The following is a 55,364-nucleotide window of genomic DNA, read 5'->3' as shown; positions in this document are numbered from 1 at the left end:
TCCCGCTGGTGTGCGCCATCAGCTGACGGACCGTCATCGGCTCGGCCCAGGCCGGAAGCTCAGGCAGATAGATCCGCGGGGACGCTTCCAGATCTAGCTTACCCTCTTCGCAAAGAAGCATGGCCGCCAGGACGCAGAAATGCTTGCTGGTGGACTCTATGCGCATGCGAATGGATGGGGAAAGCGCGACGGGAAGTTCAATGCTCGCCATCCCAAAGCCGCGCCGATACCCCGGCACGCCGTTGATAGCGACGCCTACCGCGAAACCGGGTGCATCGGTGCGATCAAAGGGTGCGAACAGCGCGTCGAGTGCCGCCGCATCGATATGTGCAGAGTGCGGAATCGGATTTCTTCTGGAGCTCGGATTGTTCAGAGATGGGAGCCGAGGCTGATGCCTATTGTCCTGGGCTGCATCATTGTTGCCTGGGCGGGACCGCCGGCAGACGACAGAACGGTTGCTGCTGACAGCTGAGCGCGCTCATCGGTTATGTTGCACGAGAACAGCTGGATCTCGAAGCGTCCCACGTCCAATCCGGCGCGCAGATCGATCGCCACATAGTCGGGCAGCTCATATTGCGGCACGCCAAGATTCCCGTCGAACGACGCCGAGCGATCGGACACAAAGCGCAGGGTGGCTCCGAGGCGTAGACGCAGCTTCATATCTGCTGGGGCCCGCTAGTCGGCATTGAGTGTAGCTGTGTAACGGGGGGCATTCGGCAGGCGATCGCCTCGAAGGGCGCCAAGCTCCAAGCTGTCCTGGGACAATCTGGCATGCTGGTAAGCGAATGCCCCCACGACCGTAAATTGCGGCGAAGGACGCGCGGTCATTGTAAGTTCGCCGCCGGTTATCTTGGCGCCGCCGGCGTTGGCTATCACCGAAACTCCGCCGGCGGCGGAGGTGACCTGTATGTCCTTCCAATCGATATGATAGCCAGAAATGTCGATCCCAAGGGTTCGGTCTGTCGTCTCTGCCTTGAAGCCAGCTTCGTAGCTGTCGAGGGAATCGGAGGCGAACAGAGCGGGGGCGAGCGGAGTGCCGGTCACCGGATCGTTTACGACGTAATTGGGTCCCCCTGGCCTATAGCCGGTGGCAAAGCGCACGTAGGCCGTCGTGTTCGGGCGAAACTTGTATCGCGCGTTGGCAAGATAGGTGACGACGTCATCTCGCGAACGAACCTGCGGCGTCGAGCCAATCAGCAACCCGCGTCCGATCTGTTCGAACTTCTGGCGATTTTCTGCCCATCTGAGCCCCCCGGACAGGTCAATCCGATCAGTGACGTGAAGCGTCAGGTTACCAAAGGCAGCGATTTCCTTGTAGGTACTCGGAATGGAGACGTCGGCCAAAGAAATGGGGGACACCACACCCTCCTCTTCGTAGGGCACAATGACCTGCGCGTTGCCGGATTTTTCATGCGTGTAGAAACCACCGATCATCCAATCCAAAATCTTCGCGCCACTGGAGGCAAGGCGAACCTCCTGCGTAAATTTCTTGGTAGTCCGGCGCTGATCGACCGCGACGGCTTCAAAAGGTAGGCCAAACGAGGCAAGGGTCGGCACGTAAAGCGCAGAACCATCCTGACGGTAGCTGTTGCGGATGGTCTGGTAGCTGCTGATCGACGTCAGGGACGCTGGTCCCAGATCATAGTTGATGGTGCCGCTCACGAAGCGGAAGCGCTGATCGAAGGGTTCATCGACAAGTCGACGCTGGTCAAGGGAGCCGTCGGCCGGCTTGCCCGCAAGCGTGAAGTCAGCCGAGGCGCCTCCGCCCCTGTGAATGTTCTGCAGAAAGCCCGAAAGCCCGATTGTAAGGTCTTGGGTGGGCGCAAACTGGAGGTCGGCCCGCCCTCCATATACCCTGGACCTGTTTACATCATCCTACGAGACCCGCGATGGCGGCGGCGCTCGTCAGCAGTCGGGCATTGCGCATGGGAACCCCCTTCCTATCGATGCCCCTTCGCATCAATAGAAGGAGAACGTTCCGTCTTTTTGGATTTGTGTCAAGAGATTGTCATGCAGGCTTTGACGGAATAAAGAGCAAACGTATTTTTTGAGGATATTATGCCCAAGCGTGATGCCCTGCATATGAGCGCCCAGCGCGAACGCATCCTTCGTCGCACGATTGCGTGCATCTCTCGAAAGGGGGTCGAGGGTATGTCGCTTGCTGATATCCGAAAGGAATGCGAGCTCAGCACCGGTGCGATCTACACGCATTTCAGCAACAAAGAGGAGATCGTCGCCGAGGCGCTTCGCTACGGTCTGGTCTCGGGCAGCAGTTTTCAGAAGACTGGCTGTCATTCAAACGGATGATCGTCGATCTTGATGACCAGTTGGGTTTCGACATCGCCACTGTGGTGAAAACCCGGCTTCATCTGCGCGCCGAATGCGCCAATCCAGGCCGATTGCATGATCTATATAAGCCGATCCTGGAAGAGGCTCTGGAAACGCTCTGCACGTTGCTGACGCAGCTTGAGGCCAATGGTGAGATCGGCCTCAAGGCTCCGGCCCGGCAGACTGCTTTGGCGATAAGCAGCTTCATCGACGGCATGCTCTGGACAGCGCTGGCAATGGATCGGCCGCTTGAGGATCTAAAACCAGAGCTGGCAGCCGGCATCGATAACTTCGTCGATCCGGGAAAAACCCTTGGTCAAACGTCGTAGTCAAAGGTTTTCTGGTCGAAACCGCTCTGTGAAAGAAAGCTCACGTCCAGCGGCCATGAATGTGCCGTTGCCACGATAGTGAAGAGTTCTCGGGGCCTCAACGCTGGCGACATGAGCCTTCAGGACCTCCCATATGAAGAAGCCGTAATTGGCAACCATCGCATCGTCGTAAAGCCGGCATTCGAAGCTCGCGTAGCATTCATCCAGCAGCGGCGCGGCGACGACTTTGCCCGAACGTCGCGTCAGACCAGTGGCCTCGAACTTGTCACCGTCGCGAGCGTGGCGGTTTCCAATCTCCACCACCTGGTCGGCGATCTCCGCAGTCGGCACATTGATGACGCATTCACCCGAGCGTTGGATAAGATCCCTGCTCTCGTTACCTTCCCAGATGTAGCAGCCCACCAACGCAGGTGAGAATTGCAGCATGGTGTGCCAACCCAGGGTCATGATGTTAGACCTCGAACCATGCTGGGAGGTGATCAGGATGATTGGGCCCGTTTCGAGATGCTGACGCACGGCATGCAGCGGAAAGTCTCTTTTCGCGTATGTCACAACACATGTCCTGTTCTTCAGCTTTGGTTGGGCGAATGGTGCCCGCCTGCCACCATCCGCCTCGTCAAATTAGCCGATGGCGACGCTCATACCGCCGTCAGCCATGACCACCGAGCCAACGATGAAGCTTGCCCGATCAGAAGCAAGAAACGCTACGATCTCGGCGATTTCCTTCGGATCGGCAGCGCGACCGATTGGGGCATTCTGCCCATGCTCGGCCAGGAATTCACGGCCGTCGTCGCGGAAGTGATTGAGCAGGTTGGTTACCACGTCGCCCACACCGATCGCGTTGACGCGGATATTGTGCTCGATCGCTTCGAGCGCCTGAGTGCGGGTCATCTGGGCGATAGCGCCCTTCGAGGCAGTGTAGGCCGCGATCCCCGGGAAAGCGAAGTAGGAAGCATAGGAGGCGATGTTAACGATCGCGCCCGAGCCATTCTTCATCATCCCCTTCTGGGCTTCGCGCGAATGCAGGAAGGCACCGGTGACGTTCGTCTGCATCTGCCATTCCCACTCTTCGCGGGAAAGATCGACCATGTTCTTGTAAAGGATGCGACCAGCGTTGTTGACGAGGATGTCGAGCTTGCCGAACGTGTCGACCGCAAGCGACACGGCCTGCTTGGCAACACCATCGACGGTGATGTCGGCAATCAGGGCGATGAGGCCATCGCGCTCGAGATCCTTCACGGCGGGGTCGATATCTTCTGCAACGACCTTGGCGCCGCGCGAATGCAGCAGTTCTGCGATTGCACGGCCAATGCCGCTGGCTGCGCCCGTGACGATGGCAACCTTGCCCTCAACTTCATTCACAGTGTTCACGATGTTGGTCATGATCAAACTCTATCCGGGATCGCTGGAATAATGCCGGATTTGACGATCCCTTGATCAATCCGGCTCCGTCAGAAGACGTGAGCTGGATATGACACTGGGCAATCGTCGCTTCTCTCGGAGCCTTGCGTAAACTGTCGGAGTTTTGCTCAAAGTTTGATGGTGGGCATGATATGCTGCCCTGCAGGTCCACAATAACCTGCGGGTGGTCAAAGCAGGCTATGTTAGCTCAGGCGTGTCGATACGAGCGGGGCGACACCCCCGTCTCCTTGCGGAACACCTGTGCAAAATGGCTGGGACTGGAATAGCCGACTTCCAGTCCCACAGCGATAATGGGTTGGTCGGTTTCTCTGAGGAGCTGTCGCGCGCGACTGACGCGCAGGCGGATGAAATATTGCGATGGCGCGAGGCCCGTGGCTTGTTTGAACTGGCGGCTGAAGTGAGCGATGCTCATTCCTGCAGCCTCAGCATATCGCGCCAGTTCAAATTCCTCACTGAGAGATTCTTCCATCTGCTCAATGACCCTGCGAAGCCGGTACGCTGGAAGAGCGTTCCGCCGCTTGGCGCCGTCCCTGGCCTCGTCTCGATAACGCTGAACAAGACGGATCGCGAGCGCCTGGGCGATGCTTTCAAGATACAGCGGGCTCGCCTCCCTTGCCCCCGCAATCTCTTCCTCGATCAGCTCTATGTACCGCCCTAGTCGATCGTCCCTGGCGCCGGAGACCTCGGAGAGAAGTGGCCGATGGCGGCATCCGAGGACCTCGGCGCCAGCCTGTTCCATGAGAGGTAGTCCGAGGTAGAGATGCATTACTTCGAACATGCCTTCATCAAGTGATCTCCAGCGCAATTCATATGGCGCGTCAGAATCCGTGATGAAGAAATCACCAGCGACGACCCGAGCGGCGGTCCAGTCCCCTCCAAGCTCCCGCTCTTCGACGACTGCTGCGCCTTTAAGGACCCAGACGATGAGCGGTTCCGCGACCGCTGGTACAAGGAAGCCGCCCTGTTCACTTTCTCGGGCGAAAATCTGAGCAATTACGCTGCGCATCGCGCGGTCACGGCCGTCCGCAAGGAGCCGTCCCCGAATATGTCTGTCCAGCGTCTCTGCTGCCGTCCGGTCGGACATTCCCTGGCTTTCTCCGTCTCCACCAGCATCGCCCCCTGTTCTCATCCAAATTGAGAGGACCATTCCGCACTCAGAAAGGCTTGGCACTACGACCAATTTATAAGCGTGGCTTACAAGGTTCGTCGAGCAGCAGCGGATTATATCCGGCTAACCATCGGAATAGATAGGTCTCAACGGCGCAGACGCGCGAAGCTTCAGGAGGTTTCCATGGCGCAGAAGACCTGGATGATTACCGGCATCTCAAGAGGATTGGGTCTCGCTCTTGCTACGGCCGCACTGGGCCGCGGCGACACTGTCGTTGGCACGACCCGCGATGGCCGATTTCCCACCACTCTTTCATCTGATCGCCTCCACGTGCTGCCTCTGGTGATGGGTGACTTGTCGCGGGTGGAGCAGATATTCAGTGACGCTGCGGAGCTTACCGGTCCCATTGATGTCCTGGTCAATAATGCAGGATTCGACCTGTTGGTTCGATCGAAACAACAGCGCAGGACGAGATCGATCAGATTTTTAACGTCAATGTGTACGCGCCTCTTTCGCTTATTCGAGGAGCCTTGCCTCTCATGCGGACACGCGGTCGCGGCCACATCGTCAACATCTCTTCGGTTGCAGCGATCGCACCGGCGCCAGGGTCGGGGATCTACTCCGCGACAAAAGCTGCGCTTTCGGCCGTGTCAGTCAGCCTGGCCCAAGAGGTTGCGCCCATGGGCATCTGGGTCACCAACGTGTCACCCGGATCTTTCCGGACCGAGCTCCTTTCCGAACAGTCGGTTCGGCGCACGGAACGGAACGTCGATGATTATGCGGCGACGAGCGGCAGGACTGTCACTGGTCTCCTGAATAAAGATGGCAAGCAAATCGGCGATCCACAGAAGGCCGCCGACGCCATTCTTGCCGCCGTTGATGCCGATGAGCCACCACTTGATCTCGTTTTGGGATCCGATGCCATCGCGCGCACGCGAGCTCGCCTCGACCGGTTCGAGGACGACCTGCGCCAGTGGGACGACGTTTCCACCTCCACCGATTTCACAATCTGATTTTGTCCCTCAGGAAGGAGTCACTCGATGTCGGAACATACCAACCTTGCGCAAATGAGAGCCAAGCCCGGACGGAGCGAAGCACTGGGCGCAGCCCTTCAGAGCCTTGTTGCTCCATCACGCGATGAGCCCGGATGCATCATCTATCAGGTTCATCAGAGCACCGAGGATCCCGCCCTCTGGATGGTCTACGAGGTGTGGCAGTCGGCCGATGATCTCGGCGACCATTTCACTCTTCCGCACATGCAGGCCTTCGTCGCCAGCGTGCCCGAACTGGTCGACGGCGATCTCGACCTTAAGTCCTTCACGCGCGTCGGGCCGACGGCCTGATCCAGAGACAGGAGTTTACGACATGCACAATGTTGCAGGAAAAATCGTCCTGATCACCGGTGCGAGCAGCGGCATTGGCGAGGCGACGGCCCGCCTTTTGGCGAGTGATGGTGCCAAGGTGGTCCTAGGCGCGCGCCGAACCGATCGATTGGACAGGCTCGTCGAAGAGATCAGGGCACAGGGCGGCGTGGCAGAGGCGATCAAGCTGGACGTCACCGACCGCGCCAGCACGGAAAGCTTCGCCAATGCTGCCCTCGACACGCACGGCCGCATCGACGTGATCGTCAACGATGCCGGCGTGATGCCGCTGTCCCCGATGGCCTCCCTGAAGGTCGACGAATGGGACCGCATGGTCGACGTCAACATCAAGGGCGTACTCTACGGCATTGCGGCGGTGCTTCCTATCATGAATGCCCAAGAATCGGGGCACATCATCAATGTCGCCTCGATCGGCGGGTTGACGGTCACCCCTACCGCTGCCGTATATTGTGCCACGAAATTCGCGGTGCGGGCGATCTCCGAAGGCTTGCGCCAGGAGAATGACAAGATCCGCGTCACGATTGTTTCGCCCGGCGTGGTGGAATCCGAGTTGGCCGAAAGCATCTCGGATGAAAAGGGCCGCGAGGAGATGAAGGCCTTTCGCGCAATCGCGCTCAAGCCTGAAGCAATCGCTCGCTCCATCCAGTTCGCCATCTCACAGCCTGATGATGTCGATACGACCGAGATGGTCGTTCGACCCACGGCAGCACCCTATTGAACTGGCAGGCGGGCGGGTTATCCCGTCCGCCTAGCTACAATCCCGATCTAGGCGAGACAGTATGACCCAGCAACACAAATATGCCGGAATGTGGGTGACGAAAGACGGCTACATCCGCCATGAGCTTCTCCCCAATGGGCGCTATGACGAAGCCCGCGGCAAGAAGAAGAGTGCCTACCAGGGCCGGTATGAGATCTCAGGCGATCACATCGATTATTGGGATGACACCGGGTTCACCGCTGACGGCGATTTCAAAGACGGCATCCTCTACCATGCCGGCATGATCCTTTACCGCGAATAGATCTGAGGCGAGGGTTACTCCCTCGCCTTTTCCCGTATGAAGTCAATGAAGGCGCGCAGAGCCGGAGCCATCTGGCGTTGCTTCGGGTAGCAAAGGAAATAGCCCGGATAAGAGGCACAGTACGGGTCCAGCATGGCTACCAGGTCGCCTCGCGCGACAAGATCGTCAGCCTCCCTGTTAGTCGCAAAGGCAATACCGACATGGTCGAGACAGGCCCGCATCATCATCGGTCGATCGGTGGCGATCAATGAGCCGCTGACAGCCAGCTCGAACCACTCGCCGTCACGATTGAACTCCCAGTTGTATGGCAGAGGGCGTCCGGCCCAGCGCCAGCGAATGCAGTTATGGCTGAGCAGATCCTCGGGCTTTTCCGGCACCGCGCGGCTTTCGAGATAACGGGGCGTCGCAACCGGATATTGGCGCAATTCGCCGCCAAGCTGGACGGCAACCATATCCCGTTCGACAACTTCCCCGGGCCGCAGTGCGATGTCCCATCCACCAGCCACGATGTCCACGGTGGCGTCATCGACGGTAACGTCGAGCAGGATTTCCGGGTATTTCTCGTAGAATTCGCCAAGGATCGGCTCGATATGCGCGGTGGCGGCTACCCGGGCGGCGTGAACCCTGACGCTCCCGGCAGCGCTGTCCCGGAAATGCGATGCGTTCGCCAGTGCCGCTGCGATCTCGTCCATGGCAGGGCGGAGGCGCTGTAAAAGCGCGTCCCCTGCAGGGGTCAGGGCAACGCTGCGGGTCGTCCGATTGAAAAGCCGAAGAGACAATCGCTCTTCCAGGTTTCGGATCGTCTGACTGAGCGATGACGGCGTGATCCCGAGCTGCTCAGCCGCGCGAGAGAAGCTGGCGTGTTCGGCGACGGACACAAAGGCACGAAGTTGCGCAAACTCGCTGCCGTGAACCGTCGGCGTCATCGTATACCTCACTTATTCTGCGCCGCGATATTATGCTTTGCGTGCGAATAAACCAAGGTGTTCCGGGCGGGTTTATACGGCTTGGCCGACGTAAACCGCCCAGAACCAAGGGCTGCATTTTGAGGTCCTGCTAACAAAGCTGTGTCTCCCTCATTGGATTAATGGCGCGTGGTCGGTTCGCTAGATTGCCTCTCAAACATCATCATCGAGGCACGCCATCATGCATTCCTCTCTCCAGGCATTTCGGCCCGCTGCGTCGCCGGACTTTCTCCCGCCAAAGCAGCTTTCCCGGCTTGAAAAGCAGGTCGTCGTGCTGTCGCTACGCGACCCCCGGTCCAGCCTTCGCACACCGTCGAAATGTGAGGCTCGATGGAAAAAGCTTTTCGGCGTCGAGATTCCCAATCCGCTGGCCGATCCTCGCCTGGAGGCGCTGCGCCGTTTCTCGGTACTGATGCATCGATGGATATCGATGCCTGCGGAGGAATACCGCAGGCTTACCGAGGCGGGGTTCGATGAAGTGATCGCAGACGAGGTCTATGCGTTGGTGTCAGGGGGATTGTCCGCTTCGACACCGCGGCTGGCCGGGGACCCGCGTCTAGCCGTTGCCGCTCGGATCAGGGAACGAGGACTGGGTTTGGGCCTATCGTGCGATCAGCGATCGCCTGATGTGCACCTGCCGCGTCTTTCAGGGCATAGCGATCCAGCTGGATCTCTCCGAAAGTACCGTCTCTCCAGCGCGCGAAAATCTCGCTGGCGGCTGCTTCCAAAATGCCCCCCTTTACCGCCGAGGCGGCGCTCGCATGCTCGACACGGATCCGCCGATCCGTCACCAACCTCTCGTCAAATGCCGCTGGGCCCGATGCCGCTCCGATCGTGAAGATTGCGCCCCCATCTCGCACGGCCTTTAGAGTGGCATCGGCAGTCGCACGTCCCACAAAATCGTAGACCACGTCGGCGCCATCAGGCGCGAGTGCCCGGATTTCGGATCCGAGATCAGGGGTTTCGGAGGAGAGGCGATGACCGATATCAGCGGGAAGCCGCTCGAGCTTGGTGGTCGAGCCAACCGCAATGACGATCGCCCCAAGCTTCTTGGCCCAGCGTGCCACCAGCGATCCCACGCCGCCGGTTGCGCCCTGAACAAGAACAACATCACCGGCTTTAACTTCATGCAGCCTTCGAACAGCGAGCCACGCGGTTACCCCCTTGGTCAACAGCCCCGCGGCCAGTTGCGTCGGGACATCCTGCGGCAGCGTCACCAGCGGCGCGGTGTCCATGATCCGCTCTTGAGCGTAGGCTCCCGGTGCGAAGAAATATGCGACCCGGTCCCCTGGCTGAAAACCGCCAACATCGGAGCCGACTTCGATAATTTCGCCGGCGCCTTCGACGCCATTCACGAATGGCAAGGATACACCGAACGTGCCGCTGCGGAACATCGTGTCGAGGAAGTTAACGCCGATCGCCTCCTGCCTGATCTTGACTTGGCCTGGCGCGGGGGAACCTAAGGTTTCCTGTTCCGCCACCAGCACGGCGGGACCGCCCACTGCGTGCATACGAATGACATCAGACATGGCTGGTCTCTCCGACGGGCAGCGGGTCGATCACGCCGATTTGCTGCAGGACCGAGTAAAGATTAGCGACCCCCCAATGCTCCGTGATCTGACCATCGACCACCTTCATGGCATCTACGGTTTCGAAGCTGACGCGCGTGCCCGTGCCCGCATGTCCCAGAAAATTGCCGAGATGGGTGCCATGATAGGTCTTGAAGGTGGTGACGATATCGCCGTCCACCTTCTGCCAGTGGATCTCCGGCTTGAAGTCGGGGAATGCTTCCCGAAGACGCTTGTAGAGGACCAGTACGCCAGCCTTGTCGCGGGTCCCGCCGGGCTGGGGAGTGTGATCGTATAAGTCATCCGAGAAAAGCTGGTCGAACAGGTCGAAGTCGCCGCCTCCCTGAACTTCTTCCGTGTTGCGGCGGACCACCAGTTTGGCGGCTTCGCTGATGTCGTTCATGTCATATCTCCTGTGTATCAGACTTCAAATCCGCCGATGGCCATGCCGCCATCGACCACCAGTAGCTATCCGATGACATAGCTTGCGGCATCCGAGGCCAGTCACATTGCAGCCTCGGCAATCTCCTTCGGGTCCGCGCCGCATTTCGCGGGAATGGCCGTGCGAGCGCGCTCAGCGAAGGGGGGGGTCTGGTGGCTATTTGCGACAACCATAGGTGTCTCGGTCCAGCCTGGCGCAATTGCATTGATCCGGATCCCGCGGGCGGCGTTTTCCATAGCCGCTACACGGGTCAGTCCATGCACCCCATGCTTTGAGGCGGCATAGGCACTCATCCCACCCGGACCGGTTGCGGCGGCAACGGAGGCGGTGTTTACGATCGCTCCGCCGCCGCTCTGCAGCATTGCCGGGATCTGAAACTTCATGCCAAGGAAGACGCTGCGCAGGTTCAGCGCCAGGACGCGGTCGAAGTCATCGACTGGATAGTCCTCGATACGATGAGTTTCGCCCGTGATCCCGGCATTGTTGAAGGCGATGTCGAGACGACCCGCCGATCCGAGTACATGAGCGGTGAAACGCTCAACGTCGCTTTCTCGAGAAACATCGATCTCCGACGTGCTAAAGCGAAAGCCCTCCGATGCGACAAGCTCACTTGTCTGCTGCAGCCCTGCCGTATCCCGCTCGGCGGCAAAGACCCGGGCCCCTGCTCTTGCAAAACCGAGCGCCGCTTCTCTGCCGATGCCGGAACCGGCCCCGGTTATGATGACAACTTTGTTCTGCAGGTCTACCATCGGAGGTCTCCCGTGCTGCGGCTTAGCCGAAGAGCTTGGCTGCGGTTTTTGCTACGATTTCACCCTGATGGCGGGCACCATCGAGCTCGATCTGCGAAGGCTGGCGCGACCCATCGCCGCTGGCAATCGTCGTGGCACCATAGGGCGCTCCGCCGACAATCTCGTCCATGCTCATCTGACCGCCATGGCTGTAGGGCAGGCCTACGATGGTCATCCCGAAGTGCAGCAGGTTGGTGATGATCGAGAACAGCGTCGTCTCGTTACCGCCGTGCTGGGTCGCCGATGACGTGAAAGCCGCGCCAACCTTGCCGTTCAGGGCGCCGCGTGCCCAAAGGCCGCCTGCCTGATCGAGGAAGGCCGCAAGCTGGCTCGACATACGGCCAAAGCGTGTGCCGGTGCCCACGATGATAGCATCATAGTCGGCAAGCTCGTTGACGGTGGCGACCGGAGCGTCCTGATCAAGCTTGAAATGCGCGCCGCGGGCGATGTCCTCGGGGACGGTTTCGGGAACGCGCTTCACGTCCACGGTGGCTCCAGCGGAGCGAGCGCCTTCGGCGATGGCGTGGGCCATCGTTTCGATGTGGCCATAAGAAGAATAATAAAGAACGAGAACCTTAGCCATTGTGCAGATCCTTGAGAAAGGAGTTAGAAGAAGCGTCTGTGTGAAACTGTTTTGACATCCGTCTTCAGGTTCGAAAATCCGAATATGATCGACGGCTATCATCGAGGAAATCGACAAGCATGGCGTCGCCACCGGCGGTGAGTTGCCATGCGATCTACCCCCTTTTTCATCGACGCCGAGGCGACGCCAATAAAAAGGGAACGATCCGTCCTTTATAGGCGATGAGAAGCGCGCTGATCCTCAGATTACCGCCAGCAAGCCGCCATCGACTTGAAGAGCAATTCCGGAGACATAGCTCGACAGGTCCGAGCCCAGGAACGCGACGGCGTCACCTATCTCGGAAGGCTTTCCAAGCCTACGCAGCGGAGTGCGCTGGCGAAAGCCTTCGCTCGCGGCAGCGATATCGGGCGTGCTGCGCAGAAGCTCGGTATCAATTGTCCCTGGAGCAACAGCGTTGACGCGAATGCCATCGGGGCCCAGAGCGTCGGCCAGGGCCTTCGCCATCAGCACGACACCGCCTTTGCTCGTCGAATAGGCGACAGTGATGCCCGCACCGACAAGACCTCCCATGCTCGCCATCAACACGATACTCCCGGCTTTGCCCGATGCCTTCATCTGACGTGCAGCCGCCTGTGCGCCGAACAGCGTTCCGTCGAGGTTGATCGACATGAGACGCCTATAGTCTTCTTCCGTAACCTCCGCGCCGTCAGCGCGGAGGGATATGCCGGCATTCAACACCATAACGTCGACGCCGCCGAACTGATCTGCCGCAGCGACCAGGTGATCATTGTCGTCTTTCTTGGAAACATCGGCCCGCACGAACAGCGCCGGTACTCCAAGCGCCTCGATCTTCTGCGTAGTGAGGGTTCCGCCCTCGCGCGGTGCCTCGACGATGTCGGACACGATCACGGCCTTTGCGCCATGCTGGGCCGCCGAGATGGCGATAGCGCGACCGATACCGCTTGCAGCGCCCGTGACGACGACAGTCTTGCCGTCCAGAATATTGGACATGGAAATTCTCCTTGGCGCCACTGCGCCTGTGCGTGGATGATCAGCCCTGCTTGATGAGGCTGTGGACCATGAGCGCCCCGCCGAACTGCTGCAGGCGGCCGCCTTCATCGATGCGACCAAGGTTGATGGCGGCGTACCCGAGGGCTTCGATCAACTGCGCAGCTCTCGCCGATGCGTCGGGATCGTTGCTGGCGTGGAAGATGGTGCGCTTACCCGTCGCAGAACCAGGCTCCTGGGCGAGGACAGCTGCGGGAAGCGTGTTGAAGGCTTTCACGATCGCAGCGCCGGGCAACGCCGAAGCGACGATGTCGCTCGATAGACGGCCCCCTAGGTCTGCGGGTGAGAAGTCCGCGAAGTTGATCGCATTGGTGGCGTCGATGACCACGCGCCCGCTCCAGTCGGATGCCAAAGCCGCAACATCGGCAACGGCCGAGAACGGCATGGCGAGGATAATGGTGTCCGCTTCCACCGCTTCGGAGAGTTCGACTGGGCGAACGCTAGATCCCAGTTCCTGCGCCAGGCCGGCAAGGGAGGCGGGCCCACGAGTGTTGGCGATGAGGACAGGCGTGCTGGTCCGAGCAAACTGACGAGCCAGAGCGGTGCCGATCGCGCCCGAGCCGATGATCGAATAGGTCATGAAGAAGATCCTTTTTGGAAAGTTGAAAGAGAGGGTCAGGCCGCGCGAGGCGCCGTGGCCGGAAGAGGGATGAATTCGGGGTCACCCGCCACCATTGGGAAACGACCGGAACGCCAGTCATCGGCGGCCTGCTCGATCCGCTCGAGACGGCTCGAGACAAAGTTCCAGTAGATGTGTCGCTCACCTTCGAGCGGCTCGCTGCCCATCAACATCACCCGCGTGTCAGATGCCGCGCGCAGGACGATCTCTGAGCCGGGTTTGAAGACGATCAGCTGGTCTTTGATGAAGCGGCCGTCCTGACCCTCGACTTCGACTTCACCGCTGACGACATAGGCCGCGCGTTCGATATGATCGGACGCCAGTTTGAAGCGTTTGCCCGCGCCCAGTTGTAGATCGGCGTAGAGGGTTTCGGAGAAAATCGGCGTCGGCGACGTTACCCCTGCCAAGCTGCCGGCAAGCAGCTTTAGATGAACACCGTCCTCGGCAAGGCTCGGGAGGGCCCCCGCTTCAACATGTTTGAAGCCGGGATCTGCTTCCTCCAACTCCAGCGGCAATGCCAGCCAGGTCTGGAAACCGAACATACGAGCTTCGCGGTCGCGGAAACCCTGTCCACTGCGTTCGGAATGTACGATGCCACGCCCCGCAGTCATCAGATTGACCTCGCCGGGCCGGATCGTCTGGAAATAGCCTTCACTGTCCCGGTGATCGAGCTCACCCTCGATCAGGTAGGTAAGCGTGGCGAGACCGATATGCGGATGGGGGCGCGTATCAACGCCTTCACCAGATCGGAAGACAGCAGGTCCGAAGGCGTCGAAAAATGCGAAGGGTCCCACCATCCGGCGCTGGACCGAAGGGAGAGCTCGGCGCACATCGAAGCCGCCGAGATCACGTACTGCCGGCAGTATCACCTGCTCGACGAGTGCCGGATCTGCTTGGAAAGTCATGTCTTGTTCCTTCATCGTCGGCGGTAAGCCAGTGGCGATGTCGGAGAGTTATGCGTTTCCTTCGGTCTAAAAAACCGGCATACGCTCGGTGATTAGGTTCGAGGAATTAGCTATGATAAGTGAGCCCGGCACTCCTACGCTTGACCAGCTAAAGGTCTTCCTGACTGTCGTGGACGTAGGGAGCTTTGCCGGCGCGGCACGGCAGCTCAATCGCGCCTCCTCCGTTGTGAGCTATTCGATTTCGAACCTCGAGGCACAACTCGGGCTGACACTGTTCGACCGGGAAACGACCCGCAAACCCCAACTGACCGAAGCTGGACGCATGGTGCTTGCTGAAGCTCGCAGGGTTGCCGGCGGTATCGACAGCCTGCGAGCGAAATCAAAGGGCATGCTGCAGGGCCTGGAATCCGAGCTTCACATCGTGCTGGACACCTTGCTGCCCGAGGAACGGGTAGTCGATGCGCTTACCAGTTTCCGCGAACAATTCCCGACTGTGACGCTTCACCTTTACGTCGAATCCCTGGGCTCGGTAACGAGGCTGGTAATGGAGCGGATTGCCACCATCGGGGTCGCTGGCCCGCTGGTCAGCCTAGATGGCATCGAAAAGGAGGGGATCGGCAGCGTGCGCATGATCCCCGTGGCCGCGCCAAGCCATCCCTTGGCGATTGCAGAGGAGAACCTGCCAGGGGCAGGTCGTGAACATGTCCAGTTGGTACTTACCGACCGATCAACGCTGACCAAGGGGCGCGACATTGCTGTGGTGGGGACCAGCACCTGGCGCCTCGCGGACCTCAGCTCAAAGCACATGCTTCTCAAGGCCGGTATCGGATGGGGAAACATGCCCGAGCCGATGATCGCGGAAGATCTCCTGACCGGGAGGCTGGTGAAACTGGAGATGCCGGACAGCATCGGTGGTGACTATGTGATGGATGCGATTTACCGGACAGACAGCCCCCCCGGTCCAGCAGGGCGATGGCTGATACAACGCTTTAAGGATCAAGCATAAGCTGGAACTGGAATGCCGTCAGTTTCAGAAGCGATCTGCGAGGTTGGGCAGCAGGCTGTTGGACATGAAGGGTAGCTCAGTCTTGCTGCTCGACGGCAAGAATAGCCCGTAAAAGCGCTTCTGAGCGTTGCTGGCCGTACCCCTTGCCATAAGCACTGGATGTGATCGCGATGACCATGCGGCGACTTGGAACCACATAGATCTTATTGCCGCCATTGCCCGATGCAAAGGAGACCGGAACCACCTGGCCGTTGATCTGCTGGTTTTTTGAATACCAGAAGTAGCCATATCCTTCAGCGTAGGGATCTGAATCGGAAATACCAACCAGTGGAGCAACCGCGCGTCGGATCCAATTGGCACTGACGATCCGGCGTCCTTCATATAGACCTTGTCCACGCACCATCTCGCCGATCGCCGCACAGTCGCGGGCTGTAAGAGACAGGTTACCTTGGCCTTTGGTGTATGCAGCGGCGTCTGACGCCCACTTCCAGTGACGGAAACCTAATGGCTCGAACAACGCAGTCTGCGCGAAATCAGCCATTGATGACCCGGTCGCCTTTGCAACAACGACGCCGGCGGCATAGGCCGTGAGCGAGTTATAGCGGTACCGTGATCCCGGCGGATCGGCGCGCGGGGCTGAAAGCAGGAATGCTATCGGATCAGGCGCTGCATCGAGTTTGTCTTCGTTGCCCGGCGATGCAGGATCTGCGTCGAACGCCGCGAGCCCGGAACGCATCGTCAGCACGTCCTTGATGGCGACATCACCAATGGCGCTGTTCTTGGCTTCCGGCCAATAGGTGGAAACCTTGTCATCCGGGTCGTGCATCTTGCGTTGGTCGATCGCGATCCCCACGAGCAGCCCGGTCACACTTTTTCCTGCCGAGCGGATGTCGTGGAGAGTATCTGCCGTTTCCCCATTATAGTAGCGTTCCGCGATCACCTTGCCTTCGTGCAGCACGACGACGCCGCGTAGATCGCGATGTTCATCCTGATCGTACGCTGCAAGAACCTTATCAAGAGCAGAGCCCGGGTGTGACGCAGCTGTGCCCGTGCATAGCATCACACCGCCAAGCGCTGTCATGATGCTTCTTAGACAGTTCATTGGCCAGATCCCTGATGAGGTGGAACCGGTTCCTGTCTGATAACAGCGCCTTCGTCTTGTATCCGCGCAACATGGCGCGAATTTCGCCATTGCGCAGGAGTGATATCGAGACGGCTTCGAAAAGTTCGAGTAAGATGGGCTTGATCGACAAAGCCCGTTGAATGCGCAACGTCGGCAAGAGAGGCGATCCCCTTGCCTAGGGCGTAAACTCATTAAATCTGGCGGCTCATTCGGTGTGATATGGATAGACATGCACATCACATGGAAGCGGACGGTTTTGGCATTGGGCCTTGCGGTTGTGGCCCTTGCAGCGTTCATGCGGTTTTCGCCTTGGGTGGCTCAAGATGCCTGCCTTGATAGCGGCGGAGCGTGGAGAGACGGCCAATGCAAGCATTAGATCTTAGATTTCCAAGCAGGCTTGAGGTTTTCCGGCTCACGTGATTCAGGCTCTCCATTGCGATGGAGGCTTGATGGCACGGCGGCGATACGAACTGACGGACGGGGAATGGTTGATCATCGACCCGCTACTGCCGAATAAGCCGCGCGGAGTTCCTCGCGTTGACGACCGGCGCGTGCTGAACGGCATTCTTTGGCGCTTTCGAACGGGCTCACCGTGGGCGGAGATACCTGAGCGCTACGGCCCCTCGACGACCTGCTACAATCGGTTCGTGCGCTGGCGCAAAGCCGGGGTGTGGGACCGGCTACTTGCGGCGGTTTCGGCTGCTTTCGAAGGCGAGATTGTGATGATCGACTCCACCTGCGTCCGCGTTCACCAGCACGGTGCGACGGGCAAAAAGGGGGAGCCAGAGATCGCGGCATGGGACGTTCCCGAGGCGGCCTCACGAGCAAAATCCATGCCCTCGTTGACGCTGACGGTCGTCCCGTTGCACTGCGCCTGACTGGCGGTCAGGTCCACGACAGCCAGGAAGCCGAAGCTCTGCTCGATGCCATGCCCGAAAGTGCCACGCTGCTCGCGGACAAGGGCTACGACAGCAACGCTATCCGCGAAGCCGCTGCCAGCAAGAATGCCTGGGCCAACATCCCGTCGCGCTCCAACCGTAAGCAGAGTTTACCCTTCTCGGGCTGGCTCTACCGCCAGCGCAATCTGGTCGAGCGCTTCTTCAATCGCATCAAACACTTCCGTGGTATCGCCACCCGCTACGACAAGTGCCCCGAAAACTACCTTGCTGCAGTGAAACTCATCTGCGCCCGCATCTGGTGCGCCGCGTAATGAGTCTACGTCCTAGCATAGTTGCCGCCCGTTCGAGCCGATGGCCGCGCAGATATTCACCGGGCGAGCACCCAAGATAGCGTTGAAACACGCGAGCAAGATGGACCGGATGGATTCCCGCCTCCGCTGTAACCTGGGCTACAGTGATTTCGGGATTGTCGCTTAGGAAGATCATCTCCACGGCGCGAGAGAGCCAAGCTGGCGGCGTTTTCGCCTTCCGGGCCTCATCGGAGGAGAGCGGCGTCACCAGGCCGTGAAGTTGCAAGGCACAGGCTTCCAGCGCCAAGGGAGTGGTCACATTGATTTGATCCGCCACGCCTTGGGCAAGTCTATGAGCGTAGGGATCGCGCAAGCATAAAGCCGCAGCTTCAGCACCCGTCCCACCGGATATGGCGAGGAACCGCCATTTTCCGCCATGGAAGCGGTCCTGATGCGACGTGCCGGGCGGGTTGTAGATCAGGATCGGTGTATCCGACACCAGCGGGGCGCCGACGGCCGACGACATATAGCCACCATCGAGCACAAGGACGAAATGCGCTTCCTCGTGCATATGCGGCCGAACTTCTTCTTCAGGCGCGTTAGCCTTCAGCAGATGGAAGCTGAAGCCCCCGGCCCGCCGGCCCTCGGGGCCGCTGCCCCAGAAATCCATCCTTGCCCGTCTGAGAACCATATAATATATTTATACCATCCTCGGCAGCCGCGCCATCGACGGCATTGCGATGATGATCGCTCGAGAACTGCCAATCATGCCGAGGATAGTCAGCCCTTGATGACAAGGGAACGCCGGGGCGAGCTTCGGTGACAGGAGCCGCATGGACGCTCCTGTCACCCGATGCTTCGCACTAGCCCAGTTCAAGAAGGCGATCGAAGCCCATGATACGGAACACGCGCTCAGTCTGCGCCTGTGCGACGCTATTCACCGGCTCGGCGCCATAGTCTGAATAATCGACGGTCGTTCGCATCGGCTTGCTGCCGCGCGGCAGAGCAAGCACGCGGGCGATTTCATCCGCAACGCCTTGAACAGGAGCATCGCAGCCGCCGCGGAACAGGTTACGCAAACCAGGCTCATACCGGTCATATTCTGCCCGGAGCTTGTCGTACCCGCCCAGCGCCGCTTTATCCGCCGGGAAGACGGCGGTAGCGAAATGGGAAGTCCCGTCCATGAAGACGCCGGGCATGACGATCACCGTCTCGATCCCGAGGGGGCCTACTTCATAGGCCGTCGCCTCTGCGACGGCGTCCATGGCGTACTTGCCGGCTACATAGGGCATCATGAACGGGGAAACGATCCTGGTGATGCCGCTGCCGACGTAGAGCAGGACACCCGAACCATGCTTGCGCATGTGCGGAAGCGCCGCTCGGTTCAGCCGATGAGCGCCCACGGCATTGGTGTTGATGCTGTCGGCGAGTTGCTCGGCCGTGAAGCCTTCTGCCATGCCGATAAAAAGGTGAGCGGCATTATGGATCACGACATCGAGGGACGGAAAGTCGGTAAGGACCTGTGCGACAGCGGCGTTACAAGACTCCTGGCTATGGATGTCTAGGTCGACCACCCTTACGGTCCCGCGGCATTCTTGAGCGAAAGCTTCCAGAGCTTCTCGCCGCGCGCTGCTGCGTCCGTGCGGGTCGCGAACACCTGCATAAACGGCATAACCTTCTTTGATCAGGGTTTGAGCCGTCAGAAGTCCCATGCCTGAACCGGACCCAGAGATGAGGACTGTCTTTTTCATTTTGGAAAACTCCTCGATTTCATCGCACGCCGGCTCATAGAGCCCGCGCTTTACGCGTGTTGTTGGTTGCGATTGGTCAGAGTGCGGACGCGGTCGGGCGAACGATCATCTCGGTGGTGTCGACGTCCGCAGGCTGCTCGGCGGCAAAGCGGACTGCCTTGGCGATGGCGAACGGGCTGATCGCGACCTTGCGATATTCCTTCATCTCCTCACGCCCCTTGGGATCGGAGATCGAGTCGGCCAGTTCAGATTCGGTCACACCCGGGCTGATCACCGTCACGCGAATCTTGTCGTTTTCCTGGCGTAGACCTTCGGAGATCGCCCGCACCGCGAATTTGGTCGCACAGTATACCGCTGCAGTGGGAGAGACGACGTGACCGCCCGTCGAGGCGATGTTGATCACGTGACCGAAGCCCTGTTCATTCATGACGGGGAGCACAGCGGCGATGCCGTAGAGCGTTCCCTTGATGTTGACGTCAACCATCCGGTCCCATTCGTCGACCTTCAGAGCGGCCATCGGAGACAGCGGCATGACGCCAGCATTGTTGACGATCACGTCGATCCTGCTGAACCGGCCCCGGGCTTCCTCGGCAAAGGCTGCAACCTCTGCCTGATCCGTGACATCCAGCGCTTTCGCTAATGCCTTGCCGCCGGCGGCTTCGATTTCCCGGACCAGCTTTTCAAGACGCTCCGTGCGGCGTGCGCCCAGCACTACCATGGCTCCTGCTTCGGCGAGAGTGCGGGCTGTGGCTTCACCGATACCGCTGCTTGCGCCCGTGATCAGTACGACCTTGCCATTGAGATTCTGCATGGAATCAATCCTTTCACTTGGTTGGTGAAGCGGATGTATCCCGGCGGATGGTCACCGATAATCACAGGGAACACGTCAAGCTTTGTTAGCGGGACACGCATATTCCTTCCGTCTAGTCGATTTTCTCGATCCTAAGCGTCGATCCTATTCGTCTATTTTGAGCAGCTGTGCGGTGCCATTTGGGCCTCAACAGCCGTCGCGGTGACCGGCTGAACCAGACGAAGGAGACATCGAATGAATACTGCAACTGTCAGCCCCGCCCAGACCTTCTCGGTCGCAAACACGAACGCCATTGGCGCTTCCTATGCTGCCCTCGCCGGCCGCGTACTGATCGCTCCGCTCTTCCTGCTTTCGGGCGTGTCCAAGGTGGCCGCCCCTGCCGCAACCATTGGCATGATTGAAAGCGTCGGCCTTCCCCTTCCCTCGGTCGGCTTCGGCCTGGCTGTTTTGGTCGAGATCCTCGGCAGCGTCGCTCTCCTCGCAGGCTATCGCACCCGATTGGTAGCTGCAGTCATGGCCCTGTTCACGCTCGGCGCCGCGCTCGCCTTCCACAACAACCTCGCCGATCAAAACCAGCTCATCCATTTCTTCAAGAACATTTCGATCATCGGCGGCCTTCTGCAGATCGTGGCTTTCGGTGCCGGTCGCTTCAGCTTGGATGGCAAGGCGAGCCGCTGAGCATATCGGCATGGCTCAGCCGTGCCGAGCATTCCAGCTTCGATACAGGACCAAGTTATGAAACGTACAATCACTCTCTTGGCGGCCGTAGCGGCAATGGCCTCTGGCCCTTCAACCGTCAGCGCCAAGGACACGAGCCACATCGAAAACGTGGTCTTGGTACATGGCGCCGCGGTGGACGGATCGAGCTGGCGCAAGGTCTACGACATTCTCGTTCGTAAACATTACACCGTATCGGTCGTCCAGCTCCCCCTGTCGGGTCTGGACGCTGATATCGCGGCCACCCGCGCCGTCATAGCCCGCCAGAATGGCCCGGTAGTGCTGGTGGGGCATTCTTACGGCGGAGCCGTCATCACGGTCGCTGGCGATGATCCAAAGGTGAAGTCGCTCGTCTATGTCGCGGCCACACAACCCGACGCAGGTGAATCCGTCGGTGATCTCAATGCCAGATGGCCGCGCCCAAGCCATGTGCTGATGGTCGACGAGACGTCGCTGATCGTCGATCCTGCCATGTTCAAACATGACGTGGCTGACGATTTGTCTGCCGACGAGGCACGCTATCTTGCTGCTTCTCAGCGCCCTACCGCGGTAAGCGGCTTTTCCGCGAAGTTGCCAACGGCAGCATGGCACGCAAAGCCGAGCTTCGGAATCGTCGCACGGAATGATCGCACGCTTTCCCCAGAAATGCTGCGAACTCTCTACCGCCGCTCGCATACGGTCGCCGTCGAGTTTCCAGGAAGTCACTTGATCCAAATTTCGAAACCCCGCGAGGTGGCCGATGTCGTCGTCAAGGCCTCGAAGGTGGATTTCTGACTGGCTATCGTGCCCGCTAGGATGCCTGATTTGTAGCGCCACTATGTGGCTTCGCTAACAAACCTTAGCGCGAACGGCGCGATTATTTCCCTGAACATTGCCCCCTATTCCGTCCACATACAGCCGAGGATGGGCGTGTCCGTTGGCTTCGGAGGATGACATCATGAACAGAAATCAAGAGGTGAGCCATGACGTAGCTTTGATCCGAAAGCCTCTGGTATGCGGCCTCAGCCCTGACACGCTCCAAAGCAGCACGCTGGTCTCACGAAATAGGGGGCTTCAATGAAATGGATGCCTGTTCTTCTGACGCTGTGCGGCTTCAATGCCGGGCAAGCGACCCAAATTACCTACTCCCTTGAATTCATGATTGCCGAACTCCGCGAATTTGGCGGTCGGTGAAAGCGGCTCCGGCTCTGCATAGCAAGAGAAGCTCGGAAGTCCCCCATCAACCCATGTGCCCAGAAGCAACCGCTGTTTGCGGACGCGCTGGCGCGCGCCCTGCTTCCAACAACCAAGTCTGCATACGCAGCATTTTCGAAGGATATCATTTCGTGAAGAAGCTCATCATTGCCTCCGCCGCTCTGCTCGCTGCGTCGAGCGTTTCGGCTACAGTCTCCGCCGTAACGTTCAACGGGCCCTTTGTCGGTGCACAAATTACCTGGAATCACGACGAGGCCGGCAGCGTCGGCACCTCGGTCGGCCGAGTAAACCCATCCAATGAGCACGACGCCTTCATCGGTGGCGCGTTTGTCGGCTACGATTACAAGATTGCGCCCAAGGTGGTGATCGGCGCCGAAGCGGGGTTCAGCATTGGTGCCGATGACGCGCTGACTGGCGGCGCTGCAGGTAGCGCCCTTGTTCTCGATCCGAAATACTCGATCGATGTCAGTACTCGAGCCGGTTACCTTGTCCAGGAAAACACGCTCGTGTACGTCCGCGGCGGATATTCGAATGTTCGTGCCAATGTGCGGCTGACTGAAGCTTCGGGAGTTCGCAGCGGCGAGGACAACCGGGATGCCTGGATGGTCGGCGGCGGCGTCGAGCACGCAATCACGCAGAACATCTCCGCTCGCCTTGAGTATCGATATTCAGATCTGAGCGAGGGTCGCGGATCCTGGGATCGGCACCAGATGCTCCTTGGCGCAACATATCGCTTTTAACTAATCTTCCTTCGTGTTTGGTCCAGGGTGCGCTTTAGCCCCACCCTTGGGACAGCAATCTCCTCGCCCAAGGCGGTCTTCAGGGCCCCAAAATCCGAAATAAATCTGGTCTACTTGAATGAGGGCAATGCGTGCAAAACCGGACGTTCCGAGTTATGTTCAGAAACGGCAGTATTGTCCCATACCCAGTCGACATCCGAATGTCCGATTTTGGGCGCGCCAAATCGCTGTCGAACGACTTGAATGGGCGCAGAGCAGCCACCTGTAAGCCCCGGGTCCCTGCAACGGCAAGGACCCAGGGCAGTTTCAGATTTCGGTGCCCTCTGCGAGCGTCAAAGCGTCCTCCACGTCCACGCCTAGGTATCTGACCGTGCTTTCGATCTTCGTGTGCCAAGCAAAATCTGGACGGCGCGGAGATCTCCGGTCGCCTTGTAGATGATCCACGCCTTGCTTCGGCGCAGAGAGTGGGTGCCATAATCTTCGCCCGGAAGTCCGATCCCCGTGACCCATTCATCAACAAGGCGAGCATATTGCCTGGTGCTTATGCGGGCTGCGTGATCGGTACGGCTAGGAAATGCATAATCTTTCACGGATCCACCTCTCAGCTCCAGCCATTTGAGCAGGCTGGCGCGAGGCATCGGTCATCAGTTCAAACTGAACCGGCCTGCCGGTCTTTTGCTGTACGACCGTGGCCCGTGGTCGAATTTCCGATCACAAACGATGTCGCTGATCCTGATCTTCACCAGATCGCATCCGCGAAGCTTGCTATCGATAGCCAAGTCAAAGAGAGCACGGTCCCGGATCCGCCCATGCTGGTCGAGAAAGAAACGGATCGCCCATATCTGACGGGGCTTTAGCGCTCGCTTCGCACCAATCTTGCGCCCGGCGTTCCACGTTACCCGCTCGCGAGCGGCGGGATCAAACTCTGATAATCCCATGACACATCTCCAACGGCCCTGACGGCCTAGGTAGAACGCTTCAGGAGAGGCCGACCCTTCCCGGTCGTTCAGCCGCCGATTTCGCGTTCCCCGGTCGGGACCGTCAGGTAACCGGCAGGCCGCGACCAGATTGCGACGTTCGCTTCAAGCAGCGCGATCGTCGCGATCTGACAACAGCAGTTATTCGGGTTGCGTCAGGCCGTCTGGCGGAACCTACCGACAGACCGCCGTTTCCCGGTGCAGAATCGCTTTCTGAAACCGGCATTCGTTTAGCAAGTCTTGCCCGCCTCACAGGCTTGCTTCACCTAGCCCCGATTCAGCGGTTCGCCTTGTCAGCGCGATGGGAATGTGTCACCGGTTTATAGCCGTGACGCGAGCCAGTGTGATTGGCATCATATCCGTAACCGGCTTTGATCGAGTACCATAGCAGCGACTTTTCCACTATACGGTTAACCATCGTCTGCCAGTCCGTACTGGTAGCCTTTGCATGAGCTAGATTTGCATAGCCCTGTTCTCAGACGTGCGTGAAGGCGGTTTGCGTATAGATTTGGTTGACGCCGTTCATCCAACGGGTGGCGAAGCTATTTTCGGCAAAGACAGAGAGGATCATTTGCGGATTGGCGGCCTTAGCCTGGTCGACGATTACAGCGAAGGCCTCGGCGCTTCCGGGCCGCAGGCGCAGCAACACCAAACGGCGGGCATATCCTAGCGGCAGATAAAACGTCGGTCTATCGCACACATAGCCGACCAGCCCGGCATCGAGATTGCTGTCGATGACGACCCGTTCGGGCTATCGTTCAGCAGGAAACGGTCAATGATATTCGAATGGTACGGGTGGACCATGTAGCGTTGGTAGGTTTCCGACGTTCATAGGCATGTTCCCAGGCAAAATCATAGCCGGCCGGGGACTGATTATAGCCGACGGCGGAATACAGAAGCTCCGCTGACATTCCAACAGGCGCCTCTCCATCTCCTGCACCTTTTCCTTCGGCATGTTCGGTGCGATCGAGTAGATTTCCCGACGCCGCAGCATGGTCAGGCTTCCATTTCGATTGGCGACGGATAAAAGAAGCGCCGCGTGCCGCTGCGCCACAGCTTGCCGGCCTTGCTGGCGAATTCACGCCAGGCCGGATCGGTGACAAAGGCAAAGCGCACCTGATTGTAGTGCTCGTGATCTGCTGCCTTCCAGGTTATCTGGATCAACACGTCCTCGCCGAGATTGGGCGATGTCGACTGCCAACTCACCAGTGAGACCTGCCCTCCGCAATACCGGCACTCCCTCATCACACAGCAATTCCAGCATGGCTATCTGGTCCGATGGCGCGACCGCCAGAGTATCGACGGTATGAATGGGACTGAGGTCCATCATTATTCTCGTATTTTATCAAAGCGGGTGGGGAAGCTGAGGACACTGTATTGCATCCCCGGTTCGATTAGACGGCAAGAGGCAGCGTCACTCACCAAAGCTATAGCGCAAGCGGAAGCCCCACATGCGCGGGGGTGCCATGTAGTAACCGTCGAACCCCGCGGAAGCGTAAGAACCACCAACATTCACAGGATAGATTGCATTCGTCACGTTAGTGACGAAGAACGCCAGATCCCCCGGCGAACCGAATGCATCCGCCCAATTGACATTTAGGTTGAGAAGGTCTGTCGCTGGCATCACACCAATTGGCGAAACCTCGTTGGCAAGCTGCTTGGCCGTATGAACATAGATTGCACCCAGCGACACGTGACCCACGAAATCGGGCAGCGGCAGGATATATGAGGCGCCCAGGGTCACCCGGTGCTTCGGAGCAAGCGTTAGCGGTCCGCCGGTGCGCGAAGAGGGCTCAATGCGCAAAAATGGGCTTTCTGACGGCAGTTCGATCGGAACCAGTTCTTTAACTTCGGTGGTGCCAGCTTCCTCCCAGCCATGGAGTTTCCGCCGCAGGTGCACAGCATCGTCATCGGCGCGGACAATGACCCGGCTGGCGAAGCATGGGCCGACAAAGCAGTGCGGGCGTTCGCTGATCGCGGGCTTACCGTTCGTGTGATCCGCCCATTCGCTGGTTTCAAAGACTTCAACGATGAACTGAGGGGGCGCTAATGGCGACGAACCCATCGATGGCCGCGCGCCTGGACGCGGCGAATGAGACTACGGGCGAGGCACCGCGCCCGCTATATCGTGAATTGCCACCAGCCTCGGCGTTCCCGGTGGACGCGCTCGGGCCGGTGCTCGGGAAGGCGGCGAAGGCGATAGAGGCCGTGGTGCAGTGCCCGCTCGCGTGCGCCGCCAACTCTGTCCTTGCGGTTGCATCGCTCGCCGCACAGGGCCGCGCGAACGTGATCCTGCCGATCGGGCAGGGGAAGCCTTCGCCGTTATCCCTGTTCTTGCTAACGGTGCTCGACAGCGGCGAGCGCAAGTCCAGTGCGGACAGCATGGCGCTCAAGCCGGTGCGCGATACCGAACGCGAGATCGCCGAACTGGAGGCAGGCCAGCGTCATGCGTATGACGTGAAGGTCGCGAGCTATGAGGCGAGCGCGAAGCACCTGACGGCGAAGCTCAAGAGTGACCGGGCGGCGCTGGAGGCGGCATTGCGTGAGCTTGGCCCTGCACCCCAGCCACCGCTCTTGTCCGTGCTCGCGCCATCGGGCGATCAGACGGTGGAAGGCCTGTTCCGCATCTACCAATTCGGTCGCCCGTCGTTGGCGATGCTTTGCGATGATGCGGCCACCTTCCTGGGTGGCCATAGCCTCAAGGCCGAGCAGAAGGTGGGCACAACCGCGAACCTTTGCCGGGCATGGGATGGCTCGAAGCTGGAGCGCATTCGCGGCGGCGATGGCGTGATCGTGCTCTATGACCGGCGGCTGGCCAGTCACCTCATGGTGCAATCGGGGGTTGCCGCTGACTTCCTGAGCGATGCGCAGTTCGCCGACCAAGGGTTGCTTGCGCGCTTCCTTGTTTCCTCCCCGGCGGGGCGGGCGGGAACCCGCTTTCGGGACGACGCAGCGTATCAAGTTGTCACGAGGCGGGCCGCACTTGACCTTGAGGACTACAACGTCGCCGTGGCCTCGCTTCTGCGCCAGCCGGTACGGTGGAAGAACGAAAGCGATCGGACGTTGGGCGTGGAACTGGACGCGCTGCACTTCACGCCCGAGGCGCGCGCGCTCTATGTCGAGTTCGCCAACGCGATCGAAGCGGAGCTTACCCCAAGGGGCACGCTGGCCAATGCCAAGGCGTTTGCATCGAAGCTACCGGAGAACGCCGCCCGGATCGCCGGTATCCTCACGCTGATGGCCGAGCCGGACGCCCAAACGGATGGCGCTGCGGACCTTGCTGATGCCATCGAACTGGTCAAGCACTATCTGGAGGAAGCCAGCCGCATCATGGCCACGGGTGCGATCGATCCCGAGTTGCGCCGTGCCGAGACTCTTCGCGAGTGGCTGCTATCCTTGCCGGGCGATGTGATCGGACTGCGCGACGTATATCGGCTTGGCCCCAACTCGATCCGGCAAGCTGATAGAGCGCGGTCCGCCATGACCATCCTTTGCGAGCACGGCTGGGCGCGCGAGCGGAAGGGGGCGCTGTGATCGACGGCACTGCGCATCGAACGGCATGGGAGATCGTCCGGTGCTGAACTTCGACCCGCATCGCTGGATAGCAGAGCGCGAGGGCCAAACTGTCGCAACTGTCGCAACTGTCGCAACTGTCGCAACTGTCGCAACTGTCGCAACTGTCGCAACTGTCGCAACTGTCGCAGCCCCTTCCGCGAAAAATGAAAAAGCAAATTCGCCAGAACCCCTTGCGACAGTTGCGACTGTTGCGACACTTCCTGACGCTAGCGAGGTCCAGCGCACCCTTGATAGCTGGTGCGACGCCTTCAACGCGCTGTCTCCGCTGCGGCCAGCAACCGGCTTCACAATGGGGCGATGGCAGACGCTCTATGATTGCGCCGCTTGGTGGCTGGAGAACTTCGCCAGGCGTGCCGCCTGGGAAGGCTGGAGCACCGGCGACGTGTTCGGCATCCGCCCCGGTTATCCCGCACGTGGCGGCTTGATCGACCAACTCGGAGATAACCGCTCGCTGGTCATGGCGGACGGCGGCGCGCGCTGGAGAAGCTGGGGCATCATGTCGAGCTACGCGGCGGGATGCTCACCACACCTTGAACCTTTCTGGAAAGGACAGTGACAATGGCGAAGCAGACGACAGGGAAGGCGAAGCAGCCGCGCGCCACCAAGGCAGCGGCACCAACCGGGCCGAACAATGCACTTAGCGTGCCGAAGAAGGATGACGAGTCCCCTACGCTCGCGACCGCCAAGGCCATCATGCGGCCTGACATCCGCCATGGCATCACAGCCGCTCAGGTGCTCAAGACGCAATTCGGCAGCACCGAGTTCTCACCCGGCATCGCTGACTATGGGGATGCTATCGGAGAAAAGGCGGATGCTGCGGCGAAGGGCGATCTTGCCTTTGCCAGCCGCATGTTGGCGGCACAGGCAGTCACGCTCGATACCATCTTCGGAGAGATGGCCCGGCGCATGGCGCTAAACATGGGCGAGTACCTTGGCGCTACCGAGACCTATGGCCGGATCGCCATGAAGGCGCAGGCTCAGAGTCGAGCCACCCTCGAAGCCTTGGCCAAGCTGCACCAGCCGCGCGAGCAAACCGTCCGCCACGTGCACGTCAACGAGGGCGGGCAGGCTGTCATCGCCGATCAGTTCCACCATCACACCGGGGTGCGCGAAAATGGAAGAAGTGACGATCAATCCCATACAACCGGAGCAACTAGCATCGGCCCCGCGCTGCCTGGCGCGGACCCGCTTGGGAACGGAGTGCCAATCTCCAGCCGTGAAGGGGCGCAAGCGGTGCCGGATGCACGGCGGGACGAACTGGGGCGCGCCAAAGGGGAATAGGAACGCTCTTAAACATGGCGGCCGCTCAGCCGCAACCTTAGCGGCGGCTAGATGGCTCAAGACGGTGGTAGAGCTAGTCGACTTCGACCATTGACGCGGAGGGCTGGTGTTGGATGGACGCGCCTCCTGCAATGCCCCTCAATCTTGAAACGGGTCTTTTTGCAGTGCACCCTTCTGTGCACGTTGGCAGGCGATCAACGACTTGAAGGCTGCTGCTGAGTTCAGGAGGTTAAGCTTCGTCACTCTACGGCTATCGCGGTTGATTGTGACAGCGTTGGCTCGAATGAACTCGGCCCAGAAGCTGTTGTCTGTAAATCTCGCCATGAGTGTGGGTTTGTCACCCATCATGATCACAGAAACCGGAACCCCCCATGCACCTTCCGTGTCGAACTGGATCGATAGCTTGAATGTTTGGCCCTCACGCAACGACGCCCAAGCGCTGTTGAGTATCATGAGATAACTACCGTCTGGCGGGTTGAAGCCGATCCGGAAATACGTTCCATCGGAGAAACCTGAGAGTAGGAAGCAGGCATCACTAAGGGTATGGTCTATTGCCGTACTCCATGAGCCGGTTTTGCCCCACAGGGAAGTATCCTTTTCAGTTTCTGCTGAACTTGTACTTCTAGAACTGGAAGCATCGTCGAGTTCGATGTCGTCTATGATCTTCACATCGATGCCGACGGCGGTAGCGTTCGAAGCCGTCACCCAGTTGAGCGAGCTTGGCGGTGCCGAGGTGGCGTAAACGAGGGCTTTGACCGGAATATTGAGAAGGGTCAGGTACCGCCCGACAATCGCGTTGCCCACACCCGACTCGGAACGCTTACCCTCCGCGTCCGTGTAAGTCGCGTGGAACCCTACGCGCGCTGATCTCGACAAGGCACGAGGTGCACCCGCGAGCCAGATCAGAGCACATGCGGAGTTGCACTGCGAGCCGTTTACGACCGCCGTGCTATAGCCCTTCAGGCGGATGGTCTCACCCATTTCAATGGCAGTGACCGTTTTCCCGCCATCACTTTCTAGTACTACCGTCGCATCGGAATACTTGCTCGCTTCGCCCTTGAAGCGCTCGTCATCACCAGACACGATGTCGCCAATGACGAAGATCAGGTGAGTACCGCCTCTAGTCGTGTAGGAGGTTACCTCGGCTGCTTGTGAGGTGTGCACCAACATGACGTAGAGGACCGAGGCAGCCCATGCCGATACCTTTCTAAACCCCACATCTGACCCCTTCTTACACGCGCGTTGGCCCCAAGCAGTTACATCAAGGAAGTAAATGTTTGCTATCCGTCAGCGCTGAAGGCTTCGCTTCCAATCAGCAAGCCGATCTCCGACGGCTTGAAGCGAGACGGTTCTAGACAGCGCTCCTGCGCGGAAGTGGCTGTCCCAGATGGCTCTAGCCGTCGCACTGGTCCGCTTGCCCATGATTATGCCCCCTTGGCTTGTTCAGCGCCTACTTCAAGCGCCGATCTGGAGGATGCAAGCCCGCATGATCGCAAACGTACGATGCCCACCAGCTTGCAGCGAGCGCCGCATTGTGGAGCGGTTTAGGGAACATTGTCCCGTTAGCGGGGGAAAGCGAATAAAAACAATGGCCGCTGGCGGAGACGCCGGGATTCGAACCCGGGGTGCCCCCTTAAGAGCACGACGGTTTAGCAAACCGCTGGTTTCAGCCACTCACCCACGTCTCCGGATGCGGCTCAGGTCGCTGCCTATAACGAGGGGGTTTGGTGCCGACAAGAGGGGATTATGAAAAGAATGACGATTTGCGAGAAAGCCCATTTTCCCGCTAATCACATCGGTCCGCCTCAAACGGGAGTCGGGTTGTCGCCCGTTCATTGTCAGGTCAGGCGCGGTGGATTCTTTTCAGATGACACTAGTGTTGACCGTGCATGGAGCGCGGGGGAACGGGAAGCGCCGGTTTGGCGTGAAGAAGGCAGGGTACCAACGCCATGAAGGTTTATTCGATGCACAATCGCCAGCCCGCCGCGCTGCGGCGGGGCCGCCATGCTGTGCTGGGGTTCATGGTCGCCCTTGCGACGGCGGTGGCGCCGCTGGCCTCCGCCTCGGCTCAGGTCACGACCGTGGATCCTGATGCCGCGATTGATGCAGACCTGAACCAGGGCGGGACTTATTCACCCGTTCCTTCCGCCACTACCGCTCCCGGCAACGGCATGCCGGTCGACGCGCCGCCTCCTGCGACAGACTGGAATGGCGGTCAGACCGGTTATTCCACTCCTGCGCCCGCGCCCGCGGCGCCCGCCCCCATTCCCCCGGCCGTGACCGCCCAGAACGCGAGCGGCACGTACCGAGAGGACGACCTTATCGGCGCGGCTGAAGGCGTTTTCGGCAAGGGCGCGCAGGGACTGGCTGAAATCATCAAGGATCTGCTCGCGAAGCAGGGCGAGCCTAACGCCTACATCGTGGGCCGGGAAGCGGGCGGGGCGATTGCCATCGGCGTGCGTTACGGATCGGGTACGCTCCATCACAAGGTCGAGGGCGAGCGCCCGGTGTACTGGACCGGCCCCTCCATCGGTTTCGACGCCGGCGCCAATGCCGGCAACGCCTTCGTACTCGTCTACAACCTTTACGACAGCCAGGAGCTCTTTCATCGCTTCGGCGCTGGCGAGGGGCAGGCCTACCTCGTTGGCGGTTTCACCGTGAGCTATCTCCGCCGCGGAAACACGGTGCTCATCCCGGTACGCGCCGGTGCCGGGCTTCGCCTTGGTGCCAACATCGGCTACATGAAGTTTTCCGAAAAGCAGCGCTGGCTCCCCTTCTGACGCACGAATGTTGCTGGGTAGCGCATCCGCCCAACTCGGCGGTTGCGCTGCGGAGCTCGGGCGGGTAAGGGCCGCCCGCCATGCTCAATGACCTCAAGCAACAGCCCGCCGATGCGCTTCTTGCGCTCATCAAGCTCCACAACAGCGACCCTCGCGCCGACAAGATCGATCTCGGCGTAGGCGTGTACCGCACCGGAGACGGGGAGACCCCTGTCTTCGCAGCCATCAAGGCGGCGGAGAAAAAGCTGGCGGAGGAGCAGGAATCCAAGGCTTACCTCGGCCCCGAAGGCGACATGGGCTTCGTCGAAAAGCTCATGCCGTACGTCTTTGGCAAGGCAAACCCGACCATGGACGGGCGCATCGAAGGGATGCAGACGCCGGGCGGCACCGGTTCGCTGCGCCTGGCTCTCGCCATGGTGAAGCGCGCGGGCTACAAGCGGGTAATCGTGGGCAAGCCCAGCTGGCCCAATCACAACCAGATCTGCGCCGATCTTGGCCTTGGCGTGCTGGAATTCAATCACGCCACTCCGGACGGCACGACCGATATGGACGCGCTTCGCGGCGCCATTGCTTCGGCAGAGGACGGTGATGCGATCCTTCTGCACGGTTGCTGCCATAATCCTACCGGTATCGACTACTCGAACGGCGAGTGGGACGAGATCGCTAGCCTGCTGGCCTCTTCGAAGATCCTGCCTGTCCTCGATCTGGCCTACCAGGGCCTCGGTCACGGCATGGAGGAAGACGCCTACGGCCTGCGCCGCGTGCTTGCCACGGTGCCCGAAGCACTGATCTGCTATTCGTGCGACAAGAACTTCGGTCTCTATCGCGACCGCGTCGGCGCTCTTTACGCCATGGTGGTCGATCCGGCCGATCTGGCTCGCGTCATGTCGAACGGCCACGCCCTTGCACGCGCCAACTGGTCGCAGCCGCCAGACCATGGCGCGGCCGCCGTCCGTCTCGTCCTTGAGGACGAAGCGCTGACAACGCAATGGCTGGCCGAACTGGACCAGATGCGGGACCGTATGCGCGAAGTTCGGGCCACGCTGGCATCCGCCGGCAAGACGGGCGGCGTGGACCTTACCCCCATCGGCATCCAGAATGGCCTGTTCTCCATCGTCCCCTTCACCGCGGAGCAGGTGCAGGAGATGCGGACGAAGCATGGCATCTACTTTGCCGGCTCGGGACGGATCAATGTCGCAGGTCTCACCACCGGCAACATCCAGAAGTTCATCGCCGCCGTCGCTGACGTGACGGCCTGACCTGAAAAGGATCAGGCGGCTCCGGCCGGGAACCGCCTGATCTTCTTGCTTCAAGCCCCGCTGAATGCGGGGCGATGCGTAACACTCAGCCGCGCAGGGACTGCATACGCTGCAGGTAGCGGGCCAGCACGTCGATCTCCAGATTCACGCCGTCACCTGCCTGCATCGCGCCGATGGTGGTCACTTCAGCGGTGTGGGGTATGATGTTGAGGCTGAAATGGCAGGTGCCATCGGTTTCGTCATTGACTTCATTCACCGTCAGCGAGACGCCATCGACCGTGATCGACCCCTTGGGAGCCAGATAAGGCGCCAGTTCCCGCGGAGCCGCAATCACGAAGCGCCGAGAATCGCCCACCGGCTCGACCTGCACGATTTGGCCGACCCCGTCGACATGGCCGGTCACGATATGGCCGCCAAGTTCATCGCCCAGTTTCAATGCCGGCTCGAGATTGAGGTGGCGGCCTTCTTCCCACCGCCCTGGTACGGTGCGCGCGACCGACTCTGCCGATATGTCTACCGCGAACCAGGCGTCTCCGGCCGCGCCGCCTTTGTCGACGACGGTAAGGCAGACGCCCGAGCACGCAATGGAGGCACCCATGGCGATCCCTTCAGGATCGAAGGGGCAACTGATTACGGCGCGCAGATCCCCGCTCTGGCGGGCCTCACGGACAGTGCCGACTGCAGTGACGATTCCGGTGAACATGACCTAGCCTTCGTGAAGTTTGCGCGCCTCGTAGACCTCCAGCGTGTCCCTGCCAAGCTGTCGGCGTTCGGTCATGTGCCAGACACCGTGCGCCTGCGCCAAGGCGGACAGGCCGAAATCCCCCAGCGCAGGCCGACCGCCGAGCAGAACAGGCGCCCGGTAGATGAGCAGCCGATCCACCAGCCCCGCCTTGAGAAAGGCCGTCGCCGCTCGCGCGCCGCCTTCGACGAAGAGATGGTGGACGCCTTGCATGGTGGTAATCGCTTCGGGCGAAGACAGAGCCCGCCATCCAACGGGAACGCCGCCCCCCGTCAGCACCCAGCGATCGGGACTCCGGCTTTCCAGCCCCGGCAGCCGGACATCGAGCCGGGGCGAATCGGCTCGAAGAGTGCCTCCCCCCACGAGAATGGCATCGTGCCGGGCACGCATCGCATGGGTGTGGGCACGCGCTTCCGCCCCGGTGATCCACTGGCTTTCACCGCTCGTCAGCGCGATGCAGCCGTCGAGTGAAAGGGCAAGCTTGAGAGTGACCTCGGGCCGCCCCAGCCGGCTGGATAGGAGGTAACCCGACAGGCTGCGCGCGCAGGCGTCGGACGGCAGATAGTGGGCGCTCAGGCCAGCGGCCCGGATGCGGGCCAAGCCCGCCCCCGCCGTTCGCGGGTCGGGATCCATGACTCCGATCACCACGCGTTCCAGGCCTGCGGCACTGACGATGTCGGCGCAGGCGGGACCGCGCAACGATCGGTGCGCGCAGGGTTCCAGCGTGACGTAGAGAGTCGCGCCCCGCGCGGCATCTCCCGCCGCCGCAAGAGCGACCGCTTCGGCGTGAGGTCGTCCGCCTGGTTGAGTCCAGCCGCGCGCCACGACGCAGCCCTCCTTCACGACGATTGCACCCACGCCCGGGTTCGGCCGGCTAAGCGGTCGGGCGCGCCCGGCCAGGGCGGCCGCCGCGGCAAGCCAACGCGCATCCTCGCTCACTGCAGGGCGGGGTCCGTCGCCAGTTGAGGGTTGGCAATCCCGGAGCGGCGCAGCGTTTCCTCCGCCTGCTCCCGCTCCGCCTTTGCCTCGGCCGCTTCCTCGGCGTCCGCCTCGCGGGCGATCTTCTCAACATCCATCCCGGACAGGCGCCCGATGGTCTTGTAGAGTTCACGCACTTCCTTGTCGCGGCGGGCAAGTTCACGCGCGTTCGATTCCTTCGCCTTCTGGTTGGCGACGTTCTCCGCCACGATCTGCTCGTCTGTGCGGTGTTCATCGAGGACGGAGATCCACGTCACCTTCGGCGGCGGGTGCGGTGCGGAGCCTTCCTGCGTGAACATCAGGTAGAAAACGGCGAACGTACATGCCCCGGACACGGCGGCGATGCGCCACCGGTTGTGCCCGGCCTGTCTCCAGACTTCCTTGAAGTCCGCGACCATGCCGGTCGGGTTCACGTGTTTCCAGTATCCGGAGCGCTTCAGCATGAACGCTATCTAGGCGCTAAACCCGCCGAGCGCTAGCCGAACGGCACGTATAACGAACGGCCATGCGCCGTCAGCCATCGGTTCGCCTCCGGCACCGAGCCTTCGAAGATGGTCTGCAGGACACGATGGAAAGCCGGCGAGTGATCGAAATGGACGAGGTGAGCCACCTCGTGCGCGACGACGGAGCGGCGCACAAGGTCGGGAGCCATGACGAGTCGCCAGTTTATCCGGATGGTCCCCTGGTGCGAACATGAACCCCACCGCCGCTGCGCCCCGGACAGCGCGAGGGGTGGACAAGGCTCCCCTGCCCGTTCGCAATAGTCCGCCAGATCGGTGGCGAACAGCTCCCGCGCTTCGTCCTGCAGCCAGCGCAGAACCCTTGGCTGCATCGAACTCTCCATCCCTCCAAGGCGCAACTCGCCCGTACATCGCATCGGCTTTCGCGGCGCGGAGGGATCATGAACAAGCACCAGCGGCTCGCCCCTGAAGAGGACGGTTCCGCCCTGCGTGAGCGGTTGCCGCTGCGGCAGCGCGGCTAGCTGGCTTGCCAGCCAGTCCTGCCGGCTGCGCGCAAATGCGAGGGCATCGGCGCTGCGGGCCCAGCGAGGAATGGAAACGCGTACCTCGCTGCCATCCGGCGCGAGCCGCATGGTCATGCGGCGAGCGCGATCCAGGTGCCTGATGACGATCGGAATCCTCCGGCCGGAGATCTCCACGACGGGCTGCTCACGCGGGTCCCGCCGAAGCCAGTCGAGCATCCCCTCAGCCCTTCGGCGCCGAAGGCGGGACGTCCCACGGCTCGGAAGTGTCCTGGTCGGACCATTCCTCATCCTCGTCGCCGTAAGGCCAGACGATATGCTGCTCAAGCGGGCCTGCAACGGTTTCCGAGATGACCTTACCGGCCACGGACATGCCCGCGCGGTGCACTTCCTCCCGGTCACCGCAGACGAGGTAGTGCCATTCCGGCAGCGGCTCCCCCTCGGCGCGCAATCGATACGCGCAGCTTTGCGGGAGCCAGGCATACCGGCCCGCGCTTTCCGGGGTAAGCTTCAGGCAATCGGGCACGAAACTGCGCCTGTTCGCATAATCGCTGCACTGCGCCGTTTTCAGGTTGAGGAGCTTGCAGGCGACGTTCGTGTGATAGATCTCCCCCGTGTCCTCGTCCTCCACCTTGTGGAGGCAGCACTGACCGCAGCCGTCGCACAGCGCTTCCCACTCAGCGCGGCTGAGTTGCTCCAGCGGGCGTTCCCAGAAGGGCTTTCCGGTCACTTCACCCATTTGGCAAGCTCGGCCTCGACCGCCTCGGGCTTCTGGTCGATGGGCAGCATGGCGACGGGATTGCCGTCAGGATCCATCAGGTACGCGATGCGGCTGTGATCCATCAGGTAGCCGCCGGCCGTTTCCTCCCCCTTGCGGTAGTAGGCGGCGAACGCCTTGGCCGCCTTGTCGACCTGCTCCTGAGTGCCGGTGAGCCCCAGAAGGCGAGGGCCGAAAGCGGCCGTCCACGCCCCCACCACCTCGGGCGTGTCGCGGGCGGGATCGATGGTGATGAAGATCGGCTGCACCGTCTCGGCCTGCCCCGGATGGCTCTTCTCGAAGCGGCCGAAGCCCCGCATGAGGGACTGCACGTCCATGGGACAGGCGTCAGGGCAGAAGGTGTAGCCGAAATAGACGATGCGCCAGCGGCCCTTGAACTGGTCCCAGGTGACCGTCTTTCCATCCTTGTCGACAAGCGAGAACGGCCCCCCGATGGCAGCCCCCTCCAAAGGCGGGCTCTCGGCGGTCGGCTGTTGCTGGCAGGCACTCAGGGACAGGCTCGCGACAAGCGCAAGCGCCAGCGGGGCGATGCAACGTAGACGGTAGGTCATGGCGTGCGCGTTCATGACCTGCTAGACGATTCCATGCAAGGCGCGGATGGCGGCCCCGCCCGAAAGAGCTGTAATTGGAAGGACGTGCAAGGTGTTCAAGATCTCGTTCCGGCGTTTTCCGGTGTCCGGCCTCGCGGCTATCGTGCGGCAGGTCCTGAAAATCGCCGTTCCGGCTGTTGCGGTGGGCCTGCTGTTCGCCGCTCCGGCCCGCGCCGATTTCTCGGACGGGTACAAGTTCCTTGAAGCCGTGAAGAAGAAGGAAGGCGAAAAGGTCGAGGAGGCGCTGATGAAGTCGGCGCAGATCGTCAACGCCAAGGACGTCACCACAGGCGAAGGCGCCCTGCACATTGTCACCGCCCGCCGTGACCTGACCTGGCTGAACTTCCTGATTGCCAAGGGCGCCAACGTGAATGTCGCCGACGACCGTGGGCGCACACCGCTTGAACTGGCCGTCAACCTCGGCTGGCGGGAAGGCGCGCAACTCCTGCTCGACCGGAAGGCCATGCCTGACACCTCGAACGACGCCGGGGAGACCCCCCTCATCTTCGCCGTTCACCGCAAGGACCTGCAGCTGACCAAGGCCCTGCTGGAAGCGGGCGCCAACCCCGACCGTTCCGACAACTCCGGACGCAGCGCTCGTGACTACGCCCGGCTGGAAGGCGGCGGCGCCAGCCTCATCTCCGTGATCAGCACTTACGCGAAGAAGACGGGATCGAAGAACGCAAAGCCCATTTACGGCCCCACGATCTGAGGATTGCGACGATGACCCAAGAGGCACAATCGCTCGACGCGCTACGCCTGCAGCTCGCTCCCCTTGTTGCCGACGCGGCCGTATTCGACGGCTGGAGCGGGGAAGCGGTGAAAGCTGCTGCGGAGGCGGCGGGCGTCGACCCTGCCCTCGCTACCTATGCCTTTCGCGATGGTGCGATGGCCATGATCTCGGCCTGGATCGACCACGTGGACATGACGATGGCGGCATCGGTCGCAGGGGGCGCGTTGTCGAACCTGCCGATCCGCGAGCGGATCCGTCGCCTCGTCTGGGCGCGTCTCGAAGCGGTGGCCGGGCGGGAGGAGGCCCTGCTGCGTGCCCTCGCAATCATGGCCATGCCTCAGAACATTGCGGCGTCGACGCGGCTGGGATGGCGAAGTGCGGATGCCATGTGGCGCCTGGCGGGCGACAAGGCGACCGACTACAACCACTACACGAAGCGGGCCATTCTCGCCGGTATCTACGCCGCGACGCTACACAGCTTCGCCAGGGACTCCTCGGAAGACAAGGTCGAAACCCGAACCTTCCTCGATCGCCGCATAGAAGGGATCATGCGCTTCGAGAAAGCGAAGGCCCAGTTCCTGCGCAAGCCGGAAGACCGCTTTAGCGTCACACGGCTGCTTGGACGGATGCGCTACCCAGCCCGCTGAGGCAGCGCCGGCGGAGAGGTGACGAAACTCCTATTGCGATCAAGTTGCAATTAACCCTGTTATCTGGCACCGGGCCAGCATGACTCTCGATATGCTTCCCATTGGTCAGCCAGCCCGGATCATCTCCGTCGACTGGCCCGCGCTCGTTCAGGAAGAAGCACGGCGCCTCCGAGCTTTGGGCCTGGAGGAAGGCGCAAGGATTTCGGTGTCTCATCGCGGCATTTTGGGCGGGCGCGATCCCATTGCGTTGGCAATCGGCCGCATGACAGTAGCCGTCCGTAGGGTCCATGCGGCAGCAATCAGGGTTGAACAGCTATGAGCCGGCAACGCAAGGTCGCCCTCGTCGGCAATCCTAACGCGGGCAAGAGCGCCCTGTTCAACGCACTCACGGGTGCGCGCCAGAAGATCGCCAATTATCCGGGCGTGACCGTGGAACGCAAGTCGGGCCGCTTCGTCCTGCCGACAGGCGAACCGGTGGAGCTCACCGACCTTCCCGGCGCTTACGGGCTGGACCCCACCAGCCCCGACGAGGAAGTGACGGCGAAAGTCATCGCCGGCAAATTCACCGGCGAGCCGGCACCGGACATACTCGTCATCGTGCTCGACGCGTCCAACCTTGAGCAGCATCTCGTCTTCGCTCAGGAACTGCTTGCGCTTGGAAAGCCGACCGTGATTGCCCTCAACATGGTCGATCTGGCGGAGCGTGACGGTCTTGTTCTCGACGCGGCCGTGCTGGCGCAGGAACTGGGCGTACCGGTCATCTCAACGGTCGCCGTGCGCCGAAGAGGCCTCGACGAACTTGGCGAGGCCATCGCCTCCGCAGCCCAGCGGCAGCCCGGCCCTGCGCTGACGCAGCTCGGCCCCATCGAACGCCGTGTCGCCGCGCATGCCATGGCGGATGCCGCCATTCTCTCGGAAACGAGCCGCCATCGCCTTCACACCAAGCTCGACCGGTTCCTCCTGCACCCCTGGATCGGGCCGCTGGTCCTGCTCGCGATTCTCTTCGTGGTGTTTCAGGCCGTCTTCGCGTGGGCGACGCCGTTCGCCGATGGCCTTGAAGCGATTGTCGGCGCCCTTCACGATGGGGTGCAGGCGGCGCTCCCCGAAAGCCTCCTGCGCGACCTCGTCACCGAGGGCGTGATCGCCGGCGTCGGATCGGTTCTCGTCTTCCTGCCTCAGATCGTCATCCTGTTCGCGTTCATTCTCGCTATGGAGGCGTCGGGCTACATGGCGCGCGCGGCCTTCCTGATGGACCGCATGATGGCCAGCGTCGGGCTTTCCGGCCGAAGCTTCATTCCGCTCCTGTCGAGCTTTGCCTGCGCGATCCCGGGCATCATGGCGACGCGGTCGATCACCGATCCCCGCGACCGCCTGACCACCATCCTCATCGCTCCGCTGATGACCTGCTCGGCGCGCCTGCCCGTCTACACCGTGATCATCGCGGCCTTCATACCCAACAGCTCCGTAGGCGGCATGATCGGCCTTCAGGGGCTCGTGCTGTTCGGCCTCTATGTGGCCGGTGTTCTGGGCGCGATGATTGTAGGACTGGTGCTGCGCCGCTCCTTGACCAAGGGCGCGGCCTCAGGCTTCATCATGGAGCTTCCCAAGTACCAGCTTCCCCGCCTCAAGGATCTGGCCATAGGCCTCTGGCAACGCGCCTGGATCTTCCTGCGGCGCGCAGGAACGATCATCTTCATGGTCACCGTCGTGCTGTGGGTCATGCTCAACTTCCCGAAGGCCGCCGAGGGCGAGAGCCAGGTCGATGCGTCAATGGCGGGCAAGGTGGCGAACGGCCTTGCCGTCGTCGTCGCGCCCATCGGCTTCAACCGCGACATGGCCCTGGCGCTTGTGCCCGCCATGGCCGCGCGCGAGGTCGCCGTCTCCTCCCTCGCGACCACCTATGCCGTGGACGCCGGCGATGACGAGGAGGAGCAGGCGCTGGAACTGGGCGATCAGTTGAAGCAGCGCTGGACGCTGCCGATGGCTCTGGCATTCCTCGCCTGGTTCGTGTTCGCTCCGCAGTGCCTGTCCACGATCGCCGTCACGCGGCGCGAGACGAACGGATGGAAGTGGCCGATCTTCATGCTCGCCTATCTTTTCGCCCTCGCGTACATTGCCGCTGGCGCAACCTACTGGGTAGCCGTCGCCGCAGGGCTTTAAGCTCTTGGGGAAATCGGGGGGGATGTGCTGGCCCTCCGCCATCGGCTTGCGCTACTTCCATCGCCAAATCTGAAACGAAAGCGATTCCCAATGGCAGGCAGCGTCAACAAGGTCATTCTCGTCGGCAATCTGGGAGCCGATCCTGAGGTCAAGTCGTTCCAGAACGGCGGCCGGATCGCCAACCTGCGCATTGCCACCTCCGAAAGCTGGAAGGATCGTGCCACCGGCGAACGCAAGGAACGGACGGAGTGGCACTCGGTGGTGCTTCAGTCGGATGGCCTCGTCGGCGTGGCCGAGCGGTTTCTGCGCAAGGGGTCTAAAGTGTACATCGAAGGCCAACTGCGCACCCGCAAGTGGCAGGACCAGAACGGCAATGACCGCTACACGACCGAAATCTCGGTGGGTGGTGTCGGTGGTGTGCTGACGATGCTCGACGGCGCACCCGGCGGCGGTGGGGCAGGCGGCGGCCAGCGCGGTGGCGGCTGGAACGAGGGCGGCTCTTCGGGGGGCTTCGGCGGTGGTCAGCGCTCCGGCGGCGGATCGCGCGGGGGTGACGACTGGGGCGGCTCCGGCAGCAGCAGCGGTGGCAGCGAGTGGGGCCGGACCGGCGGCTCCTCGGGCGGTTTCGGCGACGATCTGGACGACGACATCCCGTTCTGAGCCCAGCCTCGGGCGAAAACGGTACGATGCACGAAAGGCGCCGAGCGATCGGCGCCTTTTTTCGTGTCCGCCTCAAGGGACAATCGATCAGCGCCACAGCTGATAGCTGGAGGGTGGTTACTACTTTTTGACACTTCGCCGACAGTATGCAGGCTCTGGCTCCTCATGCCAGCCTTTCTGGTCTGTCAGCTTCTTGAGTCCGCTGCATGAATCTTGAAGAAAAAGAGCCATATTCCGACACGTCTGCTTTCGTGCGCTTCAATCCTTTCCTGAAAATTGCCCGCAGTTCAGACGCGATCCTTCTGGCTCAGTTCGAGAATCTGCGCACGCAGATCCCGCTCATGTACGTACTGATGGTGATCAATGTGGGGTTCCTGGGCCTTGCCACCTATGGCGACGTTCCCGACACTCACAGCGTCGGGGGGGCCTCTGCGCTCTGCCTTCTCATCGTAATTCGTGCGGTGATCTGGCGATCCCGTTCAAAGTTCGTGAACGACACCGCGAAGATCAGACGGTATCTCTATGGCACACTGGCCGCATCTGTGTTGCTCAGCGCTGCCTTCGGCGGCTGGGGGTACCTGCTTTTCAGCGAAGCGGACCCGGCTCGCAGCACGGCCATCGCGCTGTTCGTCTTCGTCGGAGCGATCAGCTGCTGCTATTGCCTTCAGGCCCTGCCCTTCGCCGGATGGTGCGTTCTTATTTTCGGCGCAAGTCCCGTCACTCTGCGACTTTTGCTCTCCCCGGACTGGTACTCGGTCGAAGCCGGGTTGACGTTCCTGGTGGCCGCCGGTGTCATTCTGCGGTCTTTGTTCACCAGCAACAAGGCCTTCGAGGATCTCCTCTATTCGCGGATGGAGATGAGCGGTCTCGTCAAGGCTCTGGAGCAGAGTCAGGAACACTATCGCTGCTCCGTGGAACTAGATCCCCAGATCCCCTGGATCAGCGACCCCGAGGGTTCAGTGACGGAGCTGAGCCCGCGTTGGGAGGATACGACGGGGCTCAGCCGCGACAGCAGTCTGGGCTGGGGATGGGCGAAGGCTGCACACCCTGACGACCTTCCCCGTGTTCTGGCGATGTGGACTCTTGCTCTGGAGACGGACGGCCACGAGGCGGACATCCGTTACCGTCTGCGCCTGCACGATGGCAGCTTTCGCTGGTTCCGCGCACGCGCGTACCCCCGGCGGAACGCAAACGGCAACATTCTCGCATGGTACGGGAATCTTGAAGACATCCACGATCAGGTCATGGCGGAACAGGCGCTGCAGGAGAGCGAGGAACGCTATCGTCTCGCCTCCCTGGCTTCCAACGATATCATCTGGGACTTCTCGTCAGACCACAACCGCATCCAGTGGAGCAGCGCCGCAGCCACCATACTCGGCTATCCCGAGACGATGGAGGGCACAACGCGCGACTGGTGGATGGGGCGCATCCACCCGGCGGACCGGCCGGAGGTCTTACAGCGCTTCAAGGACGTCATTGCCCGCGGTCAGACGCAATGGGTGCAGGAATTCCGCGCCCGTACGGCCACGGGTGACTACCTGAACATGGTGTCGCACGGGTACATACTGCGAGATGAAAATGGCACGCCCAAACGCATCATCGGTTCGCTCCAGGACGTCACCAGACAAAGGGAGTACGAGGCAAGGTTGCAGTGGGCCGCACACCATGATGCGCTCACCGGGCTGCCGAACCGCACGCTGTTCAACGAGCATCTGGAAGCAGTTTTCCGAGAGGGCCGTTCGACCGGCAGCTGCACCCTGTTGATGGTCCTCGATGTCGACCGCTTCAAGGCCGTCAACGATGATCTTGGCCATGATGCCGGTGATGCGCTGCTCCAGGAAGTGGCCGGCCGGCTTCGGAGCGCCGTCCCTGCAAGTGCCAGCGTTGCGCGCCTTGGCGGCGACGAGTTCGCCGTCATCTGGCGCGATCTGGACGAGGAAAAGCTTGCGGCGGACACGGCAGCCGCCCTCCTCGCCAGCATTTCCGGCGCAGCCGAATTCGACGGTCACCAGATCGACGTGATCCTCAGCGCCGGCGTGGCTGTTGCCTTCTCGGATGGACAGAGCGCGGAGGAACTTCACAAGTGCGCCGATCTTGCGTTGTATGCGGCCAAGCGCGATGGCGCCGGGCAGGCCTGCCGCTTCCGTGACGAACTCCGACAGTTGGCTGCGCGTGAAACCGGGATGCTGTGGGATGCACGAACGGCTCTGCAGTCGAACCGTATCGTGCCTTTCTACCAGCCGAAGGTGTGCTTGCGGACGGGGGAGTGCGTCGGTTTCGAGGCGCTCCTTCGCTGGCACCACCAAGAAGGCCTGCGCCTGCCGTCCGAGATCAACGCAGCGCTGGAGGATTACGGTCTCTCGGTGCAGCTTACCAATAGGATGCTTGACTGTGTAATCAGCGACCTGGCATTCTGGCTGGACAGCGGAGTCGACGTCCGCCGGATAGCCATCAACGGCGCGGCGGGAGATTTCCGGCGCGGTGATTTCGCCGACCGCATCCTGCAACGTCTGGAGTCGGCCGGTCTGCCCGCAACGGTCCTGCAGCTGGAGGTGACGGAATCGGTGCTGGTGAGCCAGCATGTGAAGAACGTCGACAACACCCTGCGAACGCTCGCGCGGGCGGGTGTGACCATCGCGCTGGATGATTTCGGAACCGGCTACGCTTCGCTCACTCACCTTAAGCAGTTCCCCGTCCACACCCTCAAGATAGATCGCTCGTTCATCCGGCGACTGGACGCGGAGCGATCTGAGGATGATGTGATCGTCTCCGCCGTGCTGGACCTGGCGCGCAACCTGGGCATCAGCACGGTTGCGGAAGGCATAGAGACCCCGGCTCAGGCCGCTTACCTCGCCAGGAAAGGGTGTGATGTGGGCCAGGGTTACCTGTTCGGTCGCCCAATGCCTGCGGCACAGGTCGGGGAGATGATCGAGGTCTGGAACGCTGCCGCTGCCCGGTCGCTGATCGGATCAGCGGCAGCCTGAGGTTCCGCAGGGCTGACACCGACGCGCGGTCGCCGTTGCTCGCAGGTCGTCGCGATCATGCCGCTTGCACTCTGCGCGCCATAACCCGTTTCAGCTTTCGATGCTGATGGAAGAGCAGGAGAGACAGCGGAAAGATACTTGGCCGTCCGGGTCGATCAGAGCGTTGCCCGAACAGCACAGTGGCTCATGATCGCACACAGCATGTTGCCAATAATTCGCAATAGCGCTAGCGGCGCTCATATTGAGATCTCGTCGCAAAAGGGGTGTTTATGATTTCCGCTCGTTCGATCGCGCTTTGCGGCGCTGCAGTGTTCGCTGTGATGGCGGCTACCGCCCACGCGCAGGAACCGGCTGCCGATACGCCTGACGCGATGGCGAACGGAGATGAAATCATCGTGACCGGCGCCATTTCCGGCACGAAGACCGAGACCCCCCTGATCCAGGTTCCTCAGCCGATTACGGTCATCACCTCGGAACAGTACCTCTCGCAGGGCGCGATCAACATCAGTGATACCGTGAAGTACGCCGCCGGCGTGCTCGCCAACGCCTATGGCCGCGACACCCGCGTCGACGGCTTCCGCGTACGCGGCATCAACGCGCTGCAGTTCCGCGACGGCATGCGCGATATCTTCTCCTATTACGCCAGCATCACGTCCGACCCCTACAATTTCGAGCGCGTCGAGATCGTGCGTGGTCCTGCTTCGGTGCTGTTCGGCCAGGGTTCGATCGGCGGTCTCGTCAATCTCGTGTCAAAGACGCCGGACTTCCGCACCGGCGGCGAATTCAATCTCGTCTACGGCAGCTACGACCGCAAGGAGGCCATGGGGGACGTCAACGTCGCGCTGACTGACACTCTGGCGGTGCGGGCGGTGGGCCGCGCGCGCGACGCCGACACTTACGTCGATCACGTTCCCGACGCTCGCGTGATGTTCGCGCCGTCGCTCCGCTGGCAGCCGACCCCTGACACGAACATCGTGCTGACCGGGCTCTATCAGGAGGACGATACCGGTTCGACCTCGCAGTTCCTGCCGATCGTGGGGACGTTCCTCCCCAATCCGGCCAATCCGGACGCCCGGCTCGATCCCTACACCTTCGTCGGCAAGGCCGGCTGGGATCGCTATGCGGGCCGCTCCCTGCAAGGCGGCGGTGCCATCACGCATGACTTCTCGGATAACGTCCGTGTAAGCCTCAAGGCCCGCTACATCGACAGCGACCTTGAATACAGGACGCACTACGCCGACAGCTACTCAAACCCGACCAATCCCTTCGGACCTGACGGCCGCACCATCCCGCTTATCGCCGAAGCAAGCGACGCGCGGATGAACGTCTTTTCGACCGACAACAACGTGCAGTTCAAGTTCAACACCGGCGCCAACATCGAGCACACCCTGCTCGCCGGCATCGACTACAGCTGGAACAAGGTAGGCAAGCGGTACGGCTCCGGGGTAGACACGGTCGACCTCTACGACATCGACTACGATGCGCTGCCGACCTATGAGCCGACCGGTCCGTTCATCAGCGAGAGCCAGAAGCAGCTGGGATTCTATGTGCAGGACCAGATCCGCGCCTTCGATCGCGTCTCTGTCGTCCTGGGCGCGCGCCGTGACCGCGTGACATCCTCGTCCGGCGCCAAGGACAACGCCACCACGTTTCGCGCAGGCATCATCGGTGAACTGGGCGCAGGCTTCGCGCCGTTCTTCAGCTACACCGAAAGCTTCCTGCCACAGGCCGGCTCGATCCAGAACACCGACGGCAGCATAGGCGATCCTTACAGACCGCTCACCGGCACCCAGTACGAAGCCGGCGTCAAGTGGCAGCCGCAACCGGAGACGCTCGTCACCGTCACCGCGTTCAAGATCAAGGAACAGAACCGCGTGCTCTATCGGGCCGGCAACGCGACCACCCAATCCGGCGTGCTGAACACCAAGGGCATCGAGGTCGAGGCAAGCCACACGCTGCCGGGTAACTTCCAGCTGCTGCTCAACTACGGCTACAACAAGCTGAAGTCGGAAACCGACACCAACCTCGACTACATGCCGCGCCATGTCGCCTCGGCGTGGACGACGAAGACCTTCGCCGTGCCGGGCGACGCTCAACTGCGCCTTGGCGCGGGTGTCACCTACAACGGCAAGAGCCGGTCGACCAGTGCGATCTGGTCCATCGTCACGCCTTCGCGCACGAACGTCGATGCCCTGGCCGAGGTGACCTGGGAGAACTGGCGCTTCTCGGTCAACGCGACGAACTTGCTCAATGAGATCCAGTATGCGTCCTGCCTGGCGCGCGGCGACTGCTTCGTGGCGGCTCCGCGCAACGTGATGGGTTCGATCGGCTACCGCTTCTGATCCTTCCCGGTGCGCTGCTGCTCCCCCTCGGCAGCGCACCGGGAGCAACGCAGGGGCGCTTACTGTCGATCATCCACGGCGAACGGGGTTGAGGGCGGCCCTGACATGGCACTGGTTGCCTGAGCAAGCAGGCCACGTGCCGGTCGTGAGACGTACGACCAGACAGCGCCTACGATCGCCGCATCAGACGTCTGCCCTCGTCGAGCAGGGTGTTGAGGGTCGCCCGACCTCGCGGGGTAGCGGCGACTGTCACCCAGAAGACCAGGTGGCCGATGGCGAGAAGCAGGACGACGTTCGTCCAACTGGCCGCCAGGTAACGGGCAGAAAGCCACACCGTTCCTGACGTCACTATCGCCCCCAGCGCATAGGGGATGAGTGCGCGCAGCAATGCGTTGAAGGTGATCGGCCCCCTCCGCGTGGCCGCGTACCATAGCAGCGGACCCTGTACGCACCCCGTCGCGATGTAGGCGTTCGCTACACCCTGTATGCCCCATGGAAGTCCCACGACGAAGGAAGCAACAAAGGCAAGCGAACTCAGAAGGCCGTAGTTTCTCATCTCGCGCGTGCGGTTCTGAGTCGTGAACAGCCATCCGGTGCTATTGCTGACCGGCGCGAAGAGTGCTCCTATCGCCAAGACCTGGAAAATCGGGGCTACAGCATACCACTTCGCTCCAAGGACAGTGTAGATCACCAGTTGACTCGCCACCCCCGTCACCAGGATGCTCGGGTAGGTGAGAAGTATGACTGTCTCCAGAAGCATCAGATAGGACCTGCGATACTTCTCCCTGTCCTGGTCAAGTCTTGAAAGAAGGGGCGTGGCGACCTTCGCGATGGGGCCGGTGATCTGGCTGAGAGGCAACAGCAGCAGCTTGTAGGCACGATCATAGATGCCCAGTTGGACCTCGCCGAGAGTTCGGCCGATGAGGACGTTGTCCAGGTTGCGGGCGAAGTAGTTGAAGATGTTGAAGCCGGTCACGTTGCCGCCGAAGCCGAGGATTTCCCGCGCTTCTGGCGCCTTGCCGGGCCGTGACGGCACCCAGCGCGCCAGCGACCATGCCAGCACGAGCGCGCTGATGGTAAGCGTCGCCTGACTGATCACGAGCGACCAGTAGGAAAAGCCGAGCAGTGCCGCTGAAATGCCGGCAATGGAGCTCAAGGTATAGGACCCCAGATCGACCGCCACCAGCGAACCGAATGCGAGGCGCCGGTTAAGCAAGGCCACGTGCTGATTGTAGAAGCCCGTCAACATCAGGATGGCGCCGAGCGCAACGAGTACGGATTGAACGCGTGGTTCACCGTAGAAGATCGACGCCAGCGGAGCGCCCAGCATGACGATGACGCCCGAGGTGACGCTGACCAGCGCGCTCGTCCAGAAAATGAGACTTAGCTGGGCCTGGCTGATTTCCGGCCGCTGCACCGTGGCTTGGCTGAGGCCAAGATCCGCAAACAGCGCCACAAAGGCTATTAGTGGGGCGGCCATTGCCAGTAGGCCGAATTCGGACGGCCCAAGAAGGCGGGCCATGACAATGGATACGACGAACTGCAGCCCGAAGCGGAAGGCCTGGGCGGTCATGTTTATGGCGATGCCCTGTGCCGACTTGCGACGGATCGACGCGTGATTGCCTGGCGCGCGGCCGGCATCGAGTGCGGAAGGGTTAGCGCCCAATGTACTTGACGATCTTTTTCTTCAGCCAGCCCTGACCGGCGGAAGTCCGAAGCGATTTCCTCGCGACCCTGAGTTTGGACGGCAGGCTGTCGGCCTTTCCGAGAAGCTCATTCAGTTCATGCACTCTAAGGGCATCCGCACGGCGCCTGAACGCGCTCGACACCCCCGGATCGGCGACGAAGGAGGGATGGCGAGACAAGGTCTGTGTTTCGCCAATCATGCGACCATAGTCCACCAGGGTTCGACTGAGGCCGGAATCCCGCGTCGTGTAGATGTAGCTCAGAACATCACGCGCCAGCACATAGCGTGCGCCTTTCACGAGCGCCTCGACCACGAAGTGGAAATCCTCGCCATGGCGAATGTCGGTACGGTACTTCAGGCCATGTTCCTTTAGAAACGGAATCCGGAACAGCGGCTTCAGCAGGCCATAGTCCGGTTCCCTGTTGTGCGGTCGTGCGCCGTCGACGAATTCCCGCAGCCCAAGGACGGTTACCGGGGCATCTTCCTTGAACACGGCGCGCGACATCTCCTGACGGGCGTGCGAGAAGAAGCGCACCGATCCGGCCACGATGTCAGCGTCTCGGGACCGCGCAATCCGCACGAGGCGCTCCAGCGCACCGGGTGCCAGCGCATCGTCTGCGTCAAGAATGGCTCCCCATTCGCTTGCGGCCTGCTCAAACGCGAGATTTCGGGCGCCTGACGGGCCAAGGTTCTTCTTGCTGTCGATGACGCGCAGGCGCGGGTCCTGCCGTGAAAGCCCCTGCAGCACCGCGAGCGTATCGTCGGTCGAGCAGTCATTGACCGCGACGATTTCCAGAGCCACGCCCGGCTGATCCAGCGCGGAGCGGATGGAGCGTTCCACAAAACCCGCACAGTTGTACGCGGGCAGGATTACGGACACCTCAGGCATGATAGCGCTCATCCTTTCAGTCCTCACTCAGGGCGGGGAGCAGGAGTTGATCGGATCGACAGGGCAGAGGACAGATCAGAGGCACTGGCCACCGCTCGCTTCTGCCCGCTTGGAGAGAACCGGCGCGTGCCAGAGCAACGCCGTCAGCCCCAGCGCCGCCGTGCGAAGCCGCTGGTTCACGGGATCGGCGATCGCGGCCCAGCACCGTGATGCCACCCGCACCAGCCTGTTCGAGGACGCCCGTGCTGTCGGCCGCATCAGGATATCGTACAGGGCCGTCAGCACGATGACTGTAAGAAAGAACACTCCGCTCAGCGCCAGCCGGCCCGGGATGTCGAAACCGTAGTCCCACGTGACGCAGATGAGGAAGGCGTTGCCCGCTGAGAAGGCGAACAGGCTGCGACGGCCCGGTATGGTGGCGCGTTGAGTCCAGATCCCGTCGTGCCTGACAAGGCGGCACAGCGCAATGATGCTTGTCGCACCGCACGCACCGGCGAAAAAGTAGAAGGGATGGTTCGCATTCCTGAGCACCATCCCCGCAGCGCTCTGTGCCGTCACCCTCTCCGGCCCCATCAGTGCCGTGGCAAGCGCTCCGAATCCCAGCGCCGCGGCAAGCACGACAAATCGTCCGGTGGCAGCCCTTCTCGCCACGATTTCACCGGAACGCTCTTCGTTCAGAATGCGCCCGATCAGCATTCCCAAGGCGACGAAGAACAGGCTGTGCAGCACGGAAGGACCGGTGACGGCGTCCCCAATGCCCAGGATCAGGTCTGCCATCCGCGCCGGAGCGTAATGAGCGAACTCTGGGTCCGGCGCCGGAAGAAGCACAAAAAGGGGGTGCGCCAGCAGGAGGAGGGTCGTCGTGGCGAGAAGCGGATAAAGGCCCCAACGCTGCCGCACGACAAGTAGAAGCGGCGCCATGAAGAACAATATCGCGTAATACCGCAATATGTCCGTCAAAGGTATCTTGCCCAGAAGGAGAGCGCCGAACAGTGCACTCTTGACGCTCGTCTTTCCCAGCAAAAGCAACGGCAGCAAAGTCAGGGTGTACAGAAGCCAGCAAAGCAGCCCCCGTTCGAAAAGCCGGGCGGTGACCGCCTGCATCCCGTCGCGAACGGCGCGTCTTCTGTAGACGATTTCAAGCAGAGCACCGAACAGGATAATGAACATGGGGGTCGCAAGCCTCACCGCGAACGTCACGTGCGGCTTGCCTTCGAAGAAATCGCGCCAGACGTTTGTTGCGATAAAGGAGTGATTCAGCATGGCCAGAACGATCGCCACGGTTCGTGCGATATCCAGTCCCGGGATCTTGCCACCTGGTGGCATCACAGAAGACTCCCTATCCGGTTCCGGCCGGACATTATCCAAGAGCGAGCGACAAGAGGCCTTCTAAAAAGAGTAATGCGGCGCTTCTTTTTTGCCTTCGTTCAGAGCTTTACAACAGGCTGCCCGGGAGATCCGGACGCGAAAGGCGGCTTGAGCTCATTTCGCTGCCACAGAGATTGAAAGCTGGCGCACATGGCTGCTAGCCTCCGCTGGTTGGTGCCAGCGATGCCCTTTTGGTCGACTGTTGCGGCAGAGGGCGTACCGGGCAATCCATGGGAAAATTGCAAACCGCCGCTCAGCGAGCGTTCTACCGAATGACCGTTTCTATCGTAGCCGGGGCGCTTACCCCGCGCTAGACGACGAACCCCAACTCGCGGACATCGGACCCCATGCGCTTCATCCACACCGCCGACTGGCAGCTCGGCAAACCCTTCGGCCGCTTCGATGCGGAGACCCGCGCCGCGCTCACCGAAGCCCGGTTCGACGTTATCGACACTCTTGGCAGGGCGGCGGTGGAGCATGGCGCTGGCCATATCCTGGTCGCGGGTGACGTGTTCGACACCGAAGGGCCGGATGAGCGCACGGTGGTCCAGGCGGTCACCCGAATGGAGCGCCATGCCTGCCGCTGGTGGCTTTTGCCCGGCAACCACGATTTCGCACGAAACGGCGGCATCTGGGACCGCGTGCAAAGGCGCGCCGCCGCGAATGTCACCGTCCTGACCGCCCCCGCCGCCCACGAGATCGCAGACGGTGTATGGCTGCTGCCCGCGCCGCTGCTTCACCGCCATACGCTCGACGACCCGACCGAGGTGTTTGCGCGGATGGAAACACCCGGCGCGCGGCTTCGCATCGGGCTGGCTCACGGCTCGATCCGCGGCTTTGGCACGCAGGGCGAGACGAAGAACATGATTGCGCCTGACCGCGCGCGGCTCTCGAACCTCGATTATCTGGCGCTCGGCGACTGGCACGGCACACTGCAGGTCGATGCGCGCACCTGGTACTGCGGCACCCCCGAGACCGACCGGTTTCAGCCTGGCCGGGACGAGCCGGGACAGGCACTGCTGGTCGATTTCATGTCCGACACGGCCACCGTCAAGCCGATCCCCACCGGGCGCTTCCGTTGGTTGTCGCGTGACTGGCCCGTCGCGGACGCGATCGGCTTCACGGCGCTCGTCGACGACCTGCTGGCGTCGTGCGAGCCTGCCGCCACGCTTCTGCGCCTGACGCTTTCAGGTGTCGTCCCGCTGACGGACCGCGTGGCAATGCTGGCCCGCATTGAGGACGACCTGACCCACCGCCTGCGCCATCTCGATGTACGCGACGCCGACGTGGTGGCCAGGCCCACCGAGGAAGACCTCACCGCGTTGTCCAGCGAAGGCATGATCGGCCGGGCCGGTGCGCTGCTGCGGGCCAGGATCGCCGACGACGGCCCCGATGCGCCCCGCGCCCGCCGCGCGCTGGAGCGCCTCTTCGTAGAAGCGCTTCGTGAACGCGGAGAGGCCGCATGAGCCTGCTGATCCGCCGCATCGCGCTGGAAAACTTCCGAAAGTTCCGCGCGCCCCACGAAGTCGCCGGACTGACCGGCGGCCTCAACATCGTCATCGAACCGAATGAGACGGGCAAGTCCACGCTTCTCGAAGCGGTGCGGGCGGCGCTATTCCTCAAGCACGGCTCGACAACGCGGCTGATCCGCTCGTTCCAGCCTATCGGCGACAATGTCGGCCCGCAGGTGGCGCTTGATTTTGATGTCGCGGGCGCGCGCTGGTCGCTAACCAAGCGGTTCATCAAGTCGGCCTCGGTCGACTTGTCCGGCCCCACCGGCCGACAGCAGGGCGAGGCGGCCGAGCAGGCGCTGCAGGCCCTCCTCGGCTTCGAGGCGGGGCAACAGGGCACAGGGTTCGACAAGGCGCTGCACGGCGCGCTGGGCCTGCTGTGGGTGGCCCAGACGGATGGGCTTTGCGTCGAGGCTCCGGGCTCCTCCTTGCGCGATCTGATCGGCGCAACCCTGGAAAGCGAGGCCGGCGCCCTGGTCGGCGGTGCCGCATTCGAACGCATCCGCGCGCGCATTGACACCCAGTACGCCGCCTACTTCACCGGCAGGAGCGGCGCGCCGACACAGCGCCTGCTCGCCGCGCAGAAGCGGGTCGCCGCAGCCGCCGAGACGCTCGCCGAGGCCGAGCGGCGCGAGGGGCTGCTGGAAGCTGCCTTCGCCGATCTCGATGCCGCCCGCCGCCAGCTTTCCACATTGCGCCGAGAGTTGGAGAACGACCCGGACGCTGCTGAGCGCGCAGGTCTGCTGGCAAGGCTGGAAACCGCGCGCGGTGCCGCGCTGCAGCTTGCCACTCGCAAGGCCGAGGCGGCAGCGGCGGCAGCACGGCGCGACGGACTGGAGGATCTCGCTGCCCGTCACACCGCCGCGCTGGAACGGCAGGCGCGCGCGCAGGACCGGCAGCAGGCCGCCCGCGCCGAACTCGCAGACCTCTCCGCAGGTGTGGAGGCGGCCCGCGCCCGCGCCGACACGGCACGCGGAGCGCTCGCGACTGCGCTTTCCGCGCGTGAGGCGGCGCGCACCGCTCTGGCACAGGCGCGCGCGCAGGACACCGCCGAGCGTCGCCGTGCGCAGATCGCCGCCGCACATGAGCGGCTTGCCCATGTGGCCGCTCTGGAGGCCGAACGCGCGCCCCTCGATGCAACGGTGCGCCAGGCGGTCCCGGCGCAGGTTCTCGAAGACCTTACCGCGGCCGAGCGCGAAGTCGTGCGCCACCGCACTCTTCTCGAAGCCGACGGCACCCGCGTCGAACTGGTCGGCGCAGGAGGCGTCACGAAGGACGGAGCGCCGCTGGAAGCCGGCGAGTGGACGTTAACGCGCGAGACGAGGATAGGTCTCCCCGGCGGCGGCGAACTGGTGCTGCGCCCGTCGGAGGCGCTGGTCGGCGCACAGGCCGCGCTCGACGCCGCGCAGGCTCGCTGCGCCGCGCTGCTCGCGCAGTGGCAGGTGAGCGGTCTGGCCGAGGCACGGGCGCGCAACGACGCCGCGCGCGAAGCAAGCCGCGCTCTGGAGACGCTGACCGCGCGCGTGCTTGCCGCCGCACCGGCGGACCGGGACCTCGACCTTGCCGCCGGGCCCGGGCCGCTGCGCGCCTTTGTCGCCGCTCATCCCCTCGCTGCCGCACGCGCCGAGGCTCACGCGCCTTCGCCTGCCCGCTCCCTGGTTGAACTGGAGGCCGAACAGGACCACACCGAGGCCGCCTTTGCCCGGGCCGAAGCGCAGGCGCGCCAAGCGGAGGACGACGCGCGCGAGGCCGAGAAGGCGCAGACACCGCTCGCCATCGAGGAGCGCACCGCCGCTGCCGACCTCGCCCGCGTGGCGGAGGAACTGGCCCTTCTCACCGCACACGCCGACTTCACCGACCTCCCCGAGACGTTGCCGGCCGCGCGCGAGGCTGCTGCCACCGCATCGCTCGCCTTGCAACAGGCCCAAGCCAACGCCCGTGCTTTCGACGAAACCGCCCTCACCCGCCGCCTTGACACCCTCGCCGCGCGCCGACGGGCCGCGGAAGAGAGCCGCGCAGACCTGACCACCCGCATCGCCCGCCTCGAGGCGCAAGTGGAGAGCGACGGCGGCAAGGGCCTCGCCGAACACGCTGCCGCCGCGCGCGAGGAGGACGAAGCCGCTCGCTCCGCACTCGTGCGCATCACCGAGGAGGCCGAAACGCTCAAGCTGCTGCGCGAGACGCTGGCCGAGGCGCAGGCGGAAACCGCGCGTTCGATCACCGGGCCGGTGGCCACCCGCGCCGCCCGCCACGTCGGGCGCATCCTGCCGGGCGCGGAGCCCGCCTTCGCCGACGACCTGGGCCTCACCGCCATCCGTCGCGCGGGGGTGGAAGAGGCGTGCGAGCAGCTGTCGAAGGGAACGCAGGAACAGCTCGCGCTCCTCACCCGGCTCTCGTTCGCCGATATGCTGCTCGAAGAAGGCCGCCCCGTTTCGCTGATCCTTGACGATCCGCTGGTCTATTCCGACGACGTGCGCCTCGACGCGATGACCGACCTGATCCTCGAAGCGTCGGAACGCATGCAGGTAATCCTCCTGACCTGCCGCGAGCGGGCTTTCCGGCACGTCGAAGGGAACCGGCTGCGGATGTAACGAGGAGCGAGCACGCACTACCTTGGGAGGTCGACGACGACGTTCTCGATAGCGGGGCAAGCTGGAAACGCGCAAGAACCGGTATTTTTGCGGCGAAGTGAGCGGGTTTGATGAGGCTGAGGCTGCCGGAACACGAAAGAGGCAGCTTTCAGATGGATTTCCGCGACAGCCGGCGCCGAGTTTGCCGGTTTGCAGGCAGAGTCAGCCCGTGCATTCCCGGCGTTCGTGGAAGATCAGCCTGTTGAAGTTGTAGGCCAGGTTGCAGACTTCATTGCCTGGCGTTCCCCTTCGGTATTCCGCTGCTTTGAAGCGGGCACCAGCGAGGCATCCACAATCTGCCCCGACATCGGAATGTAGCCCTTCTTCTGAAGTTGCCAATCAAAGACCTTCATCACCCGTGAGTGTTCCTGTCTCATTCAGGCGATTACCAAAATGCCGGATCGTGTTCTCGTCCGGTGTCCGGGCCCCAAGCGGCAGCCCCAGAAATCGCAGCCAACTCAGCCGATCATGGATCATGAACTCCATCCGAGCGTCAGACAGATTATGCTGCGCCTGCATACCCCCAAATGCAAACGTTATCTTGGCATCCAGTGGGTTTCGGTGGGATGCGATGAAGCCCCGACTTCGGGCCGTAAACCGCAGAAAATAAATAAAAAACCGCCTCGGAAGTCCCGGGACGGCCTGACGTTCTGTTGTTTGGTTGCGGGGGCAGGATTTGAACCTGCGACCTTCAGGTTATGAGCCTGACGAGCTACCGGGCTGCTCCACCCCGCGTCACCGATTGTGTGCGTT

At 61.8% G+C, this 55,364-nt stretch carries 59 protein-coding genes, 2 tRNA genes and 3 pseudogenes (1 of these 64 running past the window's edge); 27 read left to right on the top strand and 37 right to left on the bottom strand.

The genetic code is table 11. The features are described 5' to 3' along the window. The 3 genes from QOL62_RS17015 to QOL62_RS17005 all read right to left on the bottom strand — a co-directional run. Nucleotides 1–301: the 5' portion of a serine hydrolase domain-containing protein gene (locus QOL62_RS17015; RefSeq protein ID WP_283407079.1), read on the bottom strand. 239 nt of this gene lie to the left of the window's left edge; 301 of the gene's 540 nt are visible here — the first part of the coding sequence; it begins with the start codon at nt 299–301; the stop codon falls past the left edge of the window. A 68-nt stretch (nt 302–369) separates the two neighbouring features. Further along, nucleotides 370–660 carry a hypothetical protein gene (locus QOL62_RS17010; protein WP_283407070.1) on the bottom strand — a complete coding sequence of 97 codons (291 nt, stop codon included), beginning with the start codon at nt 658–660 and terminating at the stop codon, nt 370–372. Between the two features lie 15 nt (nt 661–675). Continuing rightward, on the bottom strand, nt 676–1,803 hold the full coding sequence (locus QOL62_RS17005) for a TonB-dependent receptor (protein ID WP_283407078.1): 1,128 nt from the start codon (nt 1,801–1,803) through the stop codon (nt 676–678). 255 nt (nt 1,804–2,058) lie between these two features. Here QOL62_RS17005 and QOL62_RS19965 point away from each other — a divergent pair, with 255 nt between their 5' ends. Both QOL62_RS19965 and QOL62_RS16995 read left to right on the top strand, forming a co-directional pair. Further along, nucleotides 2,059–2,307: a TetR/AcrR family transcriptional regulator gene (locus tag QOL62_RS19965; protein WP_379502961.1), complete on the top strand. Its 249-nt coding sequence runs from the start codon at nt 2,059–2,061 to the stop codon at nt 2,305–2,307. Continuing rightward, nucleotides 2,304–2,657 (top strand): hypothetical protein, encoded by a 354-nt coding sequence (locus tag QOL62_RS16995; RefSeq protein WP_283407068.1) that lies wholly within the window; start codon nt 2,304–2,306, stop codon nt 2,655–2,657. The genes QOL62_RS19965 and QOL62_RS16995 overlap by 4 nt, the downstream gene beginning before the upstream one ends. On the opposite strand, the gene QOL62_RS16990 is transcribed toward QOL62_RS16995, so the two are convergent. The 3 genes from QOL62_RS16990 to QOL62_RS16980 all read right to left on the bottom strand — a co-directional run bounded on the left by QOL62_RS16990 (nt 2,658) and on the right by QOL62_RS16980 (nt 5,163). Then, on the bottom strand, nt 2,658–3,209 hold the full coding sequence (locus tag QOL62_RS16990; protein ID WP_283407067.1) for a flavin reductase family protein: 552 nt from the start codon (nt 3,207–3,209) through the stop codon (nt 2,658–2,660). It abuts the gene before it with no gap. A gap of 69 nt (nt 3,210–3,278) precedes the next feature. Continuing rightward, the gene (locus QOL62_RS16985; RefSeq protein ID WP_283407066.1) at nt 3,279–4,040 is read right to left on the bottom strand and encodes an SDR family NAD(P)-dependent oxidoreductase; all 762 of its coding nucleotides are present in this window, start codon (nt 4,038–4,040) and stop codon (nt 3,279–3,281) included. Nucleotides 4,041–4,266: 226 nt separating this feature from the next. Continuing rightward, nucleotides 4,267–5,163 (bottom strand): helix-turn-helix transcriptional regulator, encoded by an 897-nt coding sequence (locus QOL62_RS16980; RefSeq protein ID WP_283407065.1) that lies wholly within the window; start codon nt 5,161–5,163, stop codon nt 4,267–4,269. A gap of 207 nt (nt 5,164–5,370) precedes the next feature. On the opposite strand from QOL62_RS16980, the pseudogene QOL62_RS16975 reads away from it, so the two are divergent. From QOL62_RS16975 to QOL62_RS16960, 4 genes and pseudogenes are all read left to right on the top strand, one after another. Continuing rightward, a pseudogene (locus tag QOL62_RS16975) lies at nt 5,371–6,200 on the top strand (SDR family NAD(P)-dependent oxidoreductase). A gap of 27 nt (nt 6,201–6,227) precedes the next feature. Next, nucleotides 6,228–6,530, top strand: coding sequence for a putative quinol monooxygenase (locus QOL62_RS16970; protein WP_283407064.1), 303 nt, complete (start codon nt 6,228–6,230; stop codon nt 6,528–6,530). 22 nt (nt 6,531–6,552) lie between these two features. After that, the gene (locus QOL62_RS16965; protein ID WP_283407063.1) at nt 6,553–7,287 is read left to right on the top strand and encodes an SDR family oxidoreductase; all 735 of its coding nucleotides are present in this window, start codon (nt 6,553–6,555) and stop codon (nt 7,285–7,287) included. Between the two features lie 61 nt (nt 7,288–7,348). Beyond that, complete coding sequence (locus QOL62_RS16960; RefSeq protein ID WP_283407062.1) at nt 7,349–7,588, top strand: Atu4866 domain-containing protein; 240 nt, start codon at nt 7,349–7,351, stop codon at nt 7,586–7,588. 14 nt (nt 7,589–7,602) lie between these two features. Here QOL62_RS16960 and QOL62_RS16955 read toward each other — a convergent pair whose 3' ends face one another. The 8 genes from QOL62_RS16955 to QOL62_RS16920 form a co-directional block, all read right to left on the bottom strand. Next, nucleotides 7,603–8,526 carry a LysR family transcriptional regulator gene (locus QOL62_RS16955; RefSeq protein ID WP_283407061.1) on the bottom strand — a complete coding sequence of 308 codons (924 nt, stop codon included), beginning with the start codon at nt 8,524–8,526 and terminating at the stop codon, nt 7,603–7,605. A gap of 602 nt (nt 8,527–9,128) precedes the next feature. Further along, on the bottom strand, nt 9,129–10,082 hold the full coding sequence (locus tag QOL62_RS16950) for a zinc-binding dehydrogenase (RefSeq protein ID WP_283407060.1): 954 nt from the start codon (nt 10,080–10,082) through the stop codon (nt 9,129–9,131). Beyond that, on the bottom strand, nt 10,075–10,524 hold the full coding sequence (locus QOL62_RS16945) for an ester cyclase (protein WP_283407059.1): 450 nt from the start codon (nt 10,522–10,524) through the stop codon (nt 10,075–10,077). The genes QOL62_RS16950 and QOL62_RS16945 overlap by 8 nt, the downstream gene beginning before the upstream one ends. A gap of 101 nt (nt 10,525–10,625) precedes the next feature. After that, nucleotides 10,626–11,312, bottom strand: a complete 687-nt coding sequence (locus QOL62_RS16940) for an SDR family NAD(P)-dependent oxidoreductase (protein WP_283407058.1) — start codon at nt 11,310–11,312, stop codon at nt 10,626–10,628. Between the two features lie 22 nt (nt 11,313–11,334). Continuing rightward, complete coding sequence (wrbA, locus tag QOL62_RS16935; protein ID WP_283407057.1) at nt 11,335–11,934, bottom strand: NAD(P)H:quinone oxidoreductase; 600 nt, start codon at nt 11,932–11,934, stop codon at nt 11,335–11,337. Nucleotides 11,935–12,174: 240 nt separating this feature from the next. Next, complete coding sequence (locus QOL62_RS16930; RefSeq protein ID WP_283407056.1) at nt 12,175–12,945, bottom strand: SDR family NAD(P)-dependent oxidoreductase; 771 nt, start codon at nt 12,943–12,945, stop codon at nt 12,175–12,177. Between the two features lie 40 nt (nt 12,946–12,985). After that, nucleotides 12,986–13,582, bottom strand: coding sequence for an NADPH-dependent F420 reductase (locus tag QOL62_RS16925; protein WP_283407055.1), 597 nt, complete (start codon nt 13,580–13,582; stop codon nt 12,986–12,988). Nucleotides 13,583–13,617: 35 nt separating this feature from the next. Beyond that, nucleotides 13,618–14,541 carry a pirin family protein gene (locus tag QOL62_RS16920; RefSeq protein WP_379502951.1) on the bottom strand — a complete coding sequence of 308 codons (924 nt, stop codon included), beginning with the start codon at nt 14,539–14,541 and terminating at the stop codon, nt 13,618–13,620. Between the two features lie 100 nt (nt 14,542–14,641). On the opposite strand from QOL62_RS16920, the gene QOL62_RS16915 reads away from it, so the two are divergent. Continuing rightward, nucleotides 14,642–15,532 (top strand): LysR family transcriptional regulator, encoded by an 891-nt coding sequence (locus QOL62_RS16915; protein WP_283407076.1) that lies wholly within the window; start codon nt 14,642–14,644, stop codon nt 15,530–15,532. Between the two features lie 76 nt (nt 15,533–15,608). Here QOL62_RS16915 and QOL62_RS16910 read toward each other — a convergent pair whose 3' ends face one another. Further along, nucleotides 15,609–16,613 (bottom strand): serine hydrolase domain-containing protein, encoded by a 1,005-nt coding sequence (locus QOL62_RS16910; protein WP_283407054.1) that lies wholly within the window; start codon nt 16,611–16,613, stop codon nt 15,609–15,611. A 17-nt stretch (nt 16,614–16,630) separates the two neighbouring features. After that, nucleotides 16,631–16,822 carry an AraC family transcriptional regulator gene (locus QOL62_RS19960; protein WP_379503115.1) on the bottom strand — a complete coding sequence of 64 codons (192 nt, stop codon included), beginning with the start codon at nt 16,820–16,822 and terminating at the stop codon, nt 16,631–16,633. Between the two features lie 282 nt (nt 16,823–17,104). Between QOL62_RS19960 and QOL62_RS16905 the strand changes: the two are divergent. After that, a pseudogene (locus QOL62_RS16905) lies at nt 17,105–17,796 on the top strand (IS5 family transposase); the annotation flags it as partial. Between the two features lie 37 nt (nt 17,797–17,833). Here QOL62_RS16905 and QOL62_RS16900 read toward each other — a convergent pair. The 3 genes from QOL62_RS16900 to QOL62_RS16890 form a co-directional block, all read right to left on the bottom strand. Continuing rightward, entirely contained in the window at nt 17,834–18,514 is a 681-nt protein-coding gene (locus QOL62_RS16900) for a helix-turn-helix transcriptional regulator (RefSeq protein ID WP_283407052.1), read from the bottom strand. Between the two features lie 193 nt (nt 18,515–18,707). Next, nucleotides 18,708–19,595, bottom strand: a complete 888-nt coding sequence (locus QOL62_RS16895; RefSeq protein WP_283407051.1) for an SDR family NAD(P)-dependent oxidoreductase — start codon at nt 19,593–19,595, stop codon at nt 18,708–18,710. 76 nt (nt 19,596–19,671) lie between these two features. Next, the gene (locus QOL62_RS16890; RefSeq protein ID WP_283407050.1) at nt 19,672–20,406 is read right to left on the bottom strand and encodes an SDR family oxidoreductase; all 735 of its coding nucleotides are present in this window, start codon (nt 20,404–20,406) and stop codon (nt 19,672–19,674) included. A gap of 234 nt (nt 20,407–20,640) precedes the next feature. Between QOL62_RS16890 and QOL62_RS16885 the strand changes: the two genes are divergently transcribed. The 3 genes from QOL62_RS16885 (at nt 20,641) to QOL62_RS16875 (ending at nt 23,057) form a co-directional block, all read left to right on the top strand. Beyond that, the gene (locus QOL62_RS16885) at nt 20,641–21,084 is read left to right on the top strand and encodes a DoxX family protein (protein WP_283407049.1); all 444 of its coding nucleotides are present in this window, start codon (nt 20,641–20,643) and stop codon (nt 21,082–21,084) included. A 57-nt stretch (nt 21,085–21,141) separates the two neighbouring features. Beyond that, nucleotides 21,142–21,897, top strand: coding sequence for an alpha/beta fold hydrolase (locus QOL62_RS16880; RefSeq protein WP_283407048.1), 756 nt, complete (start codon nt 21,142–21,144; stop codon nt 21,895–21,897). Nucleotides 21,898–22,448: 551 nt separating this feature from the next. Continuing rightward, entirely contained in the window at nt 22,449–23,057 is a 609-nt protein-coding gene (locus tag QOL62_RS16875; RefSeq protein ID WP_283407047.1) for an outer membrane protein, read from the top strand. Nucleotides 23,058–23,363: 306 nt separating this feature from the next. Here the strand turns inward: QOL62_RS16875 and QOL62_RS16870 are convergent. The 4 genes and pseudogenes from QOL62_RS16870 to QOL62_RS19955 form a co-directional block, all read right to left on the bottom strand. Beyond that, nucleotides 23,364–23,995, bottom strand: a pseudogene (locus tag QOL62_RS16870) (tyrosine-type recombinase/integrase). A 514-nt stretch (nt 23,996–24,509) separates the two neighbouring features. After that, nucleotides 24,510–24,683 carry a hypothetical protein gene (locus QOL62_RS16865; RefSeq protein ID WP_283407046.1) on the bottom strand — a complete coding sequence of 58 codons (174 nt, stop codon included), beginning with the start codon at nt 24,681–24,683 and terminating at the stop codon, nt 24,510–24,512. Nucleotides 24,684–25,030: 347 nt separating this feature from the next. Next, nucleotides 25,031–25,240 carry an NIPSNAP family protein gene (locus QOL62_RS16860; RefSeq protein ID WP_283407045.1) on the bottom strand — a complete coding sequence of 70 codons (210 nt, stop codon included), beginning with the start codon at nt 25,238–25,240 and terminating at the stop codon, nt 25,031–25,033. Nucleotides 25,241–25,448: 208 nt separating this feature from the next. Beyond that, entirely contained in the window at nt 25,449–25,778 is a 330-nt protein-coding gene (locus QOL62_RS19955; protein WP_379502943.1) for a TonB-dependent receptor, read from the bottom strand. A gap of 132 nt (nt 25,779–25,910) precedes the next feature. Between QOL62_RS19955 and QOL62_RS19950 the strand changes: the two genes are divergently transcribed. From QOL62_RS19950 to QOL62_RS19945, 5 genes are read left to right on the top strand one after another with little or no spacing between them, the layout of a single operon-like run. Further along, nucleotides 25,911–26,084, top strand: a complete 174-nt coding sequence (locus QOL62_RS19950) for a toprim domain-containing protein (protein ID WP_379502942.1) — start codon at nt 25,911–25,913, stop codon at nt 26,082–26,084. Then, nucleotides 26,084–27,568, top strand: a complete 1,485-nt coding sequence (locus tag QOL62_RS16850; RefSeq protein WP_283407043.1) for a YfjI family protein — start codon at nt 26,084–26,086, stop codon at nt 27,566–27,568. The genes QOL62_RS19950 and QOL62_RS16850 overlap by 1 nt, the downstream gene beginning before the upstream one ends. 40 nt (nt 27,569–27,608) lie before the next feature. Continuing rightward, on the top strand, nt 27,609–28,166 hold the full coding sequence (locus tag QOL62_RS16845) for a hypothetical protein (protein WP_283407042.1): 558 nt from the start codon (nt 27,609–27,611) through the stop codon (nt 28,164–28,166). A gap of 2 nt (nt 28,167–28,168) precedes the next feature. Then, nucleotides 28,169–28,891, top strand: coding sequence for a hypothetical protein (locus QOL62_RS16840; RefSeq protein ID WP_283407041.1), 723 nt, complete (start codon nt 28,169–28,171; stop codon nt 28,889–28,891). Beyond that, nucleotides 28,827–28,985: a hypothetical protein gene (locus QOL62_RS19945; protein WP_379502940.1), complete on the top strand. Its 159-nt coding sequence runs from the start codon at nt 28,827–28,829 to the stop codon at nt 28,983–28,985. Before QOL62_RS16840 ends, QOL62_RS19945 begins: the two co-directional genes overlap by 65 nt. Before the next feature lie 44 nt (nt 28,986–29,029). Here QOL62_RS19945 and QOL62_RS16835 read toward each other — a convergent pair whose 3' ends face one another. Next, nucleotides 29,030–30,061: a hypothetical protein gene (locus QOL62_RS16835; protein WP_283407040.1), complete on the bottom strand. Its 1,032-nt coding sequence runs from the start codon at nt 30,059–30,061 to the stop codon at nt 29,030–29,032. 426 nt (nt 30,062–30,487) lie between these two features. Then, nucleotides 30,488–30,579: transfer RNA gene (locus tag QOL62_RS16830), tRNA-Ser, on the bottom strand. 333 nt (nt 30,580–30,912) lie between these two features. On the opposite strand from QOL62_RS16830, the gene QOL62_RS16825 reads away from it, so the two are divergent. Together QOL62_RS16825 and QOL62_RS16820 are read left to right on the top strand one after the other, a co-directional pair. After that, nucleotides 30,913–31,671: a DUF1134 domain-containing protein gene (locus tag QOL62_RS16825; protein WP_283407075.1), complete on the top strand. Its 759-nt coding sequence runs from the start codon at nt 30,913–30,915 to the stop codon at nt 31,669–31,671. 80 nt (nt 31,672–31,751) lie between these two features. Beyond that, a complete protein-coding gene (locus QOL62_RS16820) occupies nt 31,752–32,930 on the top strand; it encodes an amino acid aminotransferase (RefSeq protein WP_283407039.1) in 1,179 nt (392 codons plus the stop codon). Between the two features lie 85 nt (nt 32,931–33,015). On the opposite strand, the gene QOL62_RS16815 is transcribed toward QOL62_RS16820, so the two are convergent. The 6 genes from QOL62_RS16815 to QOL62_RS16790 are packed head-to-tail and all read right to left on the bottom strand — an operon-like array spanning nt 33,016 to nt 36,976. After that, nucleotides 33,016–33,633 (bottom strand): riboflavin synthase, encoded by a 618-nt coding sequence (locus tag QOL62_RS16815; protein ID WP_283407038.1) that lies wholly within the window; start codon nt 33,631–33,633, stop codon nt 33,016–33,018. A 3-nt stretch (nt 33,634–33,636) separates the two neighbouring features. Beyond that, a complete protein-coding gene (gene ribD / locus QOL62_RS16810; protein ID WP_283407037.1) occupies nt 33,637–34,611 on the bottom strand; it encodes a bifunctional diaminohydroxyphosphoribosylaminopyrimidine deaminase/5-amino-6-(5-phosphoribosylamino)uracil reductase RibD in 975 nt (324 codons plus the stop codon). Further along, nucleotides 34,608–35,093 (bottom strand): hypothetical protein, encoded by a 486-nt coding sequence (locus tag QOL62_RS16805; RefSeq protein ID WP_233203942.1) that lies wholly within the window; start codon nt 35,091–35,093, stop codon nt 34,608–34,610. The genes ribD and QOL62_RS16805 overlap by 4 nt, the downstream gene beginning before the upstream one ends. 32 nt (nt 35,094–35,125) lie before the next feature. Then, nucleotides 35,126–35,851, bottom strand: a complete 726-nt coding sequence (locus tag QOL62_RS16800) for a M48 family metallopeptidase (protein WP_283407036.1) — start codon at nt 35,849–35,851, stop codon at nt 35,126–35,128. Nucleotides 35,852–35,855: 4 nt separating this feature from the next. Further along, nucleotides 35,856–36,371, bottom strand: coding sequence for a YcgN family cysteine cluster protein (locus QOL62_RS16795; protein ID WP_283407035.1), 516 nt, complete (start codon nt 36,369–36,371; stop codon nt 35,856–35,858). Next, nucleotides 36,359–36,976, bottom strand: a complete 618-nt coding sequence (locus tag QOL62_RS16790; protein WP_283407034.1) for an SCO family protein — start codon at nt 36,974–36,976, stop codon at nt 36,359–36,361. The genes QOL62_RS16795 and QOL62_RS16790 overlap by 13 nt, the downstream gene beginning before the upstream one ends. A gap of 76 nt (nt 36,977–37,052) precedes the next feature. Between QOL62_RS16790 and QOL62_RS16785 the strand changes: the two genes are divergently transcribed. From QOL62_RS16785 to QOL62_RS16755, 7 genes are all read left to right on the top strand, one after another. After that, nucleotides 37,053–37,712, top strand: coding sequence for an ankyrin repeat domain-containing protein (locus QOL62_RS16785; RefSeq protein WP_283407033.1), 660 nt, complete (start codon nt 37,053–37,055; stop codon nt 37,710–37,712). A gap of 11 nt (nt 37,713–37,723) precedes the next feature. After that, nucleotides 37,724–38,380: a COQ9 family protein gene (locus tag QOL62_RS16780; RefSeq protein ID WP_283407032.1), complete on the top strand. Its 657-nt coding sequence runs from the start codon at nt 37,724–37,726 to the stop codon at nt 38,378–38,380. A 79-nt stretch (nt 38,381–38,459) separates the two neighbouring features. Further along, nucleotides 38,460–38,699, top strand: a complete 240-nt coding sequence (locus QOL62_RS16775; protein WP_103729457.1) for a FeoA family protein — start codon at nt 38,460–38,462, stop codon at nt 38,697–38,699. Further along, nucleotides 38,696–40,540, top strand: coding sequence for a ferrous iron transporter B (gene feoB, locus QOL62_RS16770; protein WP_283407031.1), 1,845 nt, complete (start codon nt 38,696–38,698; stop codon nt 40,538–40,540). Before QOL62_RS16775 ends, feoB begins: the two co-directional genes overlap by 4 nt. Nucleotides 40,541–40,630: 90 nt before the next feature. After that, nucleotides 40,631–41,200, top strand: coding sequence for a single-stranded DNA-binding protein (ssb, locus tag QOL62_RS16765; RefSeq protein ID WP_103729459.1), 570 nt, complete (start codon nt 40,631–40,633; stop codon nt 41,198–41,200). Between the two features lie 251 nt (nt 41,201–41,451). Continuing rightward, a complete protein-coding gene (locus tag QOL62_RS16760) occupies nt 41,452–44,184 on the top strand; it encodes a putative bifunctional diguanylate cyclase/phosphodiesterase (RefSeq protein WP_283407030.1) in 2,733 nt (910 codons plus the stop codon). Between the two features lie 269 nt (nt 44,185–44,453). Beyond that, the gene (locus QOL62_RS16755) at nt 44,454–46,526 is read left to right on the top strand and encodes a TonB-dependent siderophore receptor (protein ID WP_283407029.1); all 2,073 of its coding nucleotides are present in this window, start codon (nt 44,454–44,456) and stop codon (nt 46,524–46,526) included. Between the two features lie 169 nt (nt 46,527–46,695). On the opposite strand, the gene QOL62_RS16750 is transcribed toward QOL62_RS16755, so the two are convergent. From QOL62_RS16750 to opgC, 3 genes are all read right to left on the bottom strand, one after another. Continuing rightward, nucleotides 46,696–48,192, bottom strand: coding sequence for a lipopolysaccharide biosynthesis protein (locus QOL62_RS16750; RefSeq protein WP_283407028.1), 1,497 nt, complete (start codon nt 48,190–48,192; stop codon nt 46,696–46,698). Next, nucleotides 48,182–49,102, bottom strand: coding sequence for a glycosyltransferase family 2 protein (locus QOL62_RS16745; protein WP_283407027.1), 921 nt, complete (start codon nt 49,100–49,102; stop codon nt 48,182–48,184). Before QOL62_RS16745 ends, QOL62_RS16750 begins: the two co-directional genes overlap by 11 nt. Before the next feature lie 75 nt (nt 49,103–49,177). Further along, the gene (opgC, locus tag QOL62_RS16740) at nt 49,178–50,428 is read right to left on the bottom strand and encodes an OpgC domain-containing protein (RefSeq protein WP_283407074.1); all 1,251 of its coding nucleotides are present in this window, start codon (nt 50,426–50,428) and stop codon (nt 49,178–49,180) included. Between the two features lie 389 nt (nt 50,429–50,817). Here opgC and QOL62_RS16735 point away from each other — a divergent pair, with 389 nt between their 5' ends. Both QOL62_RS16735 and QOL62_RS16730 read left to right on the top strand, forming a co-directional pair. Then, complete coding sequence (locus QOL62_RS16735) at nt 50,818–51,936, top strand: metallophosphoesterase family protein (protein WP_283407026.1); 1,119 nt, start codon at nt 50,818–50,820, stop codon at nt 51,934–51,936. Then, nucleotides 51,933–54,572 carry an AAA family ATPase gene (locus tag QOL62_RS16730; protein WP_283407025.1) on the top strand — a complete coding sequence of 880 codons (2,640 nt, stop codon included), beginning with the start codon at nt 51,933–51,935 and terminating at the stop codon, nt 54,570–54,572. Before QOL62_RS16735 ends, QOL62_RS16730 begins: the two co-directional genes overlap by 4 nt. A gap of 233 nt (nt 54,573–54,805) precedes the next feature. Here the strand turns inward: QOL62_RS16730 and QOL62_RS16725 are convergent, their stop codons facing one another. From QOL62_RS16725 to QOL62_RS16720, 3 genes are all read right to left on the bottom strand, one after another. Beyond that, on the bottom strand, nt 54,806–54,964 hold the full coding sequence (locus QOL62_RS16725; RefSeq protein ID WP_283407024.1) for a hypothetical protein: 159 nt from the start codon (nt 54,962–54,964) through the stop codon (nt 54,806–54,808). Next, a complete protein-coding gene (locus QOL62_RS19940) occupies nt 54,951–55,163 on the bottom strand; it encodes a transposase (protein WP_379503111.1) in 213 nt (70 codons plus the stop codon). The genes QOL62_RS16725 and QOL62_RS19940 overlap by 14 nt, the downstream gene beginning before the upstream one ends. 106 nt (nt 55,164–55,269) lie before the next feature. Further along, nucleotides 55,270–55,346, bottom strand: a tRNA-Met gene (locus QOL62_RS16720). Nucleotides 55,347–55,364 lie beyond the last annotated feature (18 nt).

The sequence above is a fragment of the Novosphingobium panipatense genome (genome assembly GCF_900182875.1).
GTDB classification, from domain to species: domain Bacteria; phylum Pseudomonadota; class Alphaproteobacteria; order Sphingomonadales; family Sphingomonadaceae; genus Novosphingobium; species Novosphingobium panipatense.
The sequence above is the reverse complement of the archived record's forward strand: the minus strand, read 5'-3'. Positions and strand labels throughout refer to the sequence as shown.

Excerpts from the sequence above, each read along its gene's own strand:
- QOL62_RS16940 (WP_283407058.1), bottom strand. The coding sequence starts at position 11,312 with ATGGTAGACCTGCAGAACAAAGTTGTCATCATAACCGGGGCCGGTTCC.
- QOL62_RS16910 (WP_283407054.1), bottom strand. The coding sequence starts at position 16,613 with ATGACAGCGCTTGGCGGTGTGATGCTATGCACGGGCACAGCTGCGTCA.
- QOL62_RS16895 (WP_283407051.1), bottom strand. The coding sequence starts at position 19,595 with ATGAAAAAGACAGTCCTCATCTCTGGGTCCGGTTCAGGCATGGGACTT.
- QOL62_RS16945 (WP_283407059.1), bottom strand. The coding sequence starts at position 10,524 with ATGAACGACATCAGCGAAGCCGCCAAACTGGTGGTCCGCCGCAACACG.
- QOL62_RS19950 (WP_379502942.1), top strand. The coding sequence starts at position 25,911 with ATGGAGTTTCCGCCGCAGGTGCACAGCATCGTCATCGGCGCGGACAAT.
- QOL62_RS16840 (WP_283407041.1), top strand. The coding sequence starts at position 28,169 with ATGGCGAAGCAGACGACAGGGAAGGCGAAGCAGCCGCGCGCCACCAAG.
- QOL62_RS16795 (WP_283407035.1), bottom strand. The coding sequence starts at position 36,371 with ATGGGTGAAGTGACCGGAAAGCCCTTCTGGGAACGCCCGCTGGAGCAA.
- opgC (WP_283407074.1), bottom strand. The coding sequence starts at position 50,428 with ATGCCACCAGGTGGCAAGATCCCGGGACTGGATATCGCACGAACCGTG.
- wrbA (WP_283407057.1), bottom strand. The coding sequence starts at position 11,934 with ATGGCTAAGGTTCTCGTTCTTTATTATTCTTCTTATGGCCACATCGAA.
- QOL62_RS16835 (WP_283407040.1), bottom strand. The coding sequence starts at position 30,061 with ATGTTGGTGCACACCTCACAAGCAGCCGAGGTAACCTCCTACACGACT.
- QOL62_RS16735 (WP_283407026.1), top strand. The coding sequence starts at position 50,818 with ATGCGCTTCATCCACACCGCCGACTGGCAGCTCGGCAAACCCTTCGGC.
- QOL62_RS16900 (WP_283407052.1), bottom strand. The coding sequence starts at position 18,514 with ATGGATTTCTGGGGCAGCGGCCCCGAGGGCCGGCGGGCCGGGGGCTTC.
- QOL62_RS16775 (WP_103729457.1), top strand. The coding sequence starts at position 38,460 with ATGACTCTCGATATGCTTCCCATTGGTCAGCCAGCCCGGATCATCTCC.
- QOL62_RS16790 (WP_283407034.1), bottom strand. The coding sequence starts at position 36,976 with ATGAACGCGCACGCCATGACCTACCGTCTACGTTGCATCGCCCCGCTG.
- QOL62_RS16730 (WP_283407025.1), top strand. The coding sequence starts at position 51,933 with ATGAGCCTGCTGATCCGCCGCATCGCGCTGGAAAACTTCCGAAAGTTC.
- QOL62_RS16965 (WP_283407063.1), top strand. The coding sequence starts at position 6,553 with ATGCACAATGTTGCAGGAAAAATCGTCCTGATCACCGGTGCGAGCAGC.
- QOL62_RS16890 (WP_283407050.1), bottom strand. The coding sequence starts at position 20,406 with ATGCAGAATCTCAATGGCAAGGTCGTACTGATCACGGGCGCAAGCAGC.
- QOL62_RS16885 (WP_283407049.1), top strand. The coding sequence starts at position 20,641 with ATGAATACTGCAACTGTCAGCCCCGCCCAGACCTTCTCGGTCGCAAAC.
- QOL62_RS16930 (WP_283407056.1), bottom strand. The coding sequence starts at position 12,945 with ATGTCCAATATTCTGGACGGCAAGACTGTCGTCGTCACGGGCGCTGCA.
- QOL62_RS16800 (WP_283407036.1), bottom strand. The coding sequence starts at position 35,851 with ATGCTCGACTGGCTTCGGCGGGACCCGCGTGAGCAGCCCGTCGTGGAG.
- QOL62_RS16960 (WP_283407062.1), top strand. The coding sequence starts at position 7,349 with ATGACCCAGCAACACAAATATGCCGGAATGTGGGTGACGAAAGACGGC.
- QOL62_RS16880 (WP_283407048.1), top strand. The coding sequence starts at position 21,142 with ATGAAACGTACAATCACTCTCTTGGCGGCCGTAGCGGCAATGGCCTCT.
- QOL62_RS16820 (WP_283407039.1), top strand. The coding sequence starts at position 31,752 with ATGCTCAATGACCTCAAGCAACAGCCCGCCGATGCGCTTCTTGCGCTC.
- QOL62_RS16850 (WP_283407043.1), top strand. The coding sequence starts at position 26,084 with ATGGCGACGAACCCATCGATGGCCGCGCGCCTGGACGCGGCGAATGAG.
- ssb (WP_103729459.1), top strand. The coding sequence starts at position 40,631 with ATGGCAGGCAGCGTCAACAAGGTCATTCTCGTCGGCAATCTGGGAGCC.
- QOL62_RS16805 (WP_233203942.1), bottom strand. The coding sequence starts at position 35,093 with ATGCTGAAGCGCTCCGGATACTGGAAACACGTGAACCCGACCGGCATG.
- QOL62_RS16950 (WP_283407060.1), bottom strand. The coding sequence starts at position 10,082 with ATGTCTGATGTCATTCGTATGCACGCAGTGGGCGGTCCCGCCGTGCTG.
- QOL62_RS17010 (WP_283407070.1), bottom strand. The coding sequence starts at position 660 with ATGAAGCTGCGTCTACGCCTCGGAGCCACCCTGCGCTTTGTGTCCGAT.
- QOL62_RS19965 (WP_379502961.1), top strand. The coding sequence starts at position 2,059 with ATGCCCAAGCGTGATGCCCTGCATATGAGCGCCCAGCGCGAACGCATC.
- QOL62_RS16745 (WP_283407027.1), bottom strand. The coding sequence starts at position 49,102 with ATGCCTGAGGTGTCCGTAATCCTGCCCGCGTACAACTGTGCGGGTTTT.
- QOL62_RS16755 (WP_283407029.1), top strand. The coding sequence starts at position 44,454 with ATGATTTCCGCTCGTTCGATCGCGCTTTGCGGCGCTGCAGTGTTCGCT.
- QOL62_RS16920 (WP_379502951.1), bottom strand. The coding sequence starts at position 14,541 with ATGAAGGAACAAGACATGACTTTCCAAGCAGATCCGGCACTCGTCGAG.
- QOL62_RS16985 (WP_283407066.1), bottom strand. The coding sequence starts at position 4,040 with ATGACCAACATCGTGAACACTGTGAATGAAGTTGAGGGCAAGGTTGCC.
- QOL62_RS16995 (WP_283407068.1), top strand. The coding sequence starts at position 2,304 with ATGATCGTCGATCTTGATGACCAGTTGGGTTTCGACATCGCCACTGTG.
- QOL62_RS16980 (WP_283407065.1), bottom strand. The coding sequence starts at position 5,163 with ATGTCCGACCGGACGGCAGCAGAGACGCTGGACAGACATATTCGGGGA.
- QOL62_RS16970 (WP_283407064.1), top strand. The coding sequence starts at position 6,228 with ATGTCGGAACATACCAACCTTGCGCAAATGAGAGCCAAGCCCGGACGG.
- QOL62_RS16825 (WP_283407075.1), top strand. The coding sequence starts at position 30,913 with ATGGTCGCCCTTGCGACGGCGGTGGCGCCGCTGGCCTCCGCCTCGGCT.
- QOL62_RS16780 (WP_283407032.1), top strand. The coding sequence starts at position 37,724 with ATGACCCAAGAGGCACAATCGCTCGACGCGCTACGCCTGCAGCTCGCT.
- QOL62_RS16725 (WP_283407024.1), bottom strand. The coding sequence starts at position 54,964 with ATGAAGGTCTTTGATTGGCAACTTCAGAAGAAGGGCTACATTCCGATG.
- QOL62_RS16815 (WP_283407038.1), bottom strand. The coding sequence starts at position 33,633 with ATGTTCACCGGAATCGTCACTGCAGTCGGCACTGTCCGTGAGGCCCGC.
- QOL62_RS16925 (WP_283407055.1), bottom strand. The coding sequence starts at position 13,582 with ATGACCTATTCGATCATCGGCTCGGGCGCGATCGGCACCGCTCTGGCT.
- feoB (WP_283407031.1), top strand. The coding sequence starts at position 38,696 with ATGAGCCGGCAACGCAAGGTCGCCCTCGTCGGCAATCCTAACGCGGGC.